Source organism: [Zimmermannella] faecalis ATCC 13722, from assembly GCF_000381765.1.
Taxonomy (GTDB): Bacteria; Actinomycetota; Actinomycetes; order Actinomycetales; family Microbacteriaceae; genus Gulosibacter; species Gulosibacter faecalis.
Genome location: NZ_KB907086.1, coordinates 1 through 50,472, shown reverse-complemented (window position 1 = coordinate 50,472; position 50,472 = coordinate 1). Strand labels below are relative to the sequence as shown.

Annotated in this window: 45 protein-coding genes and 1 pseudogene; 26 read left to right on the top strand and 20 right to left on the bottom strand. The window is 69.2% G+C overall.

Annotation, left to right across the window (positions count from 1 at the left end; all coding sequences use genetic code 11):
* Positions 1 to 759 (bottom strand): DUF222 domain-containing protein (locus G328_RS0113085; protein WP_019619807.1); only part of this gene is annotated, 759 nt, incomplete at its 3' end.
* Positions 760 to 1,423: 664 nt separating this feature from the next.
* Here G328_RS0113085 and G328_RS0113080 point away from each other — a divergent pair.
* Both G328_RS0113080 and G328_RS0113075 read left to right on the top strand, forming a co-directional pair.
* Entirely contained in the window at positions 1,424 to 2,566 is a 1,143-nt protein-coding gene (locus G328_RS0113080) for an adenosine deaminase (RefSeq protein ID WP_019619806.1), read from the top strand.
* The gene (locus tag G328_RS0113075; RefSeq protein WP_019619805.1) at positions 2,563 to 3,024 is read left to right on the top strand and encodes a PTS sugar transporter subunit IIA; all 462 of its coding nucleotides are present in this window, start codon (positions 2,563 to 2,565) and stop codon (positions 3,022 to 3,024) included. Before G328_RS0113080 ends, G328_RS0113075 begins: the two co-directional genes overlap by 4 nt.
* A 68-nt stretch (positions 3,025 to 3,092) precedes the next feature.
* Here G328_RS0113075 and G328_RS0113070 read toward each other — a convergent pair whose 3' ends face one another.
* Both G328_RS0113070 and G328_RS0113065 read right to left on the bottom strand, forming a co-directional pair.
* Positions 3,093 to 4,817 carry a phospho-sugar mutase gene (locus G328_RS0113070; RefSeq protein WP_019619804.1) on the bottom strand — a complete coding sequence of 575 codons (1,725 nt, stop codon included), beginning with the start codon at positions 4,815 to 4,817 and terminating at the stop codon, positions 3,093 to 3,095.
* Positions 4,814 to 5,698, bottom strand: coding sequence for a purine-nucleoside phosphorylase (locus tag G328_RS0113065; RefSeq protein WP_019619803.1), 885 nt, complete (start codon positions 5,696 to 5,698; stop codon positions 4,814 to 4,816). Before G328_RS0113065 ends, G328_RS0113070 begins: the two co-directional genes overlap by 4 nt.
* 49 nt (positions 5,699 to 5,747) lie before the next feature.
* Here G328_RS0113065 and G328_RS0113060 point away from each other — a divergent pair, with 49 nt between their 5' ends.
* Entirely contained in the window at positions 5,748 to 7,181 is a 1,434-nt protein-coding gene (locus tag G328_RS0113060) for an NAD(P)H-quinone dehydrogenase (protein WP_019619802.1), read from the top strand.
* A gap of 266 nt (positions 7,182 to 7,447) precedes the next feature.
* Positions 7,448 to 8,830, top strand: coding sequence for an aspartate aminotransferase family protein (locus tag G328_RS0113055; protein WP_019619801.1), 1,383 nt, complete (start codon positions 7,448 to 7,450; stop codon positions 8,828 to 8,830).
* Between the two features lie 253 nt (positions 8,831 to 9,083).
* Here the strand turns inward: G328_RS0113055 and G328_RS16045 are convergent, their stop codons facing one another.
* The 5 genes from G328_RS16045 to G328_RS0113025 form a co-directional block, all read right to left on the bottom strand.
* Positions 9,084 to 10,127 (bottom strand): hypothetical protein, encoded by a 1,044-nt coding sequence (locus G328_RS16045; protein ID WP_019619800.1) that lies wholly within the window; start codon positions 10,125 to 10,127, stop codon positions 9,084 to 9,086.
* Positions 10,128 to 10,579: 452 nt separating this feature from the next.
* Complete coding sequence (locus tag G328_RS0113045) at positions 10,580 to 11,404, bottom strand: hypothetical protein (RefSeq protein ID WP_019619799.1); 825 nt, start codon at positions 11,402 to 11,404, stop codon at positions 10,580 to 10,582.
* The gene (locus G328_RS0113040; RefSeq protein WP_019619798.1) at positions 11,401 to 12,102 is read right to left on the bottom strand and encodes an ABC transporter ATP-binding protein; all 702 of its coding nucleotides are present in this window, start codon (positions 12,100 to 12,102) and stop codon (positions 11,401 to 11,403) included. The genes G328_RS0113045 and G328_RS0113040 overlap by 4 nt, the downstream gene beginning before the upstream one ends.
* A gap of 1 nt (position 12,103) precedes the next feature.
* Positions 12,104 to 12,505 (bottom strand): GntR family transcriptional regulator, encoded by a 402-nt coding sequence (locus G328_RS15455; protein WP_019619797.1) that lies wholly within the window; start codon positions 12,503 to 12,505, stop codon positions 12,104 to 12,106.
* A gap of 145 nt (positions 12,506 to 12,650) precedes the next feature.
* Positions 12,651 to 13,556, bottom strand: a complete 906-nt coding sequence (locus tag G328_RS0113025) for a dihydrodipicolinate synthase family protein (protein ID WP_019619796.1) — start codon at positions 13,554 to 13,556, stop codon at positions 12,651 to 12,653.
* Positions 13,557 to 13,696: 140 nt separating this feature from the next.
* Here G328_RS0113025 and G328_RS0113020 point away from each other — a divergent pair, with 140 nt between their 5' ends.
* From G328_RS0113020 to G328_RS0113005, 4 genes are all read left to right on the top strand, one after another.
* Positions 13,697 to 15,040, top strand: coding sequence for an MFS transporter (locus G328_RS0113020; RefSeq protein ID WP_051082921.1), 1,344 nt, complete (start codon positions 13,697 to 13,699; stop codon positions 15,038 to 15,040).
* On the top strand, positions 15,037 to 16,035 hold the full coding sequence (locus tag G328_RS0113015; RefSeq protein ID WP_019619794.1) for a dihydroxyacetone kinase subunit DhaK: 999 nt from the start codon (positions 15,037 to 15,039) through the stop codon (positions 16,033 to 16,035). The genes G328_RS0113020 and G328_RS0113015 overlap by 4 nt, the downstream gene beginning before the upstream one ends.
* Positions 16,032 to 16,661, top strand: a complete 630-nt coding sequence (locus G328_RS0113010; RefSeq protein WP_019619793.1) for a DAK2 domain-containing protein — start codon at positions 16,032 to 16,034, stop codon at positions 16,659 to 16,661. Before G328_RS0113015 ends, G328_RS0113010 begins: the two co-directional genes overlap by 4 nt.
* A gap of 76 nt (positions 16,662 to 16,737) precedes the next feature.
* Positions 16,738 to 17,433: a GntR family transcriptional regulator gene (locus G328_RS0113005; protein ID WP_019619792.1), complete on the top strand. Its 696-nt coding sequence runs from the start codon at positions 16,738 to 16,740 to the stop codon at positions 17,431 to 17,433.
* A gap of 81 nt (positions 17,434 to 17,514) precedes the next feature.
* Here the strand turns inward: G328_RS0113005 and G328_RS0113000 are convergent, their stop codons facing one another.
* The 3 genes from G328_RS0113000 to G328_RS0112990 all read right to left on the bottom strand — a co-directional run bounded on the left by G328_RS0113000 (position 17,515) and on the right by G328_RS0112990 (position 20,873).
* Entirely contained in the window at positions 17,515 to 17,916 is a 402-nt protein-coding gene (locus G328_RS0113000; protein ID WP_019619791.1) for a hypothetical protein, read from the bottom strand.
* Between the two features lie 125 nt (positions 17,917 to 18,041).
* The gene (locus tag G328_RS0112995; RefSeq protein WP_019619790.1) at positions 18,042 to 19,823 is read right to left on the bottom strand and encodes an acetyl/propionyl/methylcrotonyl-CoA carboxylase subunit alpha; all 1,782 of its coding nucleotides are present in this window, start codon (positions 19,821 to 19,823) and stop codon (positions 18,042 to 18,044) included.
* 78 nt (positions 19,824 to 19,901) lie between these two features.
* Positions 19,902 to 20,873, bottom strand: a complete 972-nt coding sequence (locus G328_RS0112990) for a helix-turn-helix transcriptional regulator (RefSeq protein ID WP_019619789.1) — start codon at positions 20,871 to 20,873, stop codon at positions 19,902 to 19,904.
* An 84-nt stretch (positions 20,874 to 20,957) separates the two neighbouring features.
* Here G328_RS0112990 and G328_RS0112985 point away from each other — a divergent pair, with 84 nt between their 5' ends.
* The 5 genes from G328_RS0112985 to G328_RS0112965 all read left to right on the top strand — a co-directional run bounded on the left by G328_RS0112985 (position 20,958) and on the right by G328_RS0112965 (position 27,717).
* On the top strand, positions 20,958 to 21,530 hold the full coding sequence (locus tag G328_RS0112985) for a mycothiol transferase (protein ID WP_019619788.1): 573 nt from the start codon (positions 20,958 to 20,960) through the stop codon (positions 21,528 to 21,530).
* A 142-nt stretch (positions 21,531 to 21,672) separates the two neighbouring features.
* Entirely contained in the window at positions 21,673 to 23,406 is a 1,734-nt protein-coding gene (locus tag G328_RS0112980) for an ABC transporter ATP-binding protein (RefSeq protein WP_019619787.1), read from the top strand.
* Positions 23,403 to 25,496 (top strand): ABC transporter ATP-binding protein, encoded by a 2,094-nt coding sequence (locus G328_RS0112975; RefSeq protein ID WP_019619786.1) that lies wholly within the window; start codon positions 23,403 to 23,405, stop codon positions 25,494 to 25,496. The genes G328_RS0112980 and G328_RS0112975 overlap by 4 nt, the downstream gene beginning before the upstream one ends.
* 241 nt (positions 25,497 to 25,737) lie before the next feature.
* Positions 25,738 to 26,643 carry a dihydrodipicolinate synthase family protein gene (locus tag G328_RS0112970; RefSeq protein WP_019619785.1) on the top strand — a complete coding sequence of 302 codons (906 nt, stop codon included), beginning with the start codon at positions 25,738 to 25,740 and terminating at the stop codon, positions 26,641 to 26,643.
* 105 nt (positions 26,644 to 26,748) lie between these two features.
* Positions 26,749 to 27,717, top strand: coding sequence for an ornithine cyclodeaminase family protein (locus G328_RS0112965; RefSeq protein ID WP_019619784.1), 969 nt, complete (start codon positions 26,749 to 26,751; stop codon positions 27,715 to 27,717).
* A gap of 72 nt (positions 27,718 to 27,789) precedes the next feature.
* Here G328_RS0112965 and G328_RS0112960 read toward each other — a convergent pair whose 3' ends face one another.
* Together G328_RS0112960 and G328_RS15450 are read right to left on the bottom strand one after the other, a co-directional pair.
* Positions 27,790 to 29,160 carry an MFS transporter gene (locus G328_RS0112960; RefSeq protein ID WP_019619783.1) on the bottom strand — a complete coding sequence of 457 codons (1,371 nt, stop codon included), beginning with the start codon at positions 29,158 to 29,160 and terminating at the stop codon, positions 27,790 to 27,792.
* Between the two features lie 21 nt (positions 29,161 to 29,181).
* Positions 29,182 to 30,723 (bottom strand): alanine/glycine:cation symporter family protein, encoded by a 1,542-nt coding sequence (locus tag G328_RS15450; RefSeq protein ID WP_019619782.1) that lies wholly within the window; start codon positions 30,721 to 30,723, stop codon positions 29,182 to 29,184.
* 249 nt (positions 30,724 to 30,972) lie between these two features.
* Between G328_RS15450 and G328_RS0112950 the strand changes: the two genes are divergently transcribed.
* The 6 genes from G328_RS0112950 to G328_RS0112925 all read left to right on the top strand — a co-directional run bounded on the left by G328_RS0112950 (position 30,973) and on the right by G328_RS0112925 (position 37,445).
* Positions 30,973 to 31,641 (top strand): GntR family transcriptional regulator, encoded by a 669-nt coding sequence (locus G328_RS0112950; RefSeq protein WP_019619781.1) that lies wholly within the window; start codon positions 30,973 to 30,975, stop codon positions 31,639 to 31,641.
* A 160-nt stretch (positions 31,642 to 31,801) separates the two neighbouring features.
* Positions 31,802 to 33,001, top strand: a complete 1,200-nt coding sequence (locus G328_RS0112945; protein ID WP_019619780.1) for an NAD(P)/FAD-dependent oxidoreductase — start codon at positions 31,802 to 31,804, stop codon at positions 32,999 to 33,001.
* Positions 32,998 to 33,321 carry a (2Fe-2S)-binding protein gene (locus G328_RS0112940; RefSeq protein ID WP_019619779.1) on the top strand — a complete coding sequence of 108 codons (324 nt, stop codon included), beginning with the start codon at positions 32,998 to 33,000 and terminating at the stop codon, positions 33,319 to 33,321. The genes G328_RS0112945 and G328_RS0112940 overlap by 4 nt, the downstream gene beginning before the upstream one ends.
* Positions 33,318 to 34,829 (top strand): FAD-dependent oxidoreductase, encoded by a 1,512-nt coding sequence (locus G328_RS16835; protein ID WP_019619778.1) that lies wholly within the window; start codon positions 33,318 to 33,320, stop codon positions 34,827 to 34,829. Before G328_RS0112940 ends, G328_RS16835 begins: the two co-directional genes overlap by 4 nt.
* Entirely contained in the window at positions 34,829 to 35,830 is a 1,002-nt protein-coding gene (locus G328_RS0112930) for a proline racemase family protein (protein ID WP_019619777.1), read from the top strand. The genes G328_RS16835 and G328_RS0112930 overlap by 1 nt, the downstream gene beginning before the upstream one ends.
* A 76-nt stretch (positions 35,831 to 35,906) precedes the next feature.
* Positions 35,907 to 37,445: an aldehyde dehydrogenase (NADP(+)) gene (locus tag G328_RS0112925; protein ID WP_019619776.1), complete on the top strand. Its 1,539-nt coding sequence runs from the start codon at positions 35,907 to 35,909 to the stop codon at positions 37,443 to 37,445.
* A gap of 27 nt (positions 37,446 to 37,472) precedes the next feature.
* Here G328_RS0112925 and G328_RS0112920 read toward each other — a convergent pair whose 3' ends face one another.
* Both G328_RS0112920 and G328_RS0112915 read right to left on the bottom strand, forming a co-directional pair.
* The gene (locus tag G328_RS0112920; RefSeq protein WP_019619775.1) at positions 37,473 to 38,495 is read right to left on the bottom strand and encodes a hypothetical protein; all 1,023 of its coding nucleotides are present in this window, start codon (positions 38,493 to 38,495) and stop codon (positions 37,473 to 37,475) included.
* 58 nt (positions 38,496 to 38,553) lie between these two features.
* Positions 38,554 to 39,189 carry a Maf family protein gene (locus G328_RS0112915; protein ID WP_019619774.1) on the bottom strand — a complete coding sequence of 212 codons (636 nt, stop codon included), beginning with the start codon at positions 39,187 to 39,189 and terminating at the stop codon, positions 38,554 to 38,556.
* A gap of 121 nt (positions 39,190 to 39,310) precedes the next feature.
* On the opposite strand from G328_RS0112915, the gene G328_RS0112910 reads away from it, so the two are divergent.
* Positions 39,311 to 40,609, top strand: coding sequence for a class I SAM-dependent RNA methyltransferase (locus tag G328_RS0112910; protein WP_019619773.1), 1,299 nt, complete (start codon positions 39,311 to 39,313; stop codon positions 40,607 to 40,609).
* Between the two features lie 87 nt (positions 40,610 to 40,696).
* Here G328_RS0112910 and G328_RS0112905 read toward each other — a convergent pair whose 3' ends face one another.
* Both G328_RS0112905 and G328_RS0112900 read right to left on the bottom strand, forming a co-directional pair.
* Complete coding sequence (locus G328_RS0112905) at positions 40,697 to 40,966, bottom strand: acyl-CoA carboxylase subunit epsilon (RefSeq protein WP_019619772.1); 270 nt, start codon at positions 40,964 to 40,966, stop codon at positions 40,697 to 40,699.
* Entirely contained in the window at positions 40,966 to 42,573 is a 1,608-nt protein-coding gene (locus tag G328_RS0112900) for an acyl-CoA carboxylase subunit beta (RefSeq protein WP_019619771.1), read from the bottom strand. The genes G328_RS0112905 and G328_RS0112900 overlap by 1 nt, the downstream gene beginning before the upstream one ends.
* A 168-nt stretch (positions 42,574 to 42,741) precedes the next feature.
* On the opposite strand from G328_RS0112900, the gene G328_RS0112895 reads away from it, so the two are divergent.
* Genes G328_RS0112895 through ectB form a run of 3 tightly spaced genes read left to right on the top strand, consistent with a single transcriptional unit; the run spans position 42,742 to position 45,573 of the window.
* A complete protein-coding gene (locus G328_RS0112895) occupies positions 42,742 to 43,638 on the top strand; it encodes a biotin--[acetyl-CoA-carboxylase] ligase (RefSeq protein ID WP_019619770.1) in 897 nt (298 codons plus the stop codon).
* Positions 43,635 to 44,255 carry a PH domain-containing protein gene (locus tag G328_RS16040; RefSeq protein WP_019619769.1) on the top strand — a complete coding sequence of 207 codons (621 nt, stop codon included), beginning with the start codon at positions 43,635 to 43,637 and terminating at the stop codon, positions 44,253 to 44,255. Before G328_RS0112895 ends, G328_RS16040 begins: the two co-directional genes overlap by 4 nt.
* A 49-nt stretch (positions 44,256 to 44,304) precedes the next feature.
* Positions 44,305 to 45,573, top strand: coding sequence for a diaminobutyrate--2-oxoglutarate transaminase (gene ectB / locus G328_RS0112880; RefSeq protein WP_019619768.1), 1,269 nt, complete (start codon positions 44,305 to 44,307; stop codon positions 45,571 to 45,573).
* 64 nt (positions 45,574 to 45,637) lie between these two features.
* Here the strand turns inward: ectB and G328_RS15440 are convergent, their stop codons facing one another.
* Positions 45,638 to 46,219 (bottom strand): GtrA family protein, encoded by a 582-nt coding sequence (locus tag G328_RS15440; RefSeq protein ID WP_019619767.1) that lies wholly within the window; start codon positions 46,217 to 46,219, stop codon positions 45,638 to 45,640.
* 220 nt (positions 46,220 to 46,439) lie between these two features.
* On the opposite strand from G328_RS15440, the gene G328_RS0112870 reads away from it, so the two are divergent.
* The 3 genes from G328_RS0112870 to G328_RS0112860 all read left to right on the top strand — a co-directional run bounded on the left by G328_RS0112870 (position 46,440) and on the right by G328_RS0112860 (position 49,562).
* Positions 46,440 to 47,576, top strand: a complete 1,137-nt coding sequence (locus G328_RS0112870; protein ID WP_019619766.1) for a 5-(carboxyamino)imidazole ribonucleotide synthase — start codon at positions 46,440 to 46,442, stop codon at positions 47,574 to 47,576.
* Positions 47,573 to 48,073 carry a 5-(carboxyamino)imidazole ribonucleotide mutase gene (purE, locus tag G328_RS0112865; RefSeq protein ID WP_019619765.1) on the top strand — a complete coding sequence of 167 codons (501 nt, stop codon included), beginning with the start codon at positions 47,573 to 47,575 and terminating at the stop codon, positions 48,071 to 48,073. The genes G328_RS0112870 and purE overlap by 4 nt, the downstream gene beginning before the upstream one ends.
* 121 nt (positions 48,074 to 48,194) lie before the next feature.
* Positions 48,195 to 49,562 carry an LCP family protein gene (locus G328_RS0112860; protein ID WP_040905891.1) on the top strand — a complete coding sequence of 456 codons (1,368 nt, stop codon included), beginning with the start codon at positions 48,195 to 48,197 and terminating at the stop codon, positions 49,560 to 49,562.
* A gap of 47 nt (positions 49,563 to 49,609) precedes the next feature.
* On the opposite strand, the gene G328_RS15435 is transcribed toward G328_RS0112860, so the two are convergent.
* Together G328_RS15435 and G328_RS16890 are read right to left on the bottom strand one after the other, a co-directional pair.
* A complete protein-coding gene (locus G328_RS15435; RefSeq protein WP_083919655.1) occupies positions 49,610 to 50,200 on the bottom strand; it encodes an IS30 family transposase in 591 nt (196 codons plus the stop codon).
* Positions 50,201 to 50,277: 77 nt separating this feature from the next.
* Positions 50,278 to 50,391 (bottom strand): annotated as a pseudogene (locus G328_RS16890) (hypothetical protein); the annotation flags it as partial.
* Positions 50,392 to 50,472: the final 81 nt, after the last annotated feature.

Sequence of the window (50,472 nt, the reverse complement as noted above, 5' to 3'; positions counted from 1 at the left end):
CAAAATATCGGCGCGGTGCTGGTCGAGGGTGCGAAGATCCGCCTCGAATCCGTCCTCTTTGCGGTGCTGCGTGGCTTCGGCTTTCGCGACCTCGGCCATCGCTTGGGCGTCGCGCGACAGGCGTTCGTGGATCGCTGCTGCGGTCGCGGCCGGGAGGTACGCCGTGAGGTACGCCATGCCGTAGTCGTCTTGGTCGACGAGGACGCGTCGCTGTGCGAAAGCGGCCTTGTGGGCGCGCTCGAAGTCTTCGCGCGCGAGTTTCGCGGCGAGTTGCTTCGCGAACGACTCGGTCTGCGGCACGGTGTGGGTTTTCGCGTAGCGGAGGACCTCGTGGCCGTAGCGGTCGTAGTTGCGTTCCGCGACGGGTGCGTGTTGGCGGAGCATCGCGTTGACGTGCCCGACCTGCACCGCAGCGTCGGACAGTGCGTCGTGCCAATAGGGGAACTTCGTGAACAGGTCGTTCGCGTTGTGCGCGCGGTTCATGAGGGAGTTGTCGGTGAGTTGCGCGTCGCAGGCGAACTCGCCGGCGACGGATCGCAGGTGCCACCGGAACGTCTGATCACGCTTCGTTGCGGCGACCGCGGGCCCGCAGTCACGGTTCGTGTAGGCCTGCGCGGTGCGGTAGATGGTGGCGTAGGTGCTGAAGTCTGAGGCGTCGATGCGGGCGCGATCACGCAGGTCGGTATGGAAGCGTTCGAGCGCCGCGCGCAGGTTCTCATCAGAGAGGTCATCGCCGTACTCGGGTGCCGTGTTGGTCATCTCGGTCGCCTCCCTTCCGCGCTGGTTGCCTTGGTTGTAGTGGACCACGACCCTGCGACATTTCCCGCGTCGCGCTGGTTCGCTGTCTTGCGTTCAGCTCACCATGACCCTGCGACATCTCCCGCTGTCGCCCGGCTCGCTGGCTTGGTTTCAGTGGACCATGACCCTGCGACATTTCCTCGTGCCGCCGGGTTTGCTGCCTTGGTTTCAGTCGACCACGACCCTCCGACATTTCCTGGCGTCGTCGCATCCGTGCGCGCCCATCCGGCTGGTCTCCGCGAACTGACGGTAATTTGCGGTTCTCTCGCCAAAAATGTCGCAAGTTTCCGTCAGGCGGCGGGGTGGGGGAGCAAGGCGTTGGAGCTTCGGTTCACCGTGACCGTGCGACATTTCTCGACGTCGGGCCCATCCGCTCGCGCCCATCCGTCTGGTCTCCGCTGACTGACGGGAATTTGCGGTTCTCTCGTTGAAAATGTCGCAAGTTGCCGTCAGTCGGCGGAGGGGCGGGGCGGGGGAGAAGGCGTTGGAACCTCAGTCCACCGCGACCCCTGCGACATCCCCGCCGCCGGCCCCGTCTGTTACGTCATGTAGAAATCTGAGGACGTTCGTCATTGCGACTCGGTAGCATCGACACCGGTTTCAACGACGAGGATGGAGGTGGCGCGTGACCGGGCCCAGTGAAGTTTGGCTTGCCGAGGGCGTCGACGCGCGTACCCTCCCGAAGGTGCTCCTGCACGACCACCTCGACGGCGGCGTGCGCCCCGACACGATCATCGATCTTGCCGACCAGGCGGGCATCGAGCTTCCGGCGCGCGACGGCAAGGCGCTGCGCGACTGGTTCCGGACGAACGCCGACTCTGGCGCGCTCGAGCGCTACCTCGAGACGTTCGACGTCGTGCTCCGGGTGCTGCAGACCCCCGAGGCGCTCCACCGAATCGCCCGCGAGGCGGTGCACGATCTCGCCGACGATGGCGTGATTTACGCCGAACTCCGCTGGGCGCCCGAGCAGCACCTGCGCGGCGGCGGCACGCTCGACGACGCGATCGCGGCGGCCGCCGCGGGCCTGCGCGAGGGCGCCGAAGAACGGGGAATCCGCGCCGGCCAGCTCATCTGCGCGATGCGCCAGAACACGTCGTCGCTCGAGGTTGCCGACGCCGCCCTGCGTGCCCGCGCCGACGGCGAGCTCGGGGGAGTGTGGGGCTTCGACCTCGCGGGTCCAGAGGCCGGATACCCGCCGAGCGAACACATCGAAGCGCTCACGAAGCTTGCGGGCGAATTCCTGCCCGTCACCGTGCACGCGGGCGAGGCGGCCGGGCTCGAGTCGATCGCCTCGGCGCTCATCGACGGTCGCGCGCTGCGGCTCGGCCACGGCGCCCGCGTCGCCGACGACATCACGATCGAACAGTCGGACGATTCGGGCACGCGCGTCTCGCTCGGGCCGATCGCCTCGTGGGTGCGCGACCGCGGCATCGCCCTCGAACTCGCGCCCTCGTCGAACCTGCAGACCGGCCTCGAACTCGCCGAAGGCTCGGCGGGCGGCGGCCGCGTCGAGTCGATCGCCGCGCATCCGTTCGACCTGCTCTACCAGCTCGGATTCGAGACGACCGTGAACACCGACAACCGCCTCATGAGCGACACGAGCGTCTCTGAGGAACTCCAGCTCGTCGCCGACGCGTTCGACCTGCGCCTCGGCGACCTCGAGCAGCTGCAGCTCAACGCGGCCCAGGCCGCATTCGCGCCACTGGAAGACCGCGAAGACCTCGCCGAGGCCATCGATGCCGCCTACGACGCCGGAGGTGCCGTGTGAGCGCAGCGAAGACGCTGTTCACCGACCCGAAGCTCGTGCTTGCGGGCGCGAAGGCCACCGACTGGCGCGACGCCGTGCGGCAGTCGACCGCGCTGCTTGTGCGAGAGGGATACGTCACCCGGCAGTATCCGGGCAAGGTCATTTCGGTCATCGATCGCTACGGCCCCTACACCGTCATCGCGCCGGGCCTCGCGCTCGTGCACGCGCAGCCGAGCGCCGATTCGCTCAAGGCCGGTACCGCGGCCGTGACGTTCCCCGACGGGGTCGCGTTCGGCCACGCGCACTTCGACCCGGTCGGCCTCGTCATCGCCGTCGCGACGACGAACGCGGCCGCGCACATCGAGGTCATCGCCGATATCGCGGCGCAGCTCGAGCGCGACGGCGGCATCGTCGACCGCGCCGTGCGCGCGAAGACCGACGCCGAGCTCTACGCCGCGCTCGGCGTCATCGAGCCGTAACGCGAGCCGCGAGCCCGGAGCACCCGAGCGCCTGACCTGCGCAGCGCCCGGGCCAGGCGCCACCACCCCTAACCGAGCAGCTCCCGCATCGCCACGGCCGCGGCATCGGCGCGCGCCGACGCCGACTCCCGGCGTTCCGCGAGCGAGCCGTCGCGCGACACGGCGTCGATGTACACCTTGATCTTCGGCTCGGTGCCCGAGGGCCGAATCATGATGCGCGTGCCGTCGTCGAGCCGTAGGCGCATGATGTTCGCGGGGTTCGCATCGGTCTCGTAGTCGTACACCTCGGCGACCGCGGCGTCGCCCACCTGGGTCGGCGGCTCGGCGCGCACCCGCGCCATGAGCTGCGGCAGCTCGGCCGGGTCGTCGAATCGCAGCGCGACCTGGCGCGATTCGAACGCGCCGAACAGCTCGCCGAACTCGTTGTCGAGGTCGATGAGGGTCTTGCCGGTCGCGGCCTGCGCGAACGCGAGGTCGAGCACCGCGAGCGCGGCCGAGATGCCGTCTTTGTCGCGCACCGTCTCGGTGTTCACGAGGTAGCCGAGGGCCTCCTCATAGCCGTACACGATTCCGTCGGCCCGGGAAATCCACTTGAACCCGGTCTGCGTTTCGGCGTAGTCGAGGCCGTAGTGCTCGGCCACCGCCGAGAGCGCCGGCGACGAGACGAGCGAGGTGGCGAGCGTGCCGCCCGACCCCTCGTCGGCGGCGATCTGTGCCGCGCGCCAGCCGAGCAGCTTGCCGATGTCGTTGCCGCCGAACAGGTGCCACTGCTCGTCGCCGTCGGCCGCCGCGACCGCGAGCCGATCGGCGTCGGGGTCGTGCGCGATGATGAGCTGCGCGCCCACCTCGGTGCCCTTCGCGTACGCGAGGTCGAGCGCGCCGGGCTCCTCGGGGTTCGGGAAATCGACCGTCGGGAACGTGCCGTCGGGCTGGACCTGCTCGGCGACCAGCTCGGGGAGCGCGACGCCCGCCGCCCCGAGCACGGCGCGGTAGGTCTCCCAACCGACCCCGTGCATCGCCGTGTACGCGACCTTGATCGGCGCTGGCGCGTGCCGAAGCACCCGCGCGGTCGCCTGCACGTACGCGTCGAGGAGCGACTCGTCGGCGACCGTGTACGACTCGTCGCGGGGCAGCTCGTTCACCTTCTGACCGTTCGCGACGGCCTCGATCGCGGCCGAGATCTCGCCGTCGACCGGCGGCACAATCTGTGAGCCGTTGTCGGCGCCGCCGAGGTACACCTTGTAGCCGTTGTCCCACTTCGGGTTGTGCGAGGCGGTGACCATGACGCCCGCCGACGCATCGAGGTGGCGCACCGCAAACGCCGTCACGGGGGTCGGCAGCGCGCGGGGGAGCAGGGTCGCGCGCACGCCGGCCGCCTGCATGAGCTCGGCGGTGTCGCGGGCGTAGACGTCGGAGTTGATGCGGGCGTCGTAGCCGATCACGACGCTCGGGTCGGCGTCGCCGCGGGCGATGAGGAAGTCGGCGAGGCCGCGGGCCGCCTGCGCGACGACCACCCGGTTCATCCGGTTCGAGCCGGCGCCCTGCCTGCCGCGCAGGCCCGCCGTGCCGAACTGAAGCCGGGTCGCGAAGCGGTCGCGCAGCTCGCGCCACGCCTCGGCGCGGGGCGAATCGTCGTCGTCGGCGATGCGCTCGCCGGCCGCGCTCAGGTCGCCGAGCTGGCCGAGCAGCTCTTCGAGCTCGGCGCGGGTCTCAGCATCGGGATCCTGCGCGAGCCAGGCCTCGGCGGCGTGCCGCAGCGCGACCTGCGATTCGCGAATAAGCGGGAGCGTCATCGGTCGACCTCCTCCGAGCCCTCCCCGGCGGCCGGGGTCGAGAGGATGCGCGTCACCGACTCGGCGAGCAGCTTCGCGAGGTGCTGCTCGGCGGCCTTTCCAGCTGCGATGACCTCTTCGTGGCTGAGCGGGTCGGGCGAGATACCGGCGGCCGGGTTCGTGATGAGCGACATGCCGAGCACCTCCATCCCGGCCTCGCGGGCCGCGATCGCCTCGAGTGCCGTCGACATGCCGACGATGTCGCCGCCCATGACGCCCGCCATGCGCACCTCGGCCGGTGTCTCGTAGTGCGGACCGCGGAACTGCACGTACACGCCCTCGTCGAGGTCTTCGACGCCGTGCACGATGTCGCGCAGCCGCTTCGAGTAGAGGTCGGTGAGGTCGACGAACGTCGCGCCCTCGAGCGGCGAGGCCGCCGTGAGGTTGATGTGGTCGTTGATGATCACGGGCGTGCCGGGGCCCCAGGCGGGGTTGAGCCCGCCAGCGCCGTTCGTGAGCACCATGATCTTCGCGCCCGTCGCGGCCGCCGTGCGCACCGAGTGCACGACCCGGCGCACGCCGTGACCCTCATAGAAGTGGGTGCGGGCGCCAATGATGAGGGCGTGGTGGCCCGACTCGAGCCGCACCGAGCGGATCGTGCCGACGTGCCCCGCGAGCGCCGGCTTCGAGAAGCCCGGCACCTCGTCGGCCGTGAGCGTCGCGACGGTCTCGCCGAGCGCATCCGCCGCCTTGCCCCAGCCAGAGCCGAGCGTGAGTGCGATGTCGTGCTGCGCGATGCCGCTGCGGTCGGCGATGACCTGGGCGGCCGCTGCGGCGATGTCGGCCGGGTTCGCGGCGGAATCATCGAGCGGATGGGCGAATTCTGAGGTGAGATCAGCCATGACGTTAGCGTAGGGGAGGAGCCCGCGCGGACGTGACAAAATGGGGCGCATGGTTGCAGGCACTACAGAACGTCATCGGATTGTTGTTATCGGCGGTGGCCCCGGTGGCTACGAGGCGGCGATTGCGGGCGCACAGCTCGGCGCCGACGTGACGCTCATCGAGCGCACCGGCCTCGGCGGCTCGGCGGTGCTCACCGACGTGGTCCCCTCGAAGACCCTCATCGCCACGGCCGAGGCCGCGACGCACGTGCGCACCGCCGACGAGCTCGGCCTGCAGTACTTCGTGCGCGACGACGCCGAGAACCCGCGCCGCCCCGAGATTGCCGTGAACCTCGGCAAGCTCAACCAGCGTATCCTTCGCCTCGCGCAGAACCAGTCTGACGACATTCGCCTCAACCTGAAGGATCGCGGCGTGCGCCTCGTCGAGGGCCACGGTCGCATCGTCGTGCCGAGCATCGTGAGCATCAGCACGGGCGAGAACGGCACCGAGTTCGACCGAATCGAGTACGACACGCTCGTGCTCGCGACCGGTGCGTCGCCACGCGAGCTGCCGACCGCGAAGCCCGACGGTGAGCGCATCCTCACGTGGAAGCAGCTCTACAACATCGACCGGATGCCCGAGCACCTCATCGTGGTCGGCTCGGGTGTGACCGGTGCCGAGTTCGCCTCGGCGTACCGCTCGCTCGGCGTCAACGTGACGCTCGTCTCGAGCCGCGACCGCGTGCTGCCCGGCGAGGACGCCGACGCCGCCGACGTGATCGAAGACGTGTTCCGCCGCAACGGCATGCAGGTGCTCTCGCGCACCCGCGCCGAGACTGTCGTGCGCGACGGCGACGAGGTCGTCGTGACGCTCACCGACGGCACCGAGGTACGCGGCTCGCACTGCCTCATGGCGGTTGGTTCGATTCCGAACACCGCCGACCTCGGCCTCGAGAAGGCCGGCATCGACACGACCGAGTCGGGCCACATCGTCGTCAACCGCGTCGCGCGCACGAGCGTGCCGAACGTGTACGCCGCGGGCGACTGCACGAACTTCTTCCCGCTCGCCTCGGTCGCGTCGACGCAGGGCCGCACGGCCGTGTTCCACGCGCTCGGCGACGAGGTGCGCCCCATCAACCTCCGAAACGTCGCCTCGAACGTCTTCACCTACCCCGAGATCGCGACCGTCGGGTGGCAAGAGAAGGACATCGAGGAGGGCAAGCGCTCGGGCCGCGTGCACAAGCTCGAGCTCTCGCAGAACCCGCGCGCGAAGATGCAGGGGTTCCGCGACGGCTTCGTCAAGCTCATCGCCGGAAACAACCTCGGCGTGATCGTGGGCGGAGTGGTCGTCGCGCCCCGCGCATCCGAGTTGCTGCTTGCCCTGTCGGTGGCGATCGAGCAGCGCCTGACGGTCGACGAGTTCGCGTCGTCGTGGGCCGTGTACCCGTCGCTCTCGGGGTCGATCGTGGATGCGGCGCGCGACATGCACGTGCACCTCGACTAGCGCTCGGCGCGAGACTTCGCTGCAGACCGGCGTGCCTTCGGGTACGCCGGTCTGTTCGTTTGTGCGGGGCTGTTGCGCGGGTGTTGCGGCCGTCGAGTTTTCCCAGGCTGCACTCAGTTAAGTGAATCTGATTCATATTTATAGTAGGGTGAGGTTAGGACGGCGCCGACGCCGTACACCGTGTTGCCGACGCCAGGCCGGTCGCTGCAACACACCACTCGACACGAACTGGCGCCAGGCCGGCCCAGAGAGAAGAGAGAACCACCATGGGCAAGCCCATCGATTTCGACCGCGTCGTAGAACTCACCAAGGTAGAGGGCGAAAAGCTCAACGAGCGCACGATTGAGTCGAAGAACTACTACGCCAACGCGAGCAAGCACCTCGCCGGCGGCGTCGCGTCGTCGTACCAGCTGCACGACCCGTGGCCCATCTACGTCGAGAAGGGCGACGGCCCCCGCGTGTGGGACGTCGACGGTAACGAGTACTACGACTTCCACAACGGCTTCGGCTCGATGGTGCAGGGCCACGCGCACCCCGCGATCGGCAAGGCAGTTGCCGACCGCTACCCGCTCGGCACGCACTTCGCCGCGCCGACCGAAGACGCCATCGTCGTCGGTGATGAGCTCGCCCGCCGCTTCGGCCTGCCGAAGTGGCGCTACACGAACTCGGGCTCGGAGTCGACGATGGACGCGATCCGCATCGCCCGCGCCCTCACCGGCCGCGACACCGTCATGAAGATCTTCGGCTCGTACCACGGCCACCACGACACCGTCATGGTCGACATCGGGTGGATCGACGAGCAGGAGATCGGCCCCCGCGACAACTACGCCTCGATTCCCTACGGCGCCGGCGTGCCGCAGGCGACCGTCGACATGACCGTCGCCGTGCCGTTCAACGACGCGGAGACCATGGAGAAGCGCATCCAGGCGCTCGACGCCGAGGGCCGCAAGCCCGCGTGCGTGATCATGGAAGCCGCGATGATGAACCTCGGCGTCGTGCTGCCCGAGGACGGCTACCTCCAGGCCGTGCGCGACATCACGAAGAAGTACGGCATCATCCTCATCTTCGACGAGGTGAAGACCGGTATCTGCATCGCGCCCGGTGGCGCGACCGAGAAGTTCGGCGTGCAGCCCGACATGGTCACCCTCGCGAAGGCGCTCGGTGGCGGCCTGCCCGCCGGCGCGATCGGCATGACCGAAGAAGTCGCGACCGTGGTCGAAGACGGCTCGGTCTACCAGGTGGGTACCTACAACGGCAACCCGCTGACCCTCGCCGCCGCTCGTGCCTCGCTGCTCGAGGTCATGACCGACGACGCCTACGCGCACCTCGCGCACCTCAACGACCGCATCCTCGCAGGCTGCGACGACGTCATCAAGCGCTACGACCTCGACGCCTACACCGTCGGCATCGGCTCGAAGGGCTGCGTCGTGTTCAGCGACCACAAGGTCACCGACTACGAGTCGTACATGGCGAACGCGAAGACCGGCGGCAAGCTCGCCGACCTCGCGTGGCTCTTCAACATGAACCGCGGCATCTTCATGACCCCGGGCCGTGAAGAGGAGTGGACGCTCTCGGTCACCCACGACGACGCGGCAATCGACGCGTACGTCGAGGCGTTCGACCAACTCGCGGCGGCGATCCGCGGCTAAGTTCGGCAGCGCTCGCGCTTTGCGAATGCAGGGGGCGGGGCCGGATGCAGTGGCCAAGTGTGGCCAGCGCATCCGGCCCCGCCCCCTTCGTTCGTGGTCGTGTCGCCGGATGCGGTGGGCAGAGTCGAGCGCAGTGGGCAAGTGAGCCCGTGGCACGCGAGCGCGCCCACTGCGCTCGCGGCGCGGGTCGGCTGCTCGCACTCGCGGCGTGCGTCGACGGCTCGAGCTCGCTGCTCGAAGCTAGGATTCGAGCTCACGGCTCGAGCGCGGGCACGAGCAACTCGGGCACGAGGGATGCCGTCGTTGCGGTTACCGCGTGCCGCGCGGGGAGCGCGAGGCGAGTAAACATCGCGGTCCAGTCGGGCGGCGCGACACGTCGGACGGGCTCCAGGGCGACCCGCGCGAGCGGTGCGGGTTGACGGGATGCGCGAGCCAGAGCCTGCGTCCACTGCCTGGCCAAGCCGGTCGGGTCGCGCAGATCCGTCCATCCCCACCGCGTGACCTCGAGACCGAGGCCGCGCATCCGCTTCTCGCGGTGCTTCTCATTCATGATCACGTCGCCCGCGCTCTCGCCGACTGGCACGAGGTCGGTGTACTTCGTCTTGCCGTCGAACTCGCCGACGAGTCCGGGAACCGCGAAGTCGACCCGTGCCACGAAATCGCCGTATTGGTCGAGCACGGTCGCCTGCTGCAGCGGCAGGTCGATGCCGGTCGTGATCATGATGTACCGGCTCCACGACTCGCCGATGCTCTCGGATCGCTCATTCGCGTGCTCCAGCACCCAGCGCAGTCTGCGGCCGTGTTTGCGTACGGTCGCGAGCGGGGCGAGGTCGGCGCCCCTCGCTAACGCCGCGTCGGTCACCGCAAGGAGTTCGGGCAACGAAAGCTCGCCGGCCAGGTCGCGCACTGTGCGTGCGAGCGACGTGCAAGGCAAGCCCGCGACCTCGACGCAGTCGTTGTCGTCGAGTCGCATCTGTCGGGTGCGCACCCAGCCGCCGGATGCGTCGCTCCAGTCGCGACACAGTTGCACCTTCTCGGGAATGCGCGACTGCAGCAGCGGCAGCCCGTGCAAGATTGCCGCGCTCGCACCGCAGACTGTTCCCTGGGTCATGCTGCCGCGGGCCGCGAACACTCGCGCGGCGTGCACGACCTCGGGCTTTAGCTTCGCGAAGTCCTCGCCTTTCATCTCGAGGTAGACCCCGCGGTAGACGCGCTGCAACTGCTCGTCCTCGGGCAGAAACTCACTGGCTGTGAGCGGGTCGGGCGCAATGTCTCGCTGCGTGAAGATCAGGTTCATGCCCAACAGCGAACCCCAGCCTCGCGTCGTGCGCTGCCGCGCATCCGCCCCCTGTGGAGAACCGCGTTTCCACAGCAGCGTCGCGAGTTGCGGCAGAGGGCAAGTCAACCCCATCCGGTTGCTCTGCCGCGCGCGGGCGTCCGCTGGCAGGCTGCGCGCTTGGTCAGCTGAGGTCCTGGATGCAGTGGGCAGAGTCGAGCGCGATGGGCAAGTGTGCCCGGGGCACGCAAGTGTGCCCATGTCGAGCGGGGTGGTGGGCACGGAGGCCGTGGCCGAAGTCGTGTGTCGTGGGCAAGTGTGGCCGGGGCGTCCGACCGCGCCCATGGCGTTCGGCACCCCGTAGGCCGGCAGCCCAGCAGGCCGGCCGAGGCGGGCGGCGCACGCAGAAAACGACCGAGGCCCCCGCATCCATGCCACGAGGGCGGATGAGGGGGCCGCGGCGCCGGAGTGCGCTACACGAGCGACACCTTGCGGTTCCAGGAGTAGTGCGTGCGCCAGAGGCAGACGGCCGCGATGAGCGCGAGCGCGGGCACGAACCCGAGCGGCATGACGTCGTCGTTACCGTTGCCGGAGAAGGCCTCGAAGAAGTTCGACTCGAAGCCGACAAACGCGAGGCTGCCGCCCTCAATGCCGAGGCCGATCGGCACCAACATGATGAACAGCGTCGTGATGATCTGCGTCACGAAGTAGAACGTGACGAGCGTGACGATCGGGCCGCCCACGCCGAGCCGGTTCAGCGGTGCCTCGCTGCCGATGGATGCGCAGAAGAAGTACTGCACGGGCCACACGAGCATCTGCAGCACGAACGCGATTGCGAGGCCGGTGATCATGCCTGCCGAGGCGTACTGCGACACGAAGTCGAGAGCGCTGCCGAGCATCGTGAACGGGTTGCCGGTGAGCCCCACCATCGGGCCGAATGCGGTCCAGAAGATCGCGGCGGAGACCACGGTCACGGCCATCGCGGCGAGCGAGGCGAGCCAGGTCCACAGCATCTTCGCCCAGAAGATCGTGCTGCCCTTCACCGGAATCGACTGCGTGAAGTAGCCGAGCTGTCGGTAGCTCGAGCGCCAGTAGTCGATCGCGAGGGCGATCTGGGTGACGGGCAAGAACAGGAACGTGATGCCGAGCCCGAGTGCGACCCCGAGCTCCGAGAGCACGGGCCAGTTCATGAGGGCGAACAGCGTCGCGACGGCGACGATCAGGAGCCCGCCGCCGAGCAGCAGTCCGAGCAGGGTGCGGGTGCGGAGGTATTCGTGCTTGAGCAGGGTGATAGTCATCGGTACGTCTCCCGGAACAGTGCGTCGAGGCTCATGGAGTGGGTTTCGCGAAGGTCGTCGGCGTCGCCCTGCAGCACGACGTTGCCGTGGCGCATCATGACGACGCTGTCGAGAATCGGTTCGAGGTCGTGCACGAGGTGGGTCGCGATGAGCAGCATCGAGTCCTCCTCGAGGTTGCGCAGAATGCCGTTGAGAATCACCTCGCGGGCGGCCGGGTCGACGCCGCTGATCGGCTCGTCGAGCAGGAACAGCTTCGCGCGGCGCGACATCGTGAGCGCGACCTGCACCTTTTCGCGCATCCCCTTCGACATCGCCTTGAGGCGCATGTTTTCGTCGAGGCCGAAGAAGCTGAGGAGGTCGTGCACCTTCGGTTCGTCGAAGTCGGCGAAGAAGTCGCGGTAGAGGCGGATGCAGTGGCTCACGCGGGCGTCTTGTGGCAGGAAGCTCGCGTCGGGCAGGAACGAGACGATTGCCTTCGACTCGGGGCCGGGGGCGTGCCCGTAGACGCGCACGTCGCCGCGGTAGTCGGCGATGAGGCCGCCGAGGATCTTCAGCAGCGTCGTCTTGCCGCAGCCGTTTTCGCCGAGGAGCCCGACGATGCGGCCCGGTGCGAGCTCGAGGTTGAGGCCCGAGATCGCGGGGAGCTTGCCGTAGACCTTCTCGAGGTCGCGAATTTGGATAGCCGGGGTGGCGGTCATGTCACTCGCCTCCGTTCAGGGCTGGGTGGGGCTGGTTGTGGTGGTCATGGGCGTCCCATCTCGAGTGGATGATGTCGGTTGCCTGTTGTTGGTGCATGCCGAGCCCGCGGACGCGGGCGATGTAGGCGTCGGTGGCGTCGCGGGCGAGCTCGGCGCGGAGCTCGTCGATGCGGTGGGTGTCGTCGGTGACGAAGCGGCCGCTCGTGCGTTCGGAGCGGGCGAGGTCGGCGCGTTCGAGTTCGGCGAGCGCGCGCTGGGCGGTGTTTGGGTTGACGCCGACTTCGGCGGCGATCTCGCGCACGCCGGGGATGCGTGCGCCGGGCTGCCATTCCCCGACGACGATGCGTCGGGAGAATTCGGCGACGAGCTGCACCCAAATCGGTGAGGAGGTGGTGAACTCCATCGCGCTCCTTGTGTTGGTGTATTAGGTGATTAATACAATCGCACAGCGCGGCCGACGTGTCAACAGCATCGGGCACGCAAGACGGGGCCGGGGCGCGATCGAGAGTGATCGCGCCCCGGCCCCGTCGTGTGGGTTGGCTCGTCGCCTAGGCGAGCTGCGGCTCTGCCTCAATGAGCTTCGCGTCGATGAGCGCCGCGCGGATGCGCGCACGCTCCTCGTCGCTCGCGGGCGCGAACGGCTGCCGCGGGAGGCCGCCGTCGCGACCCTGCAGCTCGAGGGCCGCCTTGATCGTCGCCGGCAGGTTCGGCGCATCGATCGCGCGCCACACGGTGAGGATGCGCTCGTGGAGCTCGAGCGCCCGGGCGTGGTCGCCGGTCTGCACCGCATCCCAGAGCTCGACGCTGAGGCCGGGCGTGACGGTCGGGATCGCGGCGAGTGCGCCGTGTGCGCCCATGACGAACGCGGGGTAGTGGAGGTCGTCAAGGGCGGCGAGAATCGTGTAGCGGTCGCGCACGCGGTGCAGCAGGTCGGCGAGGAGGTGCATGTCGCCACCCGACTGCTTCACCGCGACGAGCTGGGGCACATCGCGCATGAGCTCGATCGTGTCGACCGGCACGAGGGCCCAGGGGACGACGTTGTAGAGGATGATCGGGAGGTCGGTCGCCTCGCCGATCTCGCGGTAGTGGGTAGCGGTCTCTTCGGGGGAAGGGGAGAAGACGTAGTGCACCGGGGTGACCTGAATCGCGTCGACGCCCGCGCGCTTTAGGGCGAGCGAGTAGCGCTTCGCCTGCGCGGTCGAGTTCTGAATCACGCCGCCGATAACGGGCACGCGGCCCGCGACCTCCTCGACCACGACCCGGCAGATTTCCTCGCTCTCTTCGATCGAGAGCGTCTGGCCCTCGCCGGTGCTGCCGCAGGCGCAGATCGCGGTGACGCCCTGCGTGAGGAGGTAGGCGACCTCGGCGCGGAGCAGGTCGTAGTTGACCTCGTCGTTCGCGTCGAACGGGGTGACGACGGTCGAGATCATGCCGCCGAGTTGGATCTCATTCATGGTTCGGTGCCCTTCTGGTGGTGCGTCGTTGCATTCAGACATCATGACATGTAATGTCTGATACATCAGATGTTAGCACGGGTCGTAACGAAGCGACGACCGGACGACAATGATTCGCGACGACAGGAAAGCACTGCACTATGTCTCAAGCAACGAAGCTGCCGGGCAAGACCCCACTGCGCCGGGTGGTGACGGCGAGCGCGCTCGGAACCACCGTTGAGTACTACGACTTCACGCTCTACGCCACGACCGCCGCCCTCGTGTTCGACCGGGTGTTCTTCCCCGACTTCGACCCGATCGTGGGCACGCTCGCCGCGTTCGCCACGTATTTCGTGGGCTACGTGGCGCGGCCGCTCGGCGGCCTCATCTTCGGCCACTTCGGCGACAAGCTCGGCCGAAAGAACATCCTCATCATCACGATGCTCATGATGGGCCTCGGCACGTTCGCGATCGGCATCATCCCCGGATACGCGCAGATCGGCATCTGGGCGCCGATTCTGCTCGTATTGATCCGTCTCGTGCAGGGCCTCGGCATGGGCGGTGAGTACGGCGGCGGCGTGCTGATGGCGCTCGAATACAGCCCGAAACACCGGCAGGGCTTCTACACGTCGTTCGTGCACATCGGCACCCCGGCGGGCGTGCTTCTCCCCGTGGCGTTCGTGTCGATTCTCGACGCGACCCTCCCCACCGGCGCGTACGACGACTGGGCGTGGCGCATCCCGTTCCTCGCGAGCATCCTGCTGATCGCGGTTGGCGTGTACATCCGCCTCAAGGTCACCGAGAGCCCCGAGTTCGTGAAGATGCGCGAAGACAAGGAGGTGCAGAGCCTGCCGGTGAAGGAGGTCCTGACGAAGTACCCGAGCACCGTCGTGTTCTCGGTGCTCGCGAAGCTCGCTGAGAGTGGCCTCTTCAACATCTACTACGTCGTCGCGATCAGTTACGTCACGACCCAGCTCGACCAGTCGCGCGACCTCGTGCTGCTCGCGGTGCTCATCGCCTGCCTGCTCGAGTGCATCACCCTGCCGATCTTCGGCGCGCTCTCTGATCGCATCGGCCGCCGCAAGGTCTACATCGGTGGCGCGCTGTTCCAGCTCGTGCTCGCGGTGCCGTTCTTCATGCTCATCGGCACCGGCGAGCTCTGGGCCTACATTCTCGGGATGTCGCTCGGCCTCGCGATCGGCCACGGCGCGATGTACGGGGCCCAGGGCGCGCTCTTCTCGAATCTCTACCCGGTCAATGTGCGCTACACGGGCCTCTCGCTCACGCAGCAGCTCGGCGCCACGCTCGGTGGCGGGCTCTCGCCGACGATCGGTGCGGCGCTGCTCGCGGTCGCGGGCGGGCACTGGGGCTGGGTCGCCGTCTACTGCGTCGTCGTCGCGCTCGTCTCGAGCCTCGCGGCATCGCGACTGAAGGCCGGCGAGGTGCGCCACTCGGCCGACACGCTCGCCGACCGCGCGCCGGAGGCGCAGGAGGCACTGCGATGACCGAGTACTTCCTGCCCGCCGACGATGCCGAGCTCGTCGCGCTGCGCGGGTTCGCGCGCGAGCACGCCCGGCTCGTGCGCCTGCACGAAGACCCCCGCTACGTGGTGGCGCGCGAACCCGCGGCCACCCGGCGGGTGGGGGTCGTGTCGGGCGGCGGCTCGGGCCACGAGCCGCTCCACGGCGGCTTCGTCGGCCGAGGGATGCTCGACGCCGCGGTTCCCGGGCGCATCTTCGCTTCGCCGCACAACCGCCAGGTGTTTGCGGCGAGCCTTGAGGTCGCCCGCGACGAGGGCGTGCTCCACATCGTGAAGAACTACACGGGCGACCGCATCAACTTCGGAATCGCCGCCGAGCGCCTGCGCGACCAGGGCATCCGCACCGAGCGGGTGCTCGTCGACGACGACATCGCGACCGAATCCGACGAGACGAAGACCGGGAGACGGGGCACCGCTGCAACGGTCGTCGTCGAGAAGGTGGTCGGCGCGGCGGCCGAAGAGGGCCTCGGCCTGGATGCGCTCGCGGAAGTGGGGCGGCAGGTCGCGTCGAAGGCGCGCAGCGTCGCGGTCGCGAGCCGCGCGCACACCGCCCCGGCGGGCGGGCTCGCGTTCGACCTCGCCGAGGGCGAGCTCGAGTACGGCGTCGGAATCCACGGCGAGCGCGCCGCCGCGAGCGTCGCGAATGACGGGGTGGCGCAGACCGTCGACCGGATGCTCGCCGACCTGCAGGCGCACACGCGCGGCGTCGACCCGGGCGTCGGCACCGTCGTGCTCGTCAACGGGCTCGGCAGCGCGACCAGCCTCGAGCTCTCGGCCATCGCCGAACTCGCGTGCGCGGGCCTCGAGCGCCGCGGCGTCGAGATCGCCGACGTCGTCACGGGAACCCTCGTGCCCGCGCTCGACATGCGCGGCTTCTCGCTCACCCTCGTCCCGATGGATCAGCAGGAACTCGCCCGTTGGCAGGCGCCCTGCGAAACTGCCGCCTGGAGGCTCGCATGACCAGCACATCCGCGTTCGAAGCGCTTCGCGACGCTGCGACCGAACTGCTCCGCGACCTCACCCACTTCGACCAGGTGTCGGGCGACGGTGACTTCGGCGAGAACCTGCGGGGTGCGGCCGACCTCGTGGTGGCCACCCTCGCGCGCCGGCCCGACGACGACGAGTATCGCGTCGCCGCCGACGTGTTCCTCGATGACGTCGGAGGCACGAGCGGCCCGCTGTTCGGACTGCTGTTGCAGGCGATCGCGTCGTGCCAGGAATCCGGCGAGCGTGACTGGCTGCGGATCGGGCTCGCGCGCGGCACCGAGGCGATTCAGCGCGTCGGTGAGGCGGAGCCCGGCGACCGCACGCTCGTCGACGCGCTCGTGCCGGCGGTGCGCGCACTCGAGGCGGGGGAGTCGGCTGGTCAGGCCGCGAAGGCCGCCGCCGACGCGGCGGTGGCGACGGCAACGATGCGGGCCCGCCGGGGTCGCAGCAGCTATGTCGGCGACCGCGCGCTCGGCGTTCCCGACCCCGGCTGCGTCGGTGTCGCGGTGCTGCTCTGGGCGATCGCGTCGGTCGAGCCCGGGGCGACCCGCACGCCGGTGCGCGAGTTCCTCCCCGCGCAACTGCAGCTCGCGGAATGAGCCGATTACTATGACTTCATCTGGCAGGGCGGGCGTTCGCCCATGACGATCACGAGGTTTCGGAAGGCGGTGCACGATGTCGGGTGAACCGCTGCGGTCGGTGGCGCCGGGGCCCCAGCTGCTCTCGAGCTCGATCGCCGATCAGCTGCACGACATCCTGTGCCACCGCATCGTCACCGGCGAGTATCTGCCGGGGCAGCGGCTCGACATTCAGGCGATCGCCGAGGAGTTCGCGGTGTCGAAGACGCCCGTGCGCGACGCCGTGTTCGAGCTCGAGGCCGACCGCCTCGTCGAGACCCGCCCGCGCTCCGGCACGTTCGTGACGACGATGACGATTCAGGATGTGCACGAGGTTTGCCAACTGCGCAAGGGCATCGAGTGGGTCGCGACGGGCATCGCGGCGGCGACGATGCCGATCGAGGCCGTTGAGGCACTGCGCATCGAGGCCGTGAACGCCGAGCGCGCGGCTCGCGAGGGCGACTTCCAGCCGTTCTTCAAGAGCGATACGAACATCCACACCGAGATCGTGCGGGCGAGCAGCAACTCCCGGCTGCTGCAGGTGCGGTCGTCGGTGCAGCCATTCATCGACTGGCTGCAGTTCATCGGCGCCACCGGGCCCGAGCGCGTGCTCGGGTCGTCGCGCCGACACATGGAGATTCTCGACGCCATGGCGAAGCGCGACGCCGACGCGGCGGCGGCCGCGGCGGCCGTGCACCTCGACGAGGTCGAGGAGTGGACCGCAGCCGACCTCCGCGAGCTCGGATACGAATAGTCGCGTCGGTGTCGCGAGTTCGGCCGCGCTGGTGAGCCAGCGTCTTGACGCCGAGCCCGCTACCTACACGGTGCCCGCAACCTAAACCGAGAGCACCTCGATGAGGCCGTCGGTGAATTCAGGGTCGTAGGTGAGTGAGGCGGTTGTCGTATCGGTCTGCATTGAGCTCGCCTCGCGCATCAACTCCGCGCGCTGCTCCTCGTTCAGCAGCCCGATGAGCGACACGTCGACCGAGCTCGTCGACACAGCGTCGAGCGCCGCCGTCGCCGCGGTCGACGCGACCTGCGTCGTTGACGACGCACTCGACGTCGTCAGCGAGGCGTCGACGGAGTCGATCGCGAAGGCCGGGCTCGCGACGCCGACGACCGCGATGCCCGCGGCCGCGGTGGCGACGGTGGCGATGCCCGCGCGACGCCGCCGACGGCGACGCTGCGGGGCGGGCGTTGCGGTGGCGGCTCCAGAAATGGCGTGTTCTGCGGACATGGTGTGCTCCTCACGAAACTCGGGGATGTGCCGGTTGGCACATCCCCGAGTGAAGTGAGGCGAGCTATGCGCCCGCGATGCGGAGTCTTTGCATCCGCCCTGGGTGGGTGTGGATGCGCCCCTCGCTACTCGTCTTCGACCGCGAGCAGCTTCGTGCCGGCCGAGATGGTCTGGCCCGGCTCGCCCGCGATGCCGCGCACGACGCCGTCTCGGCTCGCTGAAATCGGCTGCTCCATCTTCATGGCCTCGAGCACGACGAGCAGGTCGCCCTTCACGACGCGCTGGCCCTCGTCGACCGCGAACTTCACGATCGTCGCCTGCATGGGCGAGGTGACGTCGTTGCCCGAGGTCGTGTCGACCGCGGCGCGCGAGCGGCGGCGCGGGGGAGCGCCCGCCATGTTGCGGCCGACGCCGCCGTGCTCGATACCGGCCGAGATCACGAGCCGCTCGGGCAGCGAGACCTCGATGCGCTTGTCGTTCACCTCGACGACGACCTCGCGCCGCTCGCCCGGGTGGTAGAGCTCCTCGGCCTCGCCATCCCACGGCTCGAACTGGTTGTCGTACGCGGTCTCGATCCACGTCGTGAAGACGCCGAACTCGCCGTCTTCGGCCGTGAAGGCCGGCTGGCGCACGACATCGCGGTGGAACGGCATGACCGTCGGCATGCCGGTGACGACGAACTCGTCGAGCGCGCGGCGGCTGCGCTCGAGCGCCTCCTCGCGGGTCGCGCCCGTGACGATGAGCTTCGCGACGAGCGAGTCGAACGCGCCCGAGACGGTGTCGCCCTGGCGCACACCCGAGTCGACGCGCACGCCGGGGCCGGTGGGCGCCTCGTACGTGGTGATCTTGCCGGGCGCGGGGAGGAAGCCGCGACCCGGGTCTTCGCCATTGATGCGGAACTCGAACGAGTGGGCCGTCGAGGCCGGGTCGTCGTAGCCGAGCTCCTCGCCCTCGGCGATGCGGAACTGCTCGCGCACGAGGTCGATGCCTGTGACCTCCTCGGACACGGGGTGCTCGACCTGCAGGCGGGTGTTCACCTCGAGGAACGCGACGGTGCCGTCGTTCGCGAGCAGGAACTCGCAGGTGCCGGCGCCCTGGTAACCGACGTGCTTCAGGATCGCCTTCGACGCCGAGTACATCTGCTCGCGCTGCGCATCGGTGAGGAACGGCGCGGGGGCCTCCTCGACGAGCTTCTGGTTGCGGCGCTGCAGCGAGCAGTCGCGGGTCGACACGACGACGACGTTGCCGTGCGCATCCGCGAGGCACTGCGTCTCGACGTGGCGCGGGCGGTCGAGGAACTTTTCGACGAAGCACTCGCCGCGGCCGAACGCCGCGACCGCCTCGCGCGTGGCGGAGTCGAAGGCGTCGGTGATCTCGGCCTCGTCGCGCACGATCTTCAGGCCGCGGCCGCCGCCGCCGTACGCGGCCTTGATCGCGACGGGCAGCCCGACCTCGCGGGCGAAGGCGATGACCTCGTCGGCACCCGAGACGGGCTCGAGCGTGCCCGGCGCGAGCGGCGCACCGACCGACTCGGCCACGTGGCGGGCCGTCACCTTGTCGCCGAGCGCCTCAATTGCCTCGGGCGACGGGCCGATCCAGATGAGGCCCGCGTCGATGACGGCGCGCGCGAAGTCGGGGTTCTCCGAGAGGAATCCGTACCCCGGGTGCACGGCGTTCGCGCCCGAGCGGCGCGCGACCGACAGCAGCTTCTCGATGACGAGGTAGGTGTCGGCGCTCGTGGCGCCGCGCAGCGCGTAGGCCTCGTCGGCGAGTCGGGCGTGGGGAGCGTCGCGATCCTGGTCGGCATACACCGCAACCGAGGGGATACCGGCGTCGGCCGCCGCGCGGATGATGCGAACGGCGATTTCGCCGCGATTGGCGACGAGAAGTTTCTCAATACGAGGCATAGTTCCCTACCCTATGAGCAATTGGGCCCGCTTCGTTGGAACTTCCCGACAGTGTTTCGCCCGAAACCGTTGCGGAAATCACGAACGCCCGGGCTCGGCGTCGTCGCCACGGTCGGCCGCGGCAGTGAGCCGGCTCGCGAGGTCGCGCATCGCGTCGGCAAGCTCGGGCGGCGCGAGCGGCGTCGCGTCGAACGGCGCGAGCGCGGTGAGCGCCGCGATCCAGCCGAGATCGCCGCGGGTGACGAGCACGCAGGCGCCGTCGCCGTCGGGCTCGATCGTGCCGTTGCCGGGCGGCACCCACTCGCGCAGGCGCTCGGGCTCGGCGGCGAACCGGATGCGCACCTCGGGCCCCGGCGAGTAGCCACGCGCCCGCCGCGCGGCCTCGAGTGAATCGGGCGCCTCGCGGGGCGTGAAGCGGAGGGTCGACGGGGTGACCTCCGTGATGCGGTCGAGGCGGAACGTGCGCCAGTCGTCGCGATCGAGGTCGAACGCGTGGAGATACCAGCGCCGCTCGACCGCGAGCACGCGATACGGCTCGACCCGGCGTATCCCGCCGCGGCCCTCGTGCGTCGTGTAGCCGAACTCGACGCGCAGCCCGTCGCGCACGGCTCGGGCGAGCGACCGGAGCACGTCGGCGTCGACGGGATACGCGCGGGTGGGGCTCACGTCGATCGATTCGGAGAGTGCCGCGACCTCGCTGCGGAGCCTCGGCGGCAGCACCTGGTCGAGCTTCGTGAGGGCGCGCACGGCGTCTTCGCCGAGGCCGTCGATACCGGCCTGCGCCGCGAGTTGCAGCGAGACGGCGACGGCGACGCCCTCGTGCGCGTCGAGCAGCAGCGGCGGGAGCTTGCGGCCGGGGCCGAGCTGGTAGCCGCCGCCGTGGCCGGCGCTCGAGAGCACAGGATACCCGAGCTCGCGCAGGCGATCGATGTCGCGCCGCACGGAGCGCTCGGTCACCTCGAGTTCGGCCGCGAGATCGGCACCCGACCACACCGTGCGCGACTGCAGTAGATCGAGCAGTCGCAGGGTGCGGGCGGTGACATCGGGCATGCGGCAAGTCTCCCGCACTTTGCGGACAAGATGTGTCCGCAAACGTGGATACGTTCGTTCCATCACCATGAAGGGAACGCGACCATGCCATTCATCACCCGAGACATCACGACCGAGAACGACGGCCTCGCGGCCTTTGCCGCGCACAACATCCTGCAGGTCGCGACGACGCTCGGCGGGCTCACCGACGACCAGCTGCGCGCGACCCCCTCGGCGAGCGCGATGTCGCTCGGCGCGCTCGCACGGCACTGCCTGAAGATGTTCGACAACATCCTTCTCGGGCTCGAGGCCGCACCCGAGTGCCCCGTCATGCCAGAGATCTCCGACGAGGAGAACCTCGCGCTCGGGCTCATCACGCCCGACGCGATTCGCGCCGACGACACGGCCGAGGCGCTCGCCGCCGAGCTCGTCGCGACCGCCGAGCGGGCCGAGCGGCTCATCGAGGGCATCGATCTCGACACCGAGATGCCCGTGCCCGAGGCCCCGTGGTTCGCGTCGGCGAAGCGCTGGAACAACCGGTGGGCGGTGCTGCACCTCATCGAGGAGGCGGCGCGCCACGCGGGTCACGCCGACCTGATTCGTGAGCACCTCGACGGCGCCGTCGCGTACGACCTCAACGACCGGTTCGACACGGAGCTCGCGGCGGCGCAAAGTTAGTGCGCCCTCAGTGAATCCCATACCCGAAGATCGCCCGAGTCTGCAAGGATAGAACCCGTTTTTCTACGCCGGGTTACGCACAAGGATTGTGCCCGGCGACATTTCTCCCTTCACGATGGCACAGCCCACAAGGCGGTAATTCATGTTGCTCAAGTTGCTCGGCAAATACCTTCGCCCGCACTTGCCGCTCGTTCTCGGTGTGCTGGTGTTCCAGCTGCTGCAGGCATTCGCGATGCTCGCGATTCCGACGCTCAACGCCGACATCATCAACAACGGCGTCGCCACCGGTGACGTCCCCTATATCTGGCGCACGGGCGGCGTCATGCTGCTCGTCGCGATCGGGCAGCTCGTGTGCATCCTCATCGCCACGTACTGCTCGGCCCGCGCCGCGATGTCGGTCGGCCGCGACCTGCGCCGCGACGTCTTCGACCGGGTCGCGAGCTTCTCTGAGAAGGAAGTCTCGGACTTCGGGGCCGGCTCGCTCATCACCCGCAGCACGAACGACGTGCAGCAGGTGCAGATGCTCGTATTCATGGGCGCGCTCGTCATGGTGTCGGCGCCGATGCTCGCGATCGGTGGCATCGTCATGGCGATGCGCCAGGCGATCGAGCTTTCGTGGGTCATCGGCGTCGCGGTGCCCGTGCTGCTCGTGCTCATGGGCGTCATCGTCGGCCGCATGATCCCGCTGTTTGGCCAGTGGCAAGACCGCCTCGACGGCATCAACCGTATTCTTCGCGAGCAGCTCTCGGGCATCCGTGTCGTGCGGGCCTTCGTGCGCGAAGACATCGAGCGCGACCGGTTCGCGAAGGCGAACGACACCCTCGCCGACGTCGGCCGCCGCGTCGGCAACCTCTTCGTCATCGTGTTCCCGGTCGCGATGCTCATCATGCAGCTCACCTCGGCCGCCGTCGTCTGGTTCGGCGCGCACCTCGTCGAGCAGGGCACGGTCGAGATCGGCTCGCTCATCGCCTACATCTCGTACACGATGCAGATCCTCATGGGCGTCATCATGGTGAGCTTCATGACGACGATGATCCCGCGCGCCTCGGTCTGTGCCACCCGCATCGGCGAGGTGCTCGCGACCGACTCGACCCTCACCTTCCCCGCCGACGGCGTGAAGCAGCAGCCGACGCCGGGCCGCGTCGAGTTCGACCACGTGACGTTCGCGTATCCGGGCGCCGACAAGCCCGTTCTCAACGACATCACGTTCACCGCCGAGCCAGGCCAGACCGTTGCGGTTATCGGCTCGACGGGCGCCGGCAAATCGACGCTCGCGAACCTCGTGCCGCGGCTGTTCGACGCGACCTCGGGCGAGGTTCGCGTCGGCGGCGTGCCGGTGCGGGAATCGGACGCGGAGCTGCTGTGGGGCTCGATGGGGTACGTGCCGCAGCGGCCGTACCTGTTCTCGGGCACCGTGCGCTCGAACCTCGAGGTGGGGCTCGAGGGAGCGACCGACGAGGACATGTGGTGGGCGCTGCGCGTCGCGCAGGCCGACGACTTCGTCGGTGAAATGCCGGGTGAGCTCGACGCGCCGATCGCGCAGGGCGGCACGAACGTGTCGGGCGGGCAGCGCCAGCGCCTGTCGATCGCCCGCGCGGTGATTCGCAAGCCGAAGCTGCTCGTGTTCGATGACTCTTTTTCGGCGCTCGACCTCACGACCGACGCGCGGCTGCGCGAGGCGCTCTGGCAGGAACTGCCCGAGACGACGAAGCTCGTCGTCGCCCAGCGCGTGTCGACCATCACCGATGCCGACCGCATCATCGTGCTCGACGGCGGCTCGATCGTCGGTGACGGCACCCACGAAACGCTGCTCGCGAGCAACACCACGTACCAGGAGATTGTCGAGTCGCAGCTCGGCGCGGAGGCGAATCGATGAGTAACGCACAGGACATCCGCGAAACCCTGGAGTTTGACGAAGAGGCCGCCAACGCCGCGGCCTCCGGCGGTGACTGGAGCGGAATGGGCGCCGACTCGCGCCCCGCGAAGAACTTCGGCCCGAGCTTCAAGCTGCTCATCGGGCTCCTCGCCCCGTGGAAGCTGAAGTTCGCGTTCGCGACCGTGCTCGGCGTCTGCTGGGTGCTGCTCACCCTGTGGGGCCCGCGACTGCTCGGTGACGCGACGAACCTCATCTTCGAGGGCGTGTTCTCGTCGCAGATGCCGGCCGGCGTCACGAAGGAACAGATGGTCGCGCAGCTCGAGGCCGCGGGCGAGACGAACTTCGCCGAGATGGTCGGGGCGATGGACCTCGTGCCGGGCGCCGGCATCGACTTCGAGGCGCTCTCGCGCACCCTGCTCATGGTCGTCGCGATCTACCTCGTCGCGACGCTGCTCGACTACTGGGTCGGCTACATGCTCAACGGCATCGTCATCAAGGCGATGCACGGGCTGCGCCGCAGCGTCGAAGAGAAGATCCACAGCCTGCCGCTCAGCTACTTCGACCGCACGAAGCGCGGCGAGATGCTGAGCCGCGTCACGAACGACGTCGACAACCTCACGAACGCGCTGCAGCAGTCGCTCATCTACGTCATCAACAGCGTGCTCATGGTGCTCGGCCTGCTCATCGTCATGTTCTCGATCTCGTGGACTCTCGCGCTCATCGCGCTCGTGACCCTGCCGATCACCGGCGTGATCATCGCGATCATCGGCCCGAAGTCGCAGAAGGCGTTCCAGGGGCAGTGGAAGTCGACCGGCAAGCTCAACGCCCGCGTCGAAGAGTCGTTCTCGGGCCACGCGCTCGTGCGCGTCTTCGGCCGCGAGCAGGAGTCGCGCGAGAAGTTCCGCGACGAGAACGGCGAGCTCTTCGAGGCCTCGTTCAAGGCGCAGTTCCTCAGCGGCCTCATGATGCCGCTCATGCAGTTCGCGGGCACCATCTCGACCGTCGGCATCGCCGTCGTCGGTGGTCTGCAGATCGCGAGCGGCACGCTGCGCCTCGGTGACGTGCAGGCGTTCCTGCAGTACTCGCAGCAGTTCTCGGGGCAGATGGGGCAACTCGGGCAGATGGCGCCGGTCATCCAGTCGGCGACCGCGTCGGCCGAGCGCGTCTTCGAACTGCTCGACGCCGACGACGAGACGCCCGACGACCCGAACGCGCCCGAGCTCGAGCCCGGCCCCGGCCGCATCGAGTTCGATCACGTTGCCTTCTCGTACGAGCGCGACCACGAGTCGCCCGACTGGCGCCCGCTGATCCAAGACCTGAGCTTCACCGTGAACCCGGGGCAGACGGTCGCCATCGTCGGGCCCACCGGCGCCGGGAAGACGACGCTCGTGAACCTCGTCATGCGGTTCTACGACGTCGACTCGGGGCGCATCCTGCTCGACGGGCAGACGACGGGCGACCTGCGCCGCCACGACGTGCGCGCTCGCACGGGCATGGTGCTGCAGGACCCGTGGCTGTTCCAGGGCACGATCCTCGAGAACATCCGCTACGGCAACAACGACGCGACGGATGAGCAGCTCAAGGAGGCGGCGCGGGCGACCTACGTCGACCGCTTTGTGCAGTCGCTGCCCGACGGGTACGACACCGTGCTCGACGAGGACGCGTCGAACGTCTCGGCCGGTGAAAAGCAGCTCATCACGATCGCCCGCGCGTTCGTGGCGAACCCGGCCGTGCTCATCCTCGACGAGGCGACGAGCTCGGTCGACACCCGCACCGAGCTGCTCCTGCAGCACGCGATGAACGCCCTGCGCGAGGGCCGCACGAGCTTCGTGATTGCCCACCGCCTCTCGACGATTCGCGACGCCGACCTCATCCTCGTGATGGAGCAGGGCTCAATCGTCGAACAGGGCGACCACGACTCGCTGCTCGCGCAGCAGGGTGCGTACTGGCGCCTCTACCAGTCGCAGTTCTCGGGCGCGGCGACCGACCTCGACGCCGACCTCGGCGACGGCAGCGCCGAGCACGCCGCCGCCGCGACCGGCGCGATTCCGGTCGCCGGCGAAGGTTCGGGCTCGGGATCGGGCGAGTAGCCCGGGCCGCGCTCAACCGGTTCGAACGACGGGTTCGAACGACGGGCCGCACCGCTTCGGCGGGGCGGCCCGTCGGCCGTTTCCGCCCGGTAATCCGGGGGAGCGGCGCCGTCGGCACCGCGCCGAGATTCCCCACTGGCGCTTCCGCGAAACCCATGTAATATATTACCCAGTAGAGCCGTAATATATTACTAAGCAGCGATGCCCCTCGCCTGCGACGGCGCTCGGAAAGGAACTCAACATGGCAATCGACAAGAAGCCGTGGCACGGCGTCCTGGTCGCCTCGGCCCTCCCCTTCAACGATGACCTCTCGGTGAACTACGACAAGTTCGCGGAGCACGTGCACTTCCTCGCAGAGAACGGCTGCGACGGCATCGCGCCGAACGGCTCGCTCGGCGAGTACCAGAACCTCACCCCCGAGGAGCGGGCGAAGGTCATCGAGGTCGCCGTTGACGCGGCGCCCGAGGGCTTCGTCGTCATGGCCGGCACCGGCGCCTACGGCGCGCTCGAAAGCCGCCGCTGGGCCGACCAGGCCGCCGAGGCCGGCGCCCAGGCCGTCATGCAGCTGCCGCCGAACACGTACAAGGCTAACGACGAGCAGGTCTTCGCGCACTACGAAGAGGTCGCGAAGGCCGGTCTCCCCGTCGTCGCGTACAACAACCCGCAAGACACGAAGGTCGACCTCAAGCCCGCGCTCGTCGCCCGCCTCCACGAGGCCGGCTTCATCGTCGGTATCAAGGAGTTCACCGGCGACGCCCGCCGCTCGTACGAGATCAAGGAACTCGCGCCCGAGATGGACATCCTCATCGGCACCGACGACTCGGTGCTCGAGGTCGGTATCGCCGGCGCCGTCGGCTGGGTCGCCGGCTACCCGAACGCGATTCCGCAGAGCACGGTCGAGCTGTACCGCCTGTCGACCTCGGGCCGCGCCGAAGACTGGGCGAAGGCCCGCGAGATGTACGTCGACCTGCACCCGCTGCTGCGCTGGGACACGAAGACCGAGTTTGTCGAGTCGATCAAGCTCTCGATGGATGTTGTCGGTCGCTACGGTGGCCCGTCGCGTCCGCCGCGCCTGCCGCTCGCCGACGACGTTCGCGCGAAGATCATCGCCGACACCGAGGCCGTGCTGGCCAAGGGCTACAAGTAAGACTTGCGCGATCGCGCTGCGGGGTGTGCCAACCTGGACGGGTTGGCGCACCCCGCTTCCGCGTATCCGCGACCAATCCGCATCCCCACCACAAGGAGAATTGCATTGGCCACGTTGCCGTACATTTCCGCCGAGGACGTGCGTGCCGCACTGCCCTGGCACACCGCGATCGAGGGTATTGAGGCGGCGCTGCGCGCCGGGGTCGACCCCGAGGGCGATGGCCCCCGCCTGTTCGCCCCGACCCCGAACGGCGAGTTCCTGATCATGCCGGCGAAGGCACCCGAGGTTATGGGCGTGAAGGTGCTCACGATCTCGCCCGAGAACCCCGAGCGAGGGCTCGAGAAGATTCAGGGCACGTACCTGCTGTTTGACAGCGACACGTCGGCGCCGTTGTGCGTCATGGATGGCATCGAGGTCACCGCGGTGCGCACGCCCGCGATCACGCTGACCGGCCTGCGCGCGCTCGCGGCGGCCGCACCGGCCGGCGACGAGCTGCCCGAGGCGCCCGAGGTGCTCGTGTTCGGCGCGGGCATCCAGGGGCTCAACCACATCCGCGCCGTGCGCTGGGCGTGGCCGAACGCTCGGTTCCGCGTGGTCGGTCGGCGCCCCGAGCGCATCCAGGCGCTCATCGAGACGCTCGCCGCCGACGGCATTGAGGTCGCCGACGCGACCGGCGAGGTCGAGGCCGCCGTGCACGCGGCCGACATCATCGTCACGGTTACGAGCTCGACGACGCCGCTGTTCGAGGGTGGCTGGGTGCGACCGGGCGCGATCGTTGCCTCGGTCGGCCAGCACGGGCTCGACGCTCGAGAGGTCGATGCCGAGCTCGTGCTGCGCTCCGACGTCGTACTCGAGAGCCGCACGGGCATGTTCCGCGAGGGCGGCAACATCATTCCGGCCCGTTCGCTCGAGGAGTGGCAGGAGCGGCAGCCCGCAAACCTGCGCGAAGCGGTGCGCGGCGAGTTCACGCGCGCGCCCGGCAATCCTGCGCTCTACACGGGCGTCGGGATGTCGTGGGAGGACCTCGTGCTCGCGGGCATCGTCTACGGGCAGGTCGTCGGCGACGCCAAGTAGCCGGCAGCAACAGAGACAGCGAAGCGGCCGCCTGCGATTTCTCGCAGGCGGCCGCTTCGCTGTGTCGAGCCGTTAGGCGCCGGTGACGGCGTCGGTCTTCTCAGCACCGACCTCTTCCACGTCCTGCGGTTCGGCGTGGTGTTGCATCGAGCGATCCTTCGTCTCGGGCATCATCGCGAACAGCACGACGAGCGCGAGTACCGAGACGCCCACGATGTACCACGCGGGCGACACGTTCGACCCAGTGAGGTTGATGAGGGCCGTCGCGAGCAGTGGGGCGGTGCCGCCGAAGATCGTGAACGCGAGGTTGTAGCTGATGGATGCGCCGGTGTAGCGCACCCGGGCCGGGAACATCTCGACGTACGCCGGGCCGGCGGGGCCGAACACGAGCCCGAGCGCGAGCCCGAGCAGGCCCTGGGCGATGATCGCCGCGGTGAGCGTGCCCGTGCCGACGAGGAAGTAGGCGGGCAGCGACACGATGGCGCTGAACGCGATGGCGATGAGGAGCATCTTCCGTCGGCCAATGCGGTCAGAGATCGCCGCCGACACCGGCACCATGAAGAACGTGATGAGCAGCGCGATGCTGTTCGAGATGAGGGCGTCGTTCGGCGAGAGCCCGATCGTCACGGTCATGTACGAGTAGAAGTAGCCCGTCAGCGAGTAGTAGCCGAGGCTCGCGACGGCCGACATCGAGAAGACGACGAGCATCGAGCGCCAGTGGGTCGCGAACACGGTGCGAATCGGGGCCGACTCGACCTGCTTCGACTTGCGCATCTCGACGTACGCGGGTGACTCGTCGACGCGCGTGCGGATGTAGAGGCCGACGACCGCGAGGGGAGCGCCGAGCAGGAACGGGATGCGCCAGCCCCACTCGTGGTACACCTCGGGCGCGAGCACGGCGGTGAGCCAGAGCACGAGCAACGCCGCGAGCACGGGCGGGAGGTTTGAGGCGGTGTAGACGAAGCCGACGTTGCGGCCTCGGGTCGCAATGGGGGAGTGCTCGGCGACGAACGAGTTTGAGCCGATCGTCTCGCCCGCGGCCGACAGACCCTGGAGCATCCGCAGCACGATGAGCAGGATGGGCGCCAGGACGCCGATCGCGGCGTACGTGGGCAGGAGTCCGATGAGTGTCGTGCTCACGCCCATGAGCAGGATCACTCCCGCGAGGACGCGCTTGCGGCCGAACCGGTCGCCGAGGGCGCCGATGAGGAACGCGCCAACGGGACGGGCGATGAAGCCGACCGAGTAGACGGCGAACGTCGACAGGAGCGCCGAGGCCGGGTCGAAGTCGGGGAAGAATAGGGACGCGATGACGGGCGCCGCGTAGGCATAGACCGCGAAGTCGAACCATTCGACGAAGTGGCCGATGGCGGAGGCGGACATCACCTTGCCGATGCCCTTCGGTGGGGACTGCGTGTGCGGTTCGGGTGATTGTGCAGACATGTGTTTCCTCGTCATTGGGGATTACCGGTTGTCGGTGTTGTCGAGGTCGCGCTCCAGGTGGCGCCGCTCCTCGACGGGGATCGGGGTCGTCGAGCTCGGCGCGAGCCAGAAGTCGGCGCCGGTGATGCCGTGGTCTTCGGGGTGGAAGACCGGGTCTTTGCCCGCCTTCTTCTGCCGCTCGTAGTCCTTGAATACCTTGATGACGACGGGCAGCAGCATGAGGATGCTCACCATGTTGATGAAGCCGAGCACGACGTAGCCGATGTCGCCGGCGGCCCACATCATGTCGGCCGAGATCACGCCGCCGACGAACGAGATCACGAGCGAGCCGATCTTCAGCACCCACAGGGCCGCGTTGTTCACGCGCTCCTTCGTGAGGAAGATGAGGTTCGACGAGGCGATGTAGTAGAACGCCACCTGGCTCGTGAACGCGAACAGGAAGATCGCGACGGCGACGAAGGTCGAGCCGAAGCCGGGGAACACGGTGTCGATCGCGGCCTGGGCGTTCGCGCCGCCCGTGACGAGGTCGGCGGGGATGCTGCCCTGGTGGATCATCTCGCCTATGGGCGTGATGACGTTGTAGGAGTCGGTCGCGACGATGAGCAGACCGGTCGCCATGCACACGAACAGCACGTCGACATAGATTGAGAAGGCCTGCACGAGGCCCTGCTTGCCCGGGTGGCTGACGCGAGCCGCGGCGGCGCCGTACGTGCCCTCGCCGACGCCGGCGACCGAGGTGAAGATCGCGCGGCGGATACCCCATGTGATCGCGAAGCCGAGAATGCCGCCGAAGACCTCGTGCGCACCGAACGCGCTCGAGAAGATCACGCCGATGGTCTCGGGGATCGACTCGAAGTTCCAGAAGATCACGACGAGCGCGATGATGATGTAGCCGACGGCCATGAACGGCACGATGAGCTGCGCGACGTTCACGATGCGCTTCGTGCCGCCGATGATGACGAGCCCGAGGAGCGCGGTGACGATGGTCGCGGTGATCCACGGGTCGAGGCCGAACGCGTACTCGACGCTCGAGGAGATGTTGTTCGACTGGATGCCCGGCACGAGGAAGCCATAGGCGAGGAAGGCGACGAGCGCGGCCACGACCGCGAGCCAGCGGAGCTTGAGGCCGTGGTAGATGTAATACGGAATGCCGCCGCGGTGCTCGCCGTCAATGCGGCGCTTGTAGACCTGGGCGAGCGTCGACTCGGCGTACGAGCTCGCCGACCCGAGGAGGCCGGTCACGGCCATCCAGAAGATCGCGCCGGGGCCACCCGCGGCGATTGCGGTGGCGACACCCGCGATCGCGCCGACGCCGACGCGGCTCGCGAGCGTCATCGCGAGTGCCTGGAACGACGAGATTCCCTCGGCGTCTTTCTCGGCGTTGCCGCGGCCCGAGATGAGCCGAATCATCTCGGGGAATCGGCGCACCTGCGTGAACTTGAACACGATCGTGAACAGCAGGCCGAGCGCGAGGGCGAGGTAGGCGAGCCACTCCCAGCCGATATTGCCGATGGTTTGCAGTACCCCGGTGAGGGAGTCGAAAAATCCGTTGAGTCCGTCCATGAGTGTCCTTCACGTCGTCGTGGTGTGTACAGGAGGGAGGGGTGGCGGATGGGCCGCCGATCAGTGACACGGTTCGTTAATATGTGACATATTACAAGCGTCGGGCCGTTTGTCGAGGCCCAATCAGAGGCAAAGGAAATGAATCTCGATCAGCTGGCGCGCGTGCAGTTCCCCCGAGGGCGCTCGGAAGGTGGCGACATGTCACGCGGTACCATTTGGCGAGTTGACCGAGGAGAAGGGGGGGCGAGGGTGACCTTTTCACTGAACGCTGATGTGGCGGAGCGGCCGAGCCTTCGGGCGCAGGTCGAGCGGGCGCTGTCTGCCGCGGTCGTGAGTGGTCAGCTTGAGCCGGGGCAGCTGCTCACGGTGCCGACGCTCGCGGTCGAGTTCAAGGTCTCGGCGACGCCCGTGCGGGAGGCGCTGCTGGAGCTCGCGCGGCGCGGCCTCGTCGAGCCCGTGCGAAACAAGGGGTTCCGGGTCACCGAGGTGTCGGAGCAGGAGCTCGAGTCGGTCGCCGAGATTCGGATGCTGCTGGAGCCGCCGAGTATGCGCCGCCTCGCGCCCGAATTCGACCCCGCGCGCGCCGACGAGATGCGCGAGCTCGCCGACCGCATCAAGCAGGGCGCCGAGGAGCGCGACCTCAAGCTCTACCTCGAGGGTGACCTCGACTTCCACGCGCGGCTCACGTCGATGCTCGGGAACCCGCTGCTCACCGAGATGGTGAACGACCTGCGCGCCCGCGCGCGCCTCGGAAATCTGCAGCGGATGGCCGAATCGGGGCATCTTGCGGCCTCGGCTGCCGAGCATCACGAGCTCATTGAGGCCCTGCTGCAGCACGACGCCGACCTCGCCGAAGAGATCATGCGCCGACACGTCGGCCACACGGTCGGCATCTGGGTCGGTCGCGCCGAGGAGTAGGCCCCGGTGTAGTTTTCGGGGGCGATTGTCGCCGGAGGCTGCGCGCCGAGTTCCCGCCGATTCGCCCGCCGCTCCGGTCGGCTTGCGCCACATTTTGCGCGGTCGTAGTGTGTGACATATTACTTTCGAGTTCGCGTCAGCGTCGACCCAGGGAGGTGTCATGGCATTCGATATCGCCGTGATCGGTGCGGGAATCGTCGGCGCAGCCTGCGCCCACGCGTTCACGCAGCGGGGCGCGACGGTTGCCGTCATCGAACGCTCGCTGCCGGCGAGCGGCACGAGCAGTCACTGCGAGGGCAATCTGCTCGTCTCTGACAAGGGCGCCGGGCCCGAACTCGACCTCGCCCTGCACTCGCTCGCGATGTGGCCGACGCTCGCGCGGTCGCTCGAGGAGGAGCTCGGGTCGGCCATGCCGTCGGTCGAGTTCGAGCCGAAGGGCGGCATCGTCGTCACGACGACCGAGGCCGGCGCCGAGCCGCTCATCGAGTTCGCCGCGGCGCAGCGCGACGCGCGGGTCGACGCCCGCGTGCTCACGCACGACGAGGCCCTCGAGCGCGAGCCGTGGCTCAATCCCGAGATCACCGCGGCCGTCTACTACCCGCAGGACTCGCAGATCCAGCCGACGATCACGACCGAGGCGCTGCTCGCGGTCGCCCGCCGGCACGGGGCGGTCTCGTTCAACTCGCACGAGGTCACGGGGCTCGAGCGCGACCGCCGCGGTGCGGTGTCGGGCGTGACGACGACCCGCGGCACGATCCAGGCAAAGCACGTCGTCGTCGCCGCTGGCCCGTGGACGGGCGAACTCTCGACCCGCCTCGGCGCACCCGTGCCGGTCGCGCCGCGCCGCGGGAACGTGCTCGTCACCTCGCGCATGCCGCATCGTGTCTTTCACAAGGTCTACGACGGCGACTACTTCGGGGCGACGCAGTCGGCCGACGCTGCGCTCCAGACCGCCGCCGTCATTGAGTCGTCGCAGGCCGGTACCGTGCTTATCGGCTCGAGCCGCGAGCAGGTGGGATTCGCCGAGGCGATGCGCGCCGAGGTGCTCGCCGAGATGGCGAATAAGGCCCTGCGCGTGTTTCCGTTCCTCGCCGACGCGAGCATCATGCGCACCTACGGCGGATTCCGGCCCTACATGCCCGACCATCTCCCGATCGCGAGTGACGACCCGAGGGTCGAGGGGCTGTTCTTCGCCTCCGGCCACGAGGGCGCCGGCATCGGGCTCTCGATCGTCACGGCCGAACTCCTCGCCGCGCGCATCCTCGGCGGCACCGCCACGAGCCCGCTCGGCGACATCGACCCCGAGCCGTTCGACCTGCGCCGCGCATCCCTGAAGCCCTACCTCGAGGTGGCCGCATGACCGCACGACTGATTCGCGCCGAGGACGACCCGATCGGCCGCAAGCGCGCCGCGGCGCTCCGCGTGCGCTTCGACGGTACCGAGCTCGAGGGCGAGGCCGGGCAGACGATCGCGGGGGTGCTCATGTCGAACGACATCCTCTCGTGGCGCACGACGTCGGTCGACGCCCGCCCGCGCGGCCTCTTCTGCGGCATCGGCGTCTGCTTCGACTGCATTGTCACGGTGAACGGCGAGCGCGACGTGCGCGCCTGCCAGCGCCGGGCGTGCGACGGCGACGCGATCGACCCGCAGCATGACGAACTGCCGGAGGTGAAGGAATGACCGCGCAAGTAGCAACGCCCGACGGCCGCCACGTGGTCGTCGTCGGCGGCGGGCCGGCCGGGATGGCCGCGGTGCGGGCCGCGCTCGCGGCGGGTGCCCGCGTCACGCTCCTCGAATCGTCGGATGCGCTCGGCGGCCAGTTCTGGCGGCACCTGCCCGAGGAGCGCGCGGGCGCGAAAGAAGCGAAGCTCCACCACAACTGGGACACCTACGCGTCGCTGCGCGACGCCGTGCTTGCGCATCCCCGCTGCGACGTGCGGCTCGAGTCGCAGGTGTGGTCGCTCGAGACGACCGCCGACGGTCGCCCCGCGCTCAACGTGCTCACCGGCCCGCCCGATAGCGTCGACCGCGAACCGTCACGCCTCGAACCCGACGCCCTCGTGCTCGCGACCGGCGCGCACGACCGCACGCTGCCGTTCCCCGGCTGGACCCTCCCCGGTGTCTTCACCGCGGGCGCGGCGCAGGCGTTTGCGAAGAGCGAGCGCATTGCCGTCGGCAAGCGCGTCGTCGTCGCCGGCGCGGGCCCCTTCCTCCTTCCCGTCATGTCGTCGCTCGTCGCCGCCCGCGCCCGTGTGGTCGGCGTCTACGAGGCGAATCGGCTGCGCAACCTGCGTCACTGGGTCGCGAAGGCGCCGTGGCGCATGCTCGGGGCCGCGCACAAGGGCGGTGAACTGCTCGAATACGTGTCGGCGCACGTGCGCCACCGCGTGCCGTACCGCACGGGCCACGTCGTCGTCGCGGCCCACGGCACGACGCATGTCGAGCGGGTCACCCTCGCGAAGGTCGACGCGAAGTGGGCGCCGATCGCCGGCACCGAGTTCGACGTCGAGGCCGACGCCGTCTGCGTGAGCCACGGCTTCACGCCGCGCATCGAGCTTGCGATCGCCGCGGGCTGCGAGATCAGCCCCGAGCGGTTCGTGCGAGTGGATGCACGTCAGCGCACGAGCGTGCCGGGCGTCTATGCCGCGGGTGAGATCACTTCGATCGGCGGCTGCGATTCGGCGCTCGCCGAGGGAGAGATCGCCGGCTACTGCGCCGCGGGCGGTGCGCCCGGCGACCGGGCGCTGCGCCGGGCCGTGCGCTCGCGCGACACGTTCGTGCACTTCGCCGATCGGCTCGAGGCCGCGCACGGCATCCGTCGGGGCTGGACTGCGTGGCTGCAGCGCGACACGCTCCTGTGCCGCTGCGAAGAAACGAAGGTCGGCACCTTCACGGATGCGGTGCGCACGACGGGCGCCCCGGGCCTGCGCTCGACGAAGCTTTCGACCCGTGCCGGCCTCGGCATCTGCCAGGGCCGCATCTGCGGCCGCAACGTCGAGGCGCTACTCGCTGACCTCACGGGGTCGCCCGAGGGCGACGGCGCGAGCACCGACCGCCGCCCGGTCGTCACGCCGGTGCGGCTCGGCGACCTCGCGAGCGTCGGCGCGTGCCAGCCCCGCGCATCCGCGACACCCACCCCGAGAGACCACCAACCCACCAGCGGCGTCGCCGCCGAAAGCGAGGCATGATGCGTTCGAAACTGCTCTTCTCTGCCGTCGACTCCCACACCGAGGGCATGCCGACCCGTGTCGTCACGGGCGGGTTCGCCCCGATTCCGGGCGAAACGATGAACGACAAGCGCCGGTACTTTCAGGAAAACCTCGACCACTTGCGCACGCTGCTCATGACCGAGCCGCGCGGCCACGGCGCGATGAGCGGCTCGATCGTCATGCCGCCGACGCGCGACGACTGCGACTTCGGCGTGCTCTACATCGAGGTCTCGGGGCTGCTGCCGATGTGCGGCCACGGCACGATCGGCACGGCGACCGTGCTCGTCGAGACCGGCATGGTCGAGGTCGTCGAACCCGTCACGACGATCCGGCTCGACACCCCCGCGGGGCTCGTCATCGCCCGCGTCAACGTCGAAGACGGTCACGCGACCTCGGTGACGATCGAGAACGTGCCGAGCTACACCGACCGGCTCGACGCGAAGGTCGAAGTGCCCGGCCTCGGCGAGATCACCTACTCGCTCGCGTTCGGCGGCAACTTCTACGCGATGGTCGACCTCGACGAGATCGGCATCGAGTTCGACCGCGCGAACCAGCAGGAGATTCTGCAGGCGGGGCTCAAGATCATGGATGCGATCAACGCGACCGACGCGCCGAAGCACCCGACGATCGAGGGGCTCGACCACGCGCACCACGTCGAGTTCATCGCGCCCGGGTCAACCGCCGAGCACTCGCGGCACGCGATGGCGATCTACCCCGGCTGGTTCGACCGCTCACCCTGCGGCACGGGCACGTCGGCCCGCATGGCCGAGCTGTGGAGCCGCGGCGAGCTCGCGCTCGATACCGACTTCATCAACGAATCGTTCATCGGCAGCAAGTTCACCGGCCGGCTCATCGGGCAGACGAAGGTGGGCGAGTACGACGCGGTCATTCCCACGATCACCGGCCGCGCGTGGGTGACGGGCATCGGGCAGTACCTGCTCGACCCGACCGACCCGTTCCCGGCCGGCTTCCAGTTCTGAGCCGCCCGACCGCATCCGTACCCGCGAACCACAAGTACCCGGCAACCGCACCAGCCCAGGAAGGCGCCCACGTCACATGACCACTCCGTACACGAACAGCCCGAACATCGCGCCCCTCGCGCCCGAGATCGAGACGATCGTCGCGGCGGCCGACCGCGCCTCGGTGGCATTCGCGGCGACCGAGCCGAAGGCGCGCGCCCGCGCGCTCGTCGCGGTCGCCGACGCCCTCGACGCGAACGCCGACGAGCTCGTCGCGCTCGCCGGGGCCGAAACCGGGCTCACCGAGGCGCGGCTTCGGGGCGAGCTCAACCGCACCGCGGTGCAACTGCGGCTCTTCGCCGACGTCGTGGTCGAGGGTGCGTACCTCGACGTGCGCATCGACCGGCACGACGACGACTTCGCGATCGGCGTGCGGCCCGAACTGCGCATGATGCGCCGCGCGGTCGGCCCCGTCGTCGTGTTCGCGGCCTCGAACTTCCCCTTCGCATTCTCGGTTGCCGGCGGCGACACTGCCTCGGCGCTCGCGGCCGGCTGCCCGGTGCTGCTGAAGACGCACTCGGGCCACCCGCGCCTCAGCGAGCGCACGGGCGAGCTTGTCGCCGCAGCGCTCCGTGACGCGGGCATGCCCGACGGGGTGTTCGCGACCTTCTCGGGGCAGGCGAACGGCACGGCCGTGCTGCAAGACCCGCGCATCCAGGCCGGGTCGTTCACGGGGTCGGAGCACGTCGGCCGCCTGCTCGCCGACCTCGCAGCGGCGCGGCCGCAGCCCATCCGCTTCTATGGCGAGCTCGGGTCGACGAACCCGGTGTTCGTGACGCGCGCCGCGATCGCCGAGCGCCCCGACGACCTCGTCGCGGGCCTCGTCGGCGCGGTCGCCGGGTCGGCCGGCCAGCTCTGCACGAAGCCGGGCTTCGTGTTCGTGCCCGAGGGGCACGGCCTCGACGAGCGCATCGCAGCGCAGGTGGCGGCCTCGAACGAGCAGCTCGGCCGGCAGCGCCTGCTCAACCCGGGCATCACGCGCGGATACACGGGGCGCCGCGACGAGGTGCTCGCGGCTCCCGGCGTGCGCACGATCGTCGCGGGCGAGGCCACCGTCGACGACGAGGGCCACGGCTGGACGACCCCGACGATCGTCGCGGTGTCGCTCGCCGACCTGCGCGCGAACCGTGACGCGGTGCTCGCCGAGGTGTTCGGGCCGTTCACGGTGCTCGTCGAGGTGCCGGAGGGCACGAACCCGGTCGACCTCGTGCCGGAGTTCTTCTCGGGCGCCCTCACCGCGACCCTGCAGACCGGCGCCGACGAGGCGAGCGACGAACTGCGGGCGCTCACCGACGCGCTCACGCTCGTCGCCGGGCGCGTGCTCTACGGGGGCTGGCCCACCGGCGTCGCGGTGACGCACGCGATGACGCACGGCGGCCCCTGGCCCGCGACGACGAACGACTCGTCGACGTCGGTCGGCACCGCCGCGATCGATCGGTTCCTGCGGCCCGTGACCTACCAGTCGATGCCCGAAGCACTGCTGCCCGAGCCCGTGCGCGACTCGAATCCGTGGGGCGTGCCGCAGCGCATCAGCGAGGCCGGCGAATCCCGCAGCTGGGGCGCATCCGGTCGGTAGCTCCCGGCAGCGCCGAGCTGGTAGGGCCTACTCGTCGAAGCCTCGGAACGCGGGGGTGCGCACCTGGGTCGCCGTGAGTTCGCTCGCGGCGACCTCCGCGTATCCCGCGTCGCCGCAGTCGGCGATGAAGTCGCGCTCGCCACGCTGAAAGATCTCGCACTCGGGCGTCGTGGCGATCGCGTCTCCCGAGGATTCGGGCGCGGACTCGGCCTCGTGCCACACGATCTGGTCGCAGAGCACGTCGAAGTTCTCGGACTCATGGTCGCGATTCGTCGTGAGCGCGCGGTCGCCGCCGCGAAGCACGCTGAGCTGGTGCGCCTCGGCAATTGGCACCTGCGTCGCCGGGTCGTCACTGCGCTGTTCGCCGAGGAACATCGAGCAGCCGAGCGTGCCCTGGTCGCTCGCCAGGTAGTCGTTCGGGTCGACGTCGTGGAACTGCCCCGTGAAGAGCGACGGGGTGAGGTCGTGGTCGAGCGCGGACCAGCCGACGACCGCCCAGCCGGAGCCGATGACGGCGAACTGGTCGAACCCGTGCCCGACCTCCGGTGATTCCTCGAGCCGGTAGAAGTCGGCTCGATCGGTTTCGGTGTCGACGAGCGCGTAGCCGTTCGCCTCGAGGTCGGCGATGAGCCCGTCGAAGCGCTCCGACGTCTCGAAGTAGGAGAACGTGACGCCGACCTCGTAGTCGGCGCCGTAGATCGAGCAGCTGAGCCCGCGGTCGACCGGGGTCGTCGCGCCGGATGCGCCAGTCGGGTCGAGCTGGAACTCGCCGCCGGTGACCGCGACCTGCTCCTTGAGCCCCCACCCGGTCATCGAGAGCTCGAACGCGTCGTCGCTCGCCATGACGCCCGGGCAGCTCAGCGGCAGCGACGAATCGGGCGCCGACGTCGCGGTGGGTTCCGCCTGCGTGGTCTCGTCGACGGATGCGCCCGGCGGCTCACTCGCGCCTGGGTCGTTCGCCGCCGGGTCGGGGTCGGCGGCGCCGGAGCAGGCAGTAAGCAGGAACAGGGACGTGAGGGCGAGGGCGATCGGGCCGGTGCGTCGAGTCACGATGATCTCCAGTGTTCGTCGGACTCCGACCATGGTCGCACGCGCGGCAGTGCTGCTGTCAGCTTGCGGCGCCGGGGCGATTCCACAGGGCGGGCCACGACCCGCCGAGCTCGCGCACGAGCCGCCGCACCACCGGCAGCGAGATGCCGATGACGGTCGACGGGTCGCCGTCGATGCGCTCGATGAATGCGCCACCGAGCGAGTCGATCGTGAACGCCCCGGCCACCCAGAGCGGTTCGCCCGACGCGACGTAGGCGTCGATCTCGGCGTCGTCGAGGTCGTCGACGAACGTCACGCGCGCCGACTTCACGAGCCCGACCCCGTCGCCACCTTCGCTGCCCGCGCGGCGGTCGACGAGCCAGTGCCCCGACCAGAGCGTGCCGGTCTGCCCGCGCTGCGCCTCCCAGCGCTCGCGCGCTCGCTCGGGCGTGTGCGGCTTGCCCTGCAGCTCGCCGTTCACCTCAAACATCGAGTCGCCGCCGAGCACGAAGCCGTCGAGCGCCTCGCCCGAGTCGGCGACCGCGAGAGCCTTCGCGCGGGCGAGCGTGAGCACCGTCTCGGCGGGGGAGAGGTCGCCCGCGGCCGCGAGCACCGCATCCTCGTCGACCTCGCTCGGCCGAACGAGCGGCTCGATTCCGGCGGCGCGAAGCACCTGCAGGCGGGCGGGCGAGGTCGAGGCGAGAATCAGCGACATGGGGGCAAGTCTAGGCAGCCCCAAAAGCGTGCAGGCCCCAAACCCTGCAGCGCTCGGGCCCTGCCGACCGCATCCCGAGTCGGGCGCGACTCGGCGGCGCCGCCAAACTAAGCTGGGGAGCGTGACTGACCCCACCGCATCCACGCCCGAGCTGACCGAAGGCGATCTCGTCGAACTCGAGATCGGCGACGTCGCCCACGGCGGCATTTTCGTGGCCCGCCACCCGTCGGGCCGCGTCGTGTTCGTCGCGGATGCGCTACCCGGCGAGCGCGTGCTTGCGCGCGTCAGCGAGGTGCGCAAGCGCTTCGCCCGCGCCGAAACCGTGTCGACGCTCGAGGCGTCGCCCGAGCGCGTCGACCACGTCTGGGCTGAGGCCGCCCTCGACCGCGACCCCGACGACCGCGCAGGCGGGGCCGAGTTCGGCCACGCACTGCCGGAGTTCGGCCGCGAGCTGAAGCGCCGCGTGCTCGTCGACTCGCTCGCGCGATTCGGCGGGCTTGACGCGGAGTCGGGGCTGCTCGACGAACTGCGGGTCGCGGCGCTCCCCGGCGACGACGAGTCGCGCGGCACCGGCTGGCGCACGCGCCTCACGCTGCACGTCGGCGACGACCGCCGCGTCGGGCCGTACGCCGCGCGCTCGCACCGCATCGTCGACGTCGCGTCGCTGCCGCTCGCGTTCCCCGAGCTCGAAACGCGCGCGCTCGCCGAGATCGCCGAGGGCTCGCGTTCGCCCGGGCGCATCGACTTCGTCGCGCCGTCGGACTCCGACGTGCGCCTGCGCCGCCGCCCCGACGGCAAGCCCGCCCGCGAGCCCGAGACCCTCTACGAGCGCGTGCACGACCACGACTTCGCGGTCGGCGAAGACGGCTTCTGGCAGGTGCACCGCTACGCCGCCGTCACGCTCTTCGACGCCGTGCGCGACGCGATCAACGCTGACGCCTTCGACCCCGAGGCGCAGCACCTCGACCTCTACGGCGGCGTCGGCCTGCTCGGCGCGGCCCTCGCCGAGCACACGGGCGCGCGCGAGGTGCGCCTCGAATCGGTCGAGTCGGCCGAGACGGCGACCGCGCACGCCCGCGCAAACCTCTCGGAGTGGGGCGGCGCGACCGCGGTGACGGCCCGCGTCGACCGCTACCTGCAGCAGCTCGCGCGCGACGCCGACGAGGCGACTCGCGAATCCGTGCGTCGCGGCACCGTCGTGCTCGACCCGCCGCGCGCCGGCGCGAAGGAGCCCGTCATCGACGCCCTCGCCGAGCTCGCGCCGAGCCAGCTCGTCTACGTCGCCTGCGACCCCGTCGCGCTCGGCCGCGACACCGGCCTGCTGCGCGAACGGGGCTACGAACTCGCGCGGGTGCGGGCGTTCGACCTGTTCCCGAACACGCACCACGTCGAGGCCGTCGCGACCTTCGTACGCGCGTAGGGCGCGGGGCGCCGCAACCCGAACACAGCAGAACGGCCCGAGCCGAAGCCCGGGCCGTTCTGCTGTTCTGGCCTGCCGTGCGCCGACTCAGCGGTAGCGGTCGAAGAGGAACTGGTGCGCGTTGATGCCGCCGCGCGTCGAGCGCTGCGTGCGCTGCCACGGCGTGAGGCGCTCGCGGCGGTCGCGCGGCCGGTCGACCTGCGTGCCCTCGTCGAACATCACCGCGAGGGTGCCCGCGATCGCCGCGAGCTCCTCGGCCGTCGGGTTGCCGCGCAGCAGGCGCGCGTCGCCCGGCGTGAGCGAATCGGTGAGCCGAATGTCGGGGATGCTCACCTTCGGTTGGCGTGAGTTCGACATTAGAGCGGAATGTTCCCGTGCTTCTTCGGCGGCAGCGACGCCCGCTTCGAGCGGAGCGAGCGCAGCGCCTTCGTGATCGTCACGCGAGTCGAGGCCGGCTCGATGATCGAGTCGAGCTCGCCGCGCTCGGCCGCGAGGTACGGCGACGCGACCGAGTAGGTGTACTCGTCGGCGAGCTTCTTGCCGAGCGCCGCCGCGTCTTCACCGGCCGCCTCGGCCGCCTTGATGTCGCGGCGGTAGAGGATGTTCACGGCGCCCTGGCCGCCCATGACGGCGATCTCGGCGGTCGGCCACGCGAAGTTGAGGTCGGCGCCGAGCTGCTTCGAGCCCATGACGATGTACGCGCCGCCGTAGGCCTTGCGCAGAATCACAGTGACGAGCGGCACGGTCGCCTCGGCGTACGCGTAGAGCAGCTTCGCGCCGCGGCGGATGACGCCCGACCACTCCTCGTCGGTGCCGGGCAGGTAGCCGGGCACGTCGACGAGCGTGACGATCGGAATCGAGAACGCGTCGCACATGCGCAGGAAGCGCGACGCCTTCTCGCCCGCGGCGATGTTCAGGGTGCCGGCCATCTGGTTCGGTTGGTTCGCGATGATGCCGATGGGGGAGCCCTCGATGCGGGCGAGGCCCACGACGACGTTCGGGGCGTAGAGCTCCTGCACCTGCACGAACTCGCCGTCGTCGACGACCGACTCGATCACCTTGAGCACGTCATACGGCTGGTTCGGCGAGTCGGGGATGAGGTTGTTGAGCTGCCGGTCGGCGTCGGTCACCTCGAGGTCGACCTGCGCGTCGTACGTCGGCAGCTCGGCGAGGTTGTTGTCGGGGAGGAAGCTGAGCAGGCTGCGCGCGTAGTCGAGCGCATCCTCTTCGTCCGACGCGAGGTAGTGCGCGACGCCCGACACCTTGTTGTGCGCGAGGGCGCCGCCGAGCTCCTCCATGCCGACGTCTTCGCCCGTGACAGTCTTGATGACGTCGGGGCCCGTGACGAACATGTGCGAGGTCTTGTCGACCATGATCACGAAGTCGGTGAGGGCGGGCGAGTACACGGCACCGCCGGCGGCGGGGCCCATGACGATCGAGATCTGCGGAATCACGCCCGAGGCGCGGGTGTTCAGGCGGAAGATCTCGCCGTACTTGCCGAGCGCGATGACGCCCTCCTGAATGCGCGCCCCGCCCGAGTCGAGAATGCCGATGATCGGCACGCCGGTCTTCAGTGCGTGCTCCATGATCTTCACGATCTTCTGGCCGGCGACCTCGCCGAGCGAGCCGCCGAACACCGTGAAGTTCTGCGAGTAGACCGCGACGTTGCGGCCGTGGATCGTGCCCGTGCCGATGACGACCGAGTCGCCGTATGGGCGGTTCTTCTGCATGTCGAACGCGGTGGTGCGGTGGCGCACGTACTCGTCGAGCTCGACAAACGAGCCCGGGTCGAGCAGGGCAAGAATGCGCTCGCGGGCGGTGTTCTTGCCCTTCGCGTGCTGCTTCTCGGCGGCGCGCGCCTCGGGCTCGGTGACGGCCTCGGCGTGGCGGGTCTTCAGATCTCGGATGCGGCCGGCGGTTGAGAGGTCAACCTCGGGCTCGCGCTCGGCGGGCATGTCATTCATCCGGCCCAGCCTATACGTGCGCGCGCCCGAAGATGTGGATGAAACCTCGTAGTGAAGACGGAAATCTCTTGACGATTGTCACAATCGGCGACGTTGACCGGGCCCGTTCGCGAAGATCTCGGAGGCATCCGCGAAGATCTCGGGCGCATCCGCGAAGATAGGAACACTATGACTGCTGCGAGTGCACCCCACATTGACTGGCTCGACGAGGTCGACTCGACGAACGACGCCGTGCGACGGCAATTCGCCGACGAGGTCCCGATCGAGCAGTACGCGTCGCTCGCCACGACGAACCAGACTGCCGGGCGCGGCCGCCTCGAGCGCGAGTGGATCGACACCCCCGGCGCGTCGCTCGCGATCTCGACGTACCTCGAGTTTGAGGCGGATGCGGCGCGCACGTCGATCGGCTGGGTCACGCTCGCCGCGGGGCTCGCGCTCCGAGCGACCCTCGCGCGCCTCGCGGGGGAGGAACAGGCCGCGCGCATCGAACTGAAGTGGCCGAACGACGTGCTCGTCGAGGGGCGCAAGACCGCGGGCATCCTCGGCGAGATTCTCGGCGTCATCGTGGGCGGCGAGCGGTTCGCTTGCGTCGTCGGCACCGGCATCAACCTGCGCGACCCGCAGGCTCTCACGACACCGATCCCGATCGTCGCACCACCGGCCGCCGCGGGGGCGGCGTTCGCGGCAGCGCAGGCGTCGGAGGCGTATGCCGCCGCCGACGCGCTCGCGAACGCGACCGCGCTCACCGACCTCGGCATTCGCGTGCCGGCCGAAGAACTCGCCGCCGCCTACGTCGCCGAGCTCGCGGCGCGCATCGACGCGCTCATCGCCCACGACGGCGACGCCGAGACCTCGGGGCTCGCCGACGAGCTGCGCGAACACCTGTCGACCCTCGGCCGTCGCGTGCGCGTCTCGCGGCTCGACGACGCCGACCTCGTCGGCACCGCCTCGGGCATCACGTCGACGGGCGAGCTGCTCGTCACCGACGAACAGGGCGCGACGCACACGCTTCGCGTCGGCGACGTGCAGCACCTGCGCCTCGCCGCCGACGGGAGCGACGCGTGAGCAGCCCGTTCGCGCCGCCACCAGAGGGGCACCCGGGGCACCAGCCGCCGCCGTACCGGCCGCAGCAGCACGCGCAGCCGGCGGCGCCGCAGCACGTGTCGGCGCAGCACGCATCTCAGCAGCACGCATCTCAGCAGCACGCGGCTCAGCACCACGCACCCCGTGCCGTCGCCGAGGTGACGATCGCGCGCATCCGCAAGCACGCGATTCGCGTCGTGCTCCCGAGCCTCGTCATGATCGCGTGCGCCGGGGTCATCGGCTACTCGTTCCGCGAGGTGCGCGAGCCGGGCGCGTGGCTGTGGTGGGGCATCCTCGCCGGCGCCGCGTTCGTCGCGCTCGGGCTCGTGCCGGTGATCGCCTGGCTGCGCACGCGCTACACCATCACGACCTACCGCACGACGACCCGCAAGGGGCAGACGACGAACACGACGCACGACCTGCCGCACCACCAGGTCGCGAGCGTCGAGATGCGGCGCAACGCGTGGCAGTCGATCTTCGGCTCGGGCACGATCGTGCTGCTCTCGGTGAGTGGCCTGCGGCTCGAACTGCGGGATGTGCCGAACGCCGTGACCGTCACGCAGGCGTTGCGTGAGCTTACGGGAAACCCCGCGCGGTAGTGTCGAACGAGACACACAACCGGGCCAACAAAGTGCCGAGGAGGCCAGCATGAACATGGATGTCTTTGATCGTCGCGAATCCGAAGTCCGCGGATACATCCGCGCGTTTCCGGCCGTGTTCACGTCGGCCAAGGGCGCGCGCATCACCGCCGAAGACGGCACCGAGTACCTCGACTTCTTCGCCGGCGCAGGCACCCTGAACTACGGTCACAACAACGAGAACTTCAAGCAGGCGCTGCTCGACTACATCGTCGAAGACGGCATCGTGCACGGCCTCGACATGGCGACGAGCGCAAAGCGCGCGTTCCTCGAGGCCTTCGAACAGCACATCCTCGAACCCCGCGGGCTCGACTACCGTGTGCAGTTCACGGGCCCGACCGGCGCGAACACCGTCGAGGCCGCGCTGAAGCTCGCGCGCATCGCCACGGGCCGCAGCAACGTCATCGCGTTCACGAACGCCTTCCACGGGGTGTCGCTCGGCGCCGTCTCGGCGACCGCGGGCGCGAACTTCCGCAAGGGCGCCGGGGTCGACCTCGGCAACGTCACCCGCATGCCCTACGACGGCTACCTCGGCGCCGACTTCGACACGCTCGACCTGCTCGAGAAGATGCTCGACGACGCCTCGGGCGGCGTCGACCACCCGGCCGCCGTCATCGTCGAGACGGTGCAGGGCGAGGGCGGCATCAACGTCGCCTCGAGCGAATGGCTGCAGCGCCTGCGCACCCTCACGAAGGAGCGCGGCATTCTGCTCATCGCCGACGACATTCAGGTCGGCGTCGGTCGCACCGGCAAGTTCTTCAGCTGGGAAGAGGCGGGCATCGTGCCCGACCTCGTCACGCTCTCGAAGTCGATCGGCGGCTACGGCCTGCCGATGGCGCTGCTGCTCATTCGCTCTGACCTCGACGTCTGGAAGCCGGGCCAGCACTCGGGCACATTCCGCGGCCTCAACCTCGCGTTCGTCGCGGCCCGCCGCGCGATCGAGACCTACTGGGCCGACACCGAGCTCGAGCGGCACATCGCGAAGCTGAGCGAGACGCTGCGCGAGGGACTCGAGTCGATCGTCGCCGAGCACCCGAAGCTCGAGCTCGAGGTGCGCGGCCGCGGCCTCGTCTTTGGCATCGAGTCGAAGACCGACCGTGCCTGGGCCGGCCGCATGAGCAAGGAGGCCTTCAAGAACGGCCTCATCATCGAGTGCGCGGGCGCCGACGACCAGGTGCTGAAGTTCCTGCCGCCGCTCGTCATCGACGAGGCCGACCTCAAGGCCGGCATCGACCTGCTCGCCCGTGCGGCTCGCTCGCTCGCCGAGGTCAAGTCGTAGCGAACCTCGCGGTCATGGCTGGGCGTCACGGGAACGTGGCGCCCAGTTTCGTCGTTGTGCGAAGCTACGCGACGGCGCGGCGGGGCGAGTAGACCCACCAGCGGTAGAGCGCGAAGCGGAAGATCGAGCCGAGGCCGATACCGACGAGCTTCGAGATGTTGTCGGCGAGCGGGCTGGTCCAGCCGATGCCGTAGTGGGTGATCCACAGCGGCACGAGGCCGATGAGCAGTCCCGCGATGCTCACCGCGAAGAATTCGATCGCCTCGCGCGACGTCGAGGTGATGTGGCGTTCCTTGCGGAACGTCCAGAAGCGGTTACCGGCCCAGTTAAAGACGATCGCGACGAGCGTGCCGATGATGTTCGCCGCCATCGGGCCCCACGTGACCTCGCTCGGCGACAGCACCGTCGCGCGCAGCAGGTTGAACACGCCCATATCGACGATGACGCCGAGCCCGCCGATGAGGCCGAACTTGAACAACTGCGTGACGAGGTGGCCCCACCAGTCGCGGCTGCCGCGGCGTGGATGCGCATCGGGGTGCGTGCGCGCGTCGGCTTCTTCGGCCGCGATGATCGCAATGGCGCCCGAGTGTGGGTGCCGTGAATCGCGCCACGACGGGTCATCGTCGCGTTGCGGCTGTTGTCTCATCAATGCGCTTCCGTGTGGGCTCGGGTGCAATGTGTGGCGGCTTCGCCGCCGACGATTCTCGCACGCGCGCCTGCGCCGAAGCTCGGTGCGCCAGCGTTCGGGTGCGAGAATGGGCGGGATGCGGTCGTCGCCGAGCCGCGGTTACGCCAGCATCAGTATCGCCGCCGAGGCTGCAAACTCGACAGCTGCGGCTTTGACTTACAACTTCCGAAGGATATTCATGCCAGTACCAGTCGTCGGGGTTATCGGTGGTGGGCAGCTCGCCCGAATGATGGTGCCGCAGGCCGTCGAACTCGGGCTCGAGATTCGCGTGCTCGCCGAGGCCGAGGGGTCGTCGGCCCGGCTCGCGGCGACGCAGGTGGGCGACTACCGCGACCTCGACACGGTGCGCGAGTTCGCGCGCGGGGTCGACGTCATTACCTTCGACCACGAGCACGTGCCGCAGGAGGTGCTCCAGGCCCTTGTCGACGACGGTGTCGCCGTGCATCCCGGCCCGCACGCGCTGCGGTTCGCGCAAGACAAGCTCGAGATGCGCAAACGGCTCACCGAGCTCGGCTCGCCCGTGCCCGAGTGGGCCGAGGTGACCTCGGCGGCCGAGCTCGACGCGTTCATCGGCGAGCACGGCGGTGCCGCCGTGTTGAAGACCCCGCGGGGCGGATACGACGGGCACGGCGTGCGGATCGTGCGCGCCGGCAGCGAGGGCGACGACTGGTTCGGCGACTTCGACGCGCTGCTCGTCGAGGAACTCGTCGACTTCCGCCGCGAGCTCGCGCAGCTCGTCGCGCGCCGCCCGTCGGGCGAGATCGTCGCGTGGCCCCTCGTCGAGACGGTGCAGCAGAACGGCGTGTGCAAGGAGGTGCTCGCCCCGGCGCCCGGCGCGAGCGCCCGGGAAAGCGACGTGACGCGCGAGATCGCCGAGCGCATCGCCGAAGGCCTCGACGTCACCGGCGTGCTCGCGGTCGAACTGTTCGAGACGAACGACGGTCGCGTACTCGTGAACGAGCTCGCGATGCGCCCGCACAACTCGGGGCACTGGACGATGGACGGCGCCCGCACGAGCCAGTTCGAGCAGCACCTTCGGGCCGTGCTCGACCTGCCGCTCGGGTCGGCGGAGGCGCGCGACGCGGCGACCGTCATGATCAACGTCCTCGGCGGGCCGCAGGAAGGCGCGATCACCGACCGCTTCGCCGAGGTGATGCGCCGGCACCCCGAGGCAAAGCTGCACACGTACGGCAAGTCGGCCCGCCCGGGCCGCAAGGTGGGGCACGTGACCGTGAGCGGCGCGAATGTCGACGAGGTCGCCTACGCCGCCCGCGCCGCGGCCGCCGGATTCGACGACGAGGAGGCCGCAAAGTGAGCGACCAGGCGCCCCGCGTGGGCATCATCATGGGGTCAGACTCCGACTGGCGGGTCATGCACGAGGCCCGCGACATTCTCACCGAGCTCGGCGTCGCCGCCGAGGTCGAGGTCGTGTCGGCGCACCGCACGCCCGACAAGATGGTCGACTACGCGCGCGGAGCGGCCGCCCGCGGCATTGAGGTCATCGTCGCGGGGGCCGGCGGGGCCGCGCACCTGCCGGGCATGGTCGCATCCATGACGACCCTGCCGGTCGTCGGCGTGCCCGTGCCGCTCAAGTACCTCGACGGCATGGACTCGCTGCTCTCGATCGTGCAGATGCCCGCGGGCATCCCCGTTGCGACCGTGTCGATCGGCGGCGCGAAGAACGCGGGTATCCTCGCGGCCCGCATCATCGGCTCGCACGACCCCGAGGTTGCGGCGCGGCTGCAGGCGTACGCCGACGGACTCACCGCGATGGTCGCTGAGAAGAACGACGCGCTCAAGGCGCAGCTGTAGGCGCCCGCTCCGGCAGCGCGCGGTGGCAGTCCACGTACTCCAGGGCGGCCGGGGGTATATTCCCTCGGGGCGTCCGCACGTGCCGCCACTGACCGCATCCGCGACCTAGGTTTCTCACCACATGCAACGAACTTCCGCCCGACCGCTGCGCACTCCCGACCTTTCGTCGCCGGAGTTCATGACTCGGCGCGCGTGGTGGCTCATCGTCGCGAACCTCCTCGTGCCGGGCGCGGGGCCGCTGCTCGCCGGCAACCGGCGGTTCGGTCGCGCGGGGCTGCGGCTCTGGCTGTTCTGCCTGTTCGCGATCATCGCGGTCGTGGCGCTGTGGTTTCTGCTGCGAAGCCTGCTGCTGTTCCCGCTGACGACCTCGTGGGGGCTGCGGCTCACCGCCTGGTTCTTCCTCGGCTACGGCATTTGGATGGCCGTGACGATGGTCGAGACGCTGCGGCAGGCGCGGCTCATTCGGGTTGACGCGCTCGCGCGCGGACTCGTGCTCGTCGTCGCGCTCGTGTCGTGCGTGACCCCGGTGTTTGTCGGCGGCTTCGTTGCGACGCAGCTCGGGGTCGTGCGGAACACGGTCGAGAACCTGTTCGGCGGACCGAACGGCGGCCTGAAGATGCCGACCGACGGCCGCATCAACATCATGCTGCTCGGCGGTGACGAGGGGGAGGACCGCGAGGGCGTGCGGCCCGACTCGATCAGCGTCATGAGCTTCGACGTCGTCTCGGGTCGGCTCACGACGATCGGCCTGCCGCGTACGCTCACCGACTTCGGGTTCGTCGACGGGCCGATGAAGGACATGTATCCCGACGACTACTCGGCCTGCAACGTCGACGTTTGCTACCTCAACTCGGTGTACACCGAGGTGACCGTGTACGACTACGACATGTACCCCGACGCCGAGAGCAAGGGGTCGGAGCCCGGCATCGAGGCGACCCGCGACGCCGTCGAATGGATTACGGGCCTCGACATTCACTACTACGTCATGATCAACATGCAGGGCTTCGCCGACCTCGTCGACGCGATGGGCGGCGTCGAGATCGACGTGCAGGAACGCATCGCGATGGGCATCAACGACGACGGCTCGCCGGGCTGGACGCCGCCGACCGCCTACATCGAACCTGGCCTGCAGACCCTGAACGGCGAGACGGCGCTCTGGTACGCGCGCAGCCGCTACGAGACGACCGACTACGCGCGCATGGAGCGGCAGCGAGAGCTGCAGGATGCGATCATCGCGCAGCTGCCGGGCGCGATGGCGCAGCACTCGAGCGCGATTCTCAACGCGGTCGACGAGGTAGTGACGACTGATCTCCCGAAGGGCGAGGTGGGCATCGTGGCCGATCTCGCGCTGAAGTCGCGCGGCCGCGACGACAACGTGCGCCTCGATCTCGCGCCGCCGCTGTTCGAGGTTGATGACGTCGTGCCCGACTACGAGTACGGCCACACCCTCATCGAGGACGCCCTTGACGGCCACGTCCCCGAGCCCTAACTACCCCAGTTGAGTGGTCGATTTTTGCTGTTTTGAGGCTGGCGGTGTCAACCGGTGGATGCAACAAGGAGCTGGTTGAGGCGTTTGGCTGGGGTGTCGTAGTCCAGGGTCGGGCGGGGTCGCGTGTTGAGTTTGCGCGCGACCACGTCCAGATCCTGCTGCGTGTACCCGGACAGGTCGCTGCCCTTTTTGAACCAATGCCGTAACAACCGGTTCGTGTTCTCGTTCGATCCGCGCTGCCAGGGCGAGTGCGGGTCCGCGAAATACACGGCCTCGACCAGCTCGGTTTCGGTCCGCTGGTACTCCGCTAACTCGGTTCCCCGGTCCCACGTGATCGATCGACGTAAATGCTCCGGCAGATGCCGCATCTGCCGGAGCATTTGCGTTGCGACCTGAGCCGCGGTGTGCCCGTTCGGCAGGTGTAGCAAGATCACGAACCGGGTCGTGCGTTCCACGAGCGTGCCAATCGCGGACTTGCTCCCTGGCCCGACAATCAGATCGCCTTCCCAATGTCCCGGCACGGCACGGTCTTCGACCTCGGGCGGGCGTTCACTGATCTTGAACGCGTCCGCGTACACCGCTCGTCCCCGCAGGTCCGTGGACGAGCGCGACTTGCGGTGGGTGCGGCCCAGCGACAACTGTTTCGCCAGGTCTTGCCGTAACCCACCACGGACCGGTCCCGGCCGATATCGGCCGCGATCCGGGACTGAGTGCGCCCGTCCCGGATCCCGGCCTGGATCACGACGCGTTCTTCGAACGACAAGCCCCGCCCGATCTCGTCGTGCTCGATCGTGAACGGGGCGTAGTCGCGCAACTCGATAGCGGTCATCCCGACATACTTCCGCCGCCACCTGGCCGCGGTTTGGATACCAATCCCGAGCAGGCGTGCCGCCCGAACGGGCGACGCACC

Excerpts from the sequence above, each read along its gene's own strand:
- G328_RS0113070 (WP_019619804.1), bottom strand. The coding sequence starts at position 4,817 with ATGACGCTCCCGCTTATTCGCGAATCGCAGGTCGCGCTGCGGCACGCC.
- G328_RS0113065 (WP_019619803.1), bottom strand. The coding sequence starts at position 5,698 with ATGGCTGATCTCACCTCAGAATTCGCCCATCCGCTCGATGATTCCGCC.
- G328_RS0113060 (WP_019619802.1), top strand. The coding sequence starts at position 5,748 with ATGGTTGCAGGCACTACAGAACGTCATCGGATTGTTGTTATCGGCGGT.
- G328_RS0113055 (WP_019619801.1), top strand. The coding sequence starts at position 7,448 with ATGGGCAAGCCCATCGATTTCGACCGCGTCGTAGAACTCACCAAGGTA.
- G328_RS16045 (WP_019619800.1), bottom strand. The coding sequence starts at position 10,127 with ATGAACCTGATCTTCACGCAGCGAGACATTGCGCCCGACCCGCTCACA.
- G328_RS0113045 (WP_019619799.1), bottom strand. The coding sequence starts at position 11,404 with ATGACTATCACCCTGCTCAAGCACGAATACCTCCGCACCCGCACCCTG.
- G328_RS0113040 (WP_019619798.1), bottom strand. The coding sequence starts at position 12,102 with ATGACCGCCACCCCGGCTATCCAAATTCGCGACCTCGAGAAGGTCTAC.
- G328_RS15455 (WP_019619797.1), bottom strand. The coding sequence starts at position 12,505 with ATGGAGTTCACCACCTCCTCACCGATTTGGGTGCAGCTCGTCGCCGAA.
- G328_RS0113025 (WP_019619796.1), bottom strand. The coding sequence starts at position 13,556 with ATGAATGAGATCCAACTCGGCGGCATGATCTCGACCGTCGTCACCCCG.
- G328_RS0113020 (WP_051082921.1), top strand. The coding sequence starts at position 13,697 with ATGTCTCAAGCAACGAAGCTGCCGGGCAAGACCCCACTGCGCCGGGTG.
- G328_RS0113015 (WP_019619794.1), top strand. The coding sequence starts at position 15,037 with ATGACCGAGTACTTCCTGCCCGCCGACGATGCCGAGCTCGTCGCGCTG.
- G328_RS0113010 (WP_019619793.1), top strand. The coding sequence starts at position 16,032 with ATGACCAGCACATCCGCGTTCGAAGCGCTTCGCGACGCTGCGACCGAA.
- G328_RS0113005 (WP_019619792.1), top strand. The coding sequence starts at position 16,738 with ATGTCGGGTGAACCGCTGCGGTCGGTGGCGCCGGGGCCCCAGCTGCTC.
- G328_RS0113000 (WP_019619791.1), bottom strand. The coding sequence starts at position 17,916 with ATGTCCGCAGAACACGCCATTTCTGGAGCCGCCACCGCAACGCCCGCC.
- G328_RS0112995 (WP_019619790.1), bottom strand. The coding sequence starts at position 19,823 with ATGCCTCGTATTGAGAAACTTCTCGTCGCCAATCGCGGCGAAATCGCC.
- G328_RS0112990 (WP_019619789.1), bottom strand. The coding sequence starts at position 20,873 with ATGCCCGATGTCACCGCCCGCACCCTGCGACTGCTCGATCTACTGCAG.
- G328_RS0112985 (WP_019619788.1), top strand. The coding sequence starts at position 20,958 with ATGCCATTCATCACCCGAGACATCACGACCGAGAACGACGGCCTCGCG.
- G328_RS0112980 (WP_019619787.1), top strand. The coding sequence starts at position 21,673 with ATGTTGCTCAAGTTGCTCGGCAAATACCTTCGCCCGCACTTGCCGCTC.
- G328_RS0112975 (WP_019619786.1), top strand. The coding sequence starts at position 23,403 with ATGAGTAACGCACAGGACATCCGCGAAACCCTGGAGTTTGACGAAGAG.
- G328_RS0112970 (WP_019619785.1), top strand. The coding sequence starts at position 25,738 with ATGGCAATCGACAAGAAGCCGTGGCACGGCGTCCTGGTCGCCTCGGCC.
- G328_RS0112960 (WP_019619783.1), bottom strand. The coding sequence starts at position 29,160 with ATGTCTGCACAATCACCCGAACCGCACACGCAGTCCCCACCGAAGGGC.
- G328_RS15450 (WP_019619782.1), bottom strand. The coding sequence starts at position 30,723 with ATGGACGGACTCAACGGATTTTTCGACTCCCTCACCGGGGTACTGCAA.
- G328_RS0112945 (WP_019619780.1), top strand. The coding sequence starts at position 31,802 with ATGGCATTCGATATCGCCGTGATCGGTGCGGGAATCGTCGGCGCAGCC.
- G328_RS0112940 (WP_019619779.1), top strand. The coding sequence starts at position 32,998 with ATGACCGCACGACTGATTCGCGCCGAGGACGACCCGATCGGCCGCAAG.
- G328_RS16835 (WP_019619778.1), top strand. The coding sequence starts at position 33,318 with ATGACCGCGCAAGTAGCAACGCCCGACGGCCGCCACGTGGTCGTCGTC.
- G328_RS0112930 (WP_019619777.1), top strand. The coding sequence starts at position 34,829 with ATGCGTTCGAAACTGCTCTTCTCTGCCGTCGACTCCCACACCGAGGGC.
- G328_RS0112925 (WP_019619776.1), top strand. The coding sequence starts at position 35,907 with ATGACCACTCCGTACACGAACAGCCCGAACATCGCGCCCCTCGCGCCC.
- G328_RS0112915 (WP_019619774.1), bottom strand. The coding sequence starts at position 39,189 with ATGTCGCTGATTCTCGCCTCGACCTCGCCCGCCCGCCTGCAGGTGCTT.
- G328_RS0112905 (WP_019619772.1), bottom strand. The coding sequence starts at position 40,966 with ATGTCGAACTCACGCCAACCGAAGGTGAGCATCCCCGACATTCGGCTC.
- G328_RS0112900 (WP_019619771.1), bottom strand. The coding sequence starts at position 42,573 with ATGAATGACATGCCCGCCGAGCGCGAGCCCGAGGTTGACCTCTCAACC.
- G328_RS0112895 (WP_019619770.1), top strand. The coding sequence starts at position 42,742 with ATGACTGCTGCGAGTGCACCCCACATTGACTGGCTCGACGAGGTCGAC.
- ectB (WP_019619768.1), top strand. The coding sequence starts at position 44,305 with ATGAACATGGATGTCTTTGATCGTCGCGAATCCGAAGTCCGCGGATAC.
- G328_RS15440 (WP_019619767.1), bottom strand. The coding sequence starts at position 46,219 with ATGAGACAACAGCCGCAACGCGACGATGACCCGTCGTGGCGCGATTCA.
- G328_RS0112870 (WP_019619766.1), top strand. The coding sequence starts at position 46,440 with ATGCCAGTACCAGTCGTCGGGGTTATCGGTGGTGGGCAGCTCGCCCGA.
- G328_RS0112860 (WP_040905891.1), top strand. The coding sequence starts at position 48,195 with ATGCAACGAACTTCCGCCCGACCGCTGCGCACTCCCGACCTTTCGTCG.